The organism is Cupriavidus sp. GW822-FHT02D05 (genome assembly GCF_058802485.1).
Genome location: NZ_JBXAOE010000002.1, coordinates 113215 through 169840, shown reverse-complemented (window position 1 = coordinate 169840; position 56626 = coordinate 113215). Strand labels below are relative to the sequence as shown.

Annotated in this window: 51 protein-coding genes and 1 pseudogene (2 of these 52 running past the window's edge); 23 read left to right on the top strand and 29 right to left on the bottom strand. The window is 63.0% G+C overall.

Going from position 1 to position 56626, the window contains the following annotated elements; translation table 11 throughout:
* The 3 genes from bktB to AC1RQK_RS03175 all read left to right on the top strand — a co-directional run.
* Positions 1-258, top strand: the end of a protein-coding gene (gene bktB / locus AC1RQK_RS03185) for a beta-ketothiolase BktB (protein WP_492372801.1). It extends 927 nt beyond the left edge of the window; the window shows 258 of its 1185 coding nt (coding positions 928-1185); the start codon falls outside the window, past its left edge; it ends in the stop codon at positions 256-258.
* Between the two features lie 49 nt (positions 259-307).
* On the top strand, positions 308-949 hold the full coding sequence (locus AC1RQK_RS03180) for a hypothetical protein (RefSeq protein WP_492807633.1): 642 nt from the start codon (positions 308-310) through the stop codon (positions 947-949).
* Positions 950-1055: 106 nt separating this feature from the next.
* Positions 1056-2282 carry a cystathionine beta-lyase gene (locus tag AC1RQK_RS03175; protein WP_492372803.1) on the top strand — a complete coding sequence of 409 codons (1227 nt, stop codon included), beginning with the start codon at positions 1056-1058 and terminating at the stop codon, positions 2280-2282.
* A gap of 60 nt (positions 2283-2342) precedes the next feature.
* Here AC1RQK_RS03175 and AC1RQK_RS03170 read toward each other — a convergent pair whose 3' ends face one another.
* The 7 genes from AC1RQK_RS03170 to AC1RQK_RS03140 all read right to left on the bottom strand — a co-directional run bounded on the left by AC1RQK_RS03170 (position 2343) and on the right by AC1RQK_RS03140 (position 8116).
* Positions 2343-3974 carry a PepSY-associated TM helix domain-containing protein gene (locus AC1RQK_RS03170; protein WP_492807631.1) on the bottom strand — a complete coding sequence of 544 codons (1632 nt, stop codon included), beginning with the start codon at positions 3972-3974 and terminating at the stop codon, positions 2343-2345.
* A gap of 22 nt (positions 3975-3996) precedes the next feature.
* On the bottom strand, positions 3997-4266 hold the full coding sequence (locus tag AC1RQK_RS03165) for a hypothetical protein (RefSeq protein ID WP_492372805.1): 270 nt from the start codon (positions 4264-4266) through the stop codon (positions 3997-3999).
* A gap of 50 nt (positions 4267-4316) precedes the next feature.
* Positions 4317-4619 (bottom strand): hypothetical protein, encoded by a 303-nt coding sequence (locus tag AC1RQK_RS03160; protein ID WP_492807629.1) that lies wholly within the window; start codon positions 4617-4619, stop codon positions 4317-4319.
* A gap of 134 nt (positions 4620-4753) precedes the next feature.
* Positions 4754-5608, bottom strand: a complete 855-nt coding sequence (gene serB, locus AC1RQK_RS03155) for a phosphoserine phosphatase SerB (RefSeq protein WP_492372807.1) — start codon at positions 5606-5608, stop codon at positions 4754-4756.
* A 216-nt stretch (positions 5609-5824) separates the two neighbouring features.
* Positions 5825-6040: a hypothetical protein gene (locus AC1RQK_RS03150; RefSeq protein ID WP_492807628.1), complete on the bottom strand. Its 216-nt coding sequence runs from the start codon at positions 6038-6040 to the stop codon at positions 5825-5827.
* A 121-nt stretch (positions 6041-6161) separates the two neighbouring features.
* Positions 6162-6596 (bottom strand): SgcJ/EcaC family oxidoreductase, encoded by a 435-nt coding sequence (locus AC1RQK_RS03145; RefSeq protein WP_492372809.1) that lies wholly within the window; start codon positions 6594-6596, stop codon positions 6162-6164.
* A gap of 293 nt (positions 6597-6889) precedes the next feature.
* Positions 6890-8116 (bottom strand): FAD-dependent monooxygenase, encoded by a 1227-nt coding sequence (locus AC1RQK_RS03140; protein ID WP_492807626.1) that lies wholly within the window; start codon positions 8114-8116, stop codon positions 6890-6892.
* A 139-nt stretch (positions 8117-8255) separates the two neighbouring features.
* Between AC1RQK_RS03140 and AC1RQK_RS03135 the strand changes: the two genes are divergently transcribed.
* The gene (locus AC1RQK_RS03135) at positions 8256-9197 is read left to right on the top strand and encodes a LysR family transcriptional regulator (RefSeq protein ID WP_492807625.1); all 942 of its coding nucleotides are present in this window, start codon (positions 8256-8258) and stop codon (positions 9195-9197) included.
* Here the strand turns inward: AC1RQK_RS03135 and AC1RQK_RS03130 are convergent.
* Positions 9194-9613 (bottom strand): hypothetical protein, encoded by a 420-nt coding sequence (locus AC1RQK_RS03130; protein ID WP_492807623.1) that lies wholly within the window; start codon positions 9611-9613, stop codon positions 9194-9196. The two genes, AC1RQK_RS03135 and AC1RQK_RS03130, sit on opposite strands and share 4 nt — an antisense overlap.
* A 184-nt stretch (positions 9614-9797) precedes the next feature.
* Complete coding sequence (locus AC1RQK_RS03125) at positions 9798-11453, bottom strand: AMP-binding protein (protein ID WP_492807622.1); 1656 nt, start codon at positions 11451-11453, stop codon at positions 9798-9800.
* A 245-nt stretch (positions 11454-11698) separates the two neighbouring features.
* On the opposite strand from AC1RQK_RS03125, the gene AC1RQK_RS03120 reads away from it, so the two are divergent.
* From AC1RQK_RS03120 to AC1RQK_RS03095, 6 genes and pseudogenes are all read left to right on the top strand, one after another.
* Positions 11699-12421, top strand: a complete 723-nt coding sequence (locus AC1RQK_RS03120; protein ID WP_492807620.1) for a nitroreductase — start codon at positions 11699-11701, stop codon at positions 12419-12421.
* Positions 12422-12482: 61 nt separating this feature from the next.
* Positions 12483-13853, top strand: a complete 1371-nt coding sequence (locus AC1RQK_RS03115) for an MFS transporter (protein WP_492807618.1) — start codon at positions 12483-12485, stop codon at positions 13851-13853.
* A gap of 25 nt (positions 13854-13878) precedes the next feature.
* Positions 13879-14637: an SDR family NAD(P)-dependent oxidoreductase gene (locus AC1RQK_RS03110; protein WP_492807616.1), complete on the top strand. Its 759-nt coding sequence runs from the start codon at positions 13879-13881 to the stop codon at positions 14635-14637.
* A 22-nt stretch (positions 14638-14659) separates the two neighbouring features.
* Complete coding sequence (locus AC1RQK_RS03105) at positions 14660-15856, top strand: acetyl-CoA C-acyltransferase (protein ID WP_492807615.1); 1197 nt, start codon at positions 14660-14662, stop codon at positions 15854-15856.
* Between the two features lie 69 nt (positions 15857-15925).
* Positions 15926-16700, top strand: a pseudogene (locus AC1RQK_RS03100) (enoyl-CoA hydratase).
* Positions 16701-17030: 330 nt separating this feature from the next.
* Positions 17031-18728 carry a tannase/feruloyl esterase family alpha/beta hydrolase gene (locus tag AC1RQK_RS03095; protein ID WP_492807613.1) on the top strand — a complete coding sequence of 566 codons (1698 nt, stop codon included), beginning with the start codon at positions 17031-17033 and terminating at the stop codon, positions 18726-18728.
* A gap of 221 nt (positions 18729-18949) precedes the next feature.
* Here AC1RQK_RS03095 and AC1RQK_RS03090 read toward each other — a convergent pair whose 3' ends face one another.
* A complete protein-coding gene (locus AC1RQK_RS03090) occupies positions 18950-19600 on the bottom strand; it encodes a TetR/AcrR family transcriptional regulator (protein WP_400102049.1) in 651 nt (216 codons plus the stop codon).
* A 345-nt stretch (positions 19601-19945) separates the two neighbouring features.
* On the opposite strand from AC1RQK_RS03090, the gene AC1RQK_RS03085 reads away from it, so the two are divergent.
* Positions 19946-20743 (top strand): Crp/Fnr family transcriptional regulator, encoded by a 798-nt coding sequence (locus AC1RQK_RS03085; RefSeq protein ID WP_492807611.1) that lies wholly within the window; start codon positions 19946-19948, stop codon positions 20741-20743.
* 705 nt (positions 20744-21448) lie between these two features.
* Here the strand turns inward: AC1RQK_RS03085 and AC1RQK_RS03080 are convergent.
* Entirely contained in the window at positions 21449-21985 is a 537-nt protein-coding gene (locus AC1RQK_RS03080) for a cupin domain-containing protein (protein WP_492807609.1), read from the bottom strand.
* Positions 21982-22719, bottom strand: a complete 738-nt coding sequence (locus tag AC1RQK_RS03075) for an NAD-dependent epimerase/dehydratase family protein (protein ID WP_492807607.1) — start codon at positions 22717-22719, stop codon at positions 21982-21984. Before AC1RQK_RS03075 ends, AC1RQK_RS03080 begins: the two co-directional genes overlap by 4 nt.
* Positions 22720-22856: 137 nt before the next feature.
* Between AC1RQK_RS03075 and pdxR the strand changes: the two genes are divergently transcribed.
* Positions 22857-24383: a MocR-like pyridoxine biosynthesis transcription factor PdxR gene (pdxR, locus tag AC1RQK_RS03070; RefSeq protein WP_492807605.1), complete on the top strand. Its 1527-nt coding sequence runs from the start codon at positions 22857-22859 to the stop codon at positions 24381-24383.
* A 187-nt stretch (positions 24384-24570) separates the two neighbouring features.
* Here the strand turns inward: pdxR and AC1RQK_RS03065 are convergent, their stop codons facing one another.
* The gene (locus AC1RQK_RS03065; RefSeq protein ID WP_492372821.1) at positions 24571-25578 is read right to left on the bottom strand and encodes a Bug family tripartite tricarboxylate transporter substrate binding protein; all 1008 of its coding nucleotides are present in this window, start codon (positions 25576-25578) and stop codon (positions 24571-24573) included.
* Between the two features lie 24 nt (positions 25579-25602).
* Positions 25603-26784, bottom strand: a complete 1182-nt coding sequence (locus AC1RQK_RS03060) for a M20 aminoacylase family protein (RefSeq protein WP_492372822.1) — start codon at positions 26782-26784, stop codon at positions 25603-25605.
* Positions 26785-26924: 140 nt separating this feature from the next.
* Between AC1RQK_RS03060 and AC1RQK_RS03055 the strand changes: the two genes are divergently transcribed.
* Together AC1RQK_RS03055 and AC1RQK_RS03050 are read left to right on the top strand one after the other, a co-directional pair.
* Positions 26925-27833: a LysR family transcriptional regulator gene (locus AC1RQK_RS03055; RefSeq protein ID WP_492372823.1), complete on the top strand. Its 909-nt coding sequence runs from the start codon at positions 26925-26927 to the stop codon at positions 27831-27833.
* Between the two features lie 349 nt (positions 27834-28182).
* Positions 28183-28656: a serine hydrolase gene (locus AC1RQK_RS03050; RefSeq protein ID WP_492372824.1), complete on the top strand. Its 474-nt coding sequence runs from the start codon at positions 28183-28185 to the stop codon at positions 28654-28656.
* Here the strand turns inward: AC1RQK_RS03050 and AC1RQK_RS03045 are convergent.
* A complete protein-coding gene (locus AC1RQK_RS03045) occupies positions 28586-28933 on the bottom strand; it encodes a nucleotidyltransferase family protein (RefSeq protein ID WP_492807860.1) in 348 nt (115 codons plus the stop codon). The two genes, AC1RQK_RS03050 and AC1RQK_RS03045, sit on opposite strands and share 71 nt — an antisense overlap.
* A 294-nt stretch (positions 28934-29227) precedes the next feature.
* Here AC1RQK_RS03045 and AC1RQK_RS03040 point away from each other — a divergent pair, with 294 nt between their 5' ends.
* The 6 genes from AC1RQK_RS03040 (at position 29228) to AC1RQK_RS03015 (ending at position 34091) form a co-directional block, all read left to right on the top strand.
* Positions 29228-29608 (top strand): OsmC family protein, encoded by a 381-nt coding sequence (locus AC1RQK_RS03040; RefSeq protein ID WP_492372825.1) that lies wholly within the window; start codon positions 29228-29230, stop codon positions 29606-29608.
* Positions 29609-29687: 79 nt separating this feature from the next.
* Complete coding sequence (locus tag AC1RQK_RS03035; protein WP_492372826.1) at positions 29688-31340, top strand: FAD-dependent oxidoreductase; 1653 nt, start codon at positions 29688-29690, stop codon at positions 31338-31340.
* Positions 31337-31639 carry a UBP-type zinc finger domain-containing protein gene (locus AC1RQK_RS03030; protein ID WP_492372827.1) on the top strand — a complete coding sequence of 101 codons (303 nt, stop codon included), beginning with the start codon at positions 31337-31339 and terminating at the stop codon, positions 31637-31639. The genes AC1RQK_RS03035 and AC1RQK_RS03030 overlap by 4 nt, the downstream gene beginning before the upstream one ends.
* 254 nt (positions 31640-31893) lie before the next feature.
* Positions 31894-32592, top strand: coding sequence for a hydrolase (locus tag AC1RQK_RS03025; RefSeq protein WP_013953087.1), 699 nt, complete (start codon positions 31894-31896; stop codon positions 32590-32592).
* A 273-nt stretch (positions 32593-32865) separates the two neighbouring features.
* Positions 32866-33492 (top strand): hydrolase, encoded by a 627-nt coding sequence (locus AC1RQK_RS03020; protein WP_150987658.1) that lies wholly within the window; start codon positions 32866-32868, stop codon positions 33490-33492.
* On the top strand, positions 33489-34091 hold the full coding sequence (locus AC1RQK_RS03015) for an antibiotic biosynthesis monooxygenase (protein WP_492372828.1): 603 nt from the start codon (positions 33489-33491) through the stop codon (positions 34089-34091). The genes AC1RQK_RS03020 and AC1RQK_RS03015 overlap by 4 nt, the downstream gene beginning before the upstream one ends.
* Before the next feature lie 253 nt (positions 34092-34344).
* Here the strand turns inward: AC1RQK_RS03015 and AC1RQK_RS03010 are convergent, their stop codons facing one another.
* From AC1RQK_RS03010 to AC1RQK_RS02985, 6 genes are all read right to left on the bottom strand, one after another.
* The gene (locus AC1RQK_RS03010; protein WP_492372829.1) at positions 34345-35136 is read right to left on the bottom strand and encodes a 4'-phosphopantetheinyl transferase family protein; all 792 of its coding nucleotides are present in this window, start codon (positions 35134-35136) and stop codon (positions 34345-34347) included.
* 54 nt (positions 35137-35190) lie between these two features.
* Positions 35191-38286, bottom strand: a complete 3096-nt coding sequence (locus tag AC1RQK_RS03005; RefSeq protein ID WP_492807603.1) for an acetoacetate--CoA ligase — start codon at positions 38284-38286, stop codon at positions 35191-35193.
* A gap of 919 nt (positions 38287-39205) precedes the next feature.
* Positions 39206-39532, bottom strand: coding sequence for a hypothetical protein (locus AC1RQK_RS03000; RefSeq protein ID WP_492372831.1), 327 nt, complete (start codon positions 39530-39532; stop codon positions 39206-39208).
* A gap of 94 nt (positions 39533-39626) precedes the next feature.
* Positions 39627-40460: a shikimate dehydrogenase family protein gene (locus AC1RQK_RS02995; protein ID WP_492372832.1), complete on the bottom strand. Its 834-nt coding sequence runs from the start codon at positions 40458-40460 to the stop codon at positions 39627-39629.
* Positions 40461-40553: 93 nt separating this feature from the next.
* Entirely contained in the window at positions 40554-41903 is a 1350-nt protein-coding gene (locus tag AC1RQK_RS02990; protein WP_492372833.1) for an MFS transporter, read from the bottom strand.
* Positions 41904-41966: 63 nt separating this feature from the next.
* A complete protein-coding gene (locus tag AC1RQK_RS02985) occupies positions 41967-42812 on the bottom strand; it encodes a sugar phosphate isomerase/epimerase family protein (protein WP_492807601.1) in 846 nt (281 codons plus the stop codon).
* A 178-nt stretch (positions 42813-42990) separates the two neighbouring features.
* Between AC1RQK_RS02985 and AC1RQK_RS02980 the strand changes: the two genes are divergently transcribed.
* Positions 42991-43812 carry an IclR family transcriptional regulator gene (locus tag AC1RQK_RS02980; protein ID WP_492372835.1) on the top strand — a complete coding sequence of 274 codons (822 nt, stop codon included), beginning with the start codon at positions 42991-42993 and terminating at the stop codon, positions 43810-43812.
* A 288-nt stretch (positions 43813-44100) separates the two neighbouring features.
* Here AC1RQK_RS02980 and AC1RQK_RS02975 read toward each other — a convergent pair whose 3' ends face one another.
* From AC1RQK_RS02975 to mfd, 4 genes are all read right to left on the bottom strand, one after another.
* Positions 44101-45477 (bottom strand): amidohydrolase, encoded by a 1377-nt coding sequence (locus AC1RQK_RS02975; protein WP_492807599.1) that lies wholly within the window; start codon positions 45475-45477, stop codon positions 44101-44103.
* A gap of 60 nt (positions 45478-45537) precedes the next feature.
* Positions 45538-46842, bottom strand: a complete 1305-nt coding sequence (locus tag AC1RQK_RS02970; protein WP_492372837.1) for an MFS transporter — start codon at positions 46840-46842, stop codon at positions 45538-45540.
* An 88-nt stretch (positions 46843-46930) separates the two neighbouring features.
* On the bottom strand, positions 46931-48136 hold the full coding sequence (gene argE / locus AC1RQK_RS02965) for an acetylornithine deacetylase (protein ID WP_477134981.1): 1206 nt from the start codon (positions 48134-48136) through the stop codon (positions 46931-46933).
* Positions 48137-48285: 149 nt separating this feature from the next.
* Positions 48286-51747, bottom strand: a complete 3462-nt coding sequence (gene mfd / locus AC1RQK_RS02960) for a transcription-repair coupling factor (RefSeq protein WP_492807598.1) — start codon at positions 51745-51747, stop codon at positions 48286-48288.
* A gap of 264 nt (positions 51748-52011) precedes the next feature.
* Here mfd and ispD point away from each other — a divergent pair, with 264 nt between their 5' ends.
* A complete protein-coding gene (ispD, locus tag AC1RQK_RS02955) occupies positions 52012-52812 on the top strand; it encodes a 2-C-methyl-D-erythritol 4-phosphate cytidylyltransferase (RefSeq protein ID WP_492807597.1) in 801 nt (266 codons plus the stop codon).
* 89 nt (positions 52813-52901) lie between these two features.
* On the top strand, positions 52902-53411 hold the full coding sequence (gene ispF, locus AC1RQK_RS02950) for a 2-C-methyl-D-erythritol 2,4-cyclodiphosphate synthase (protein ID WP_150987634.1): 510 nt from the start codon (positions 52902-52904) through the stop codon (positions 53409-53411).
* Positions 53412-53435: 24 nt separating this feature from the next.
* Here the strand turns inward: ispF and AC1RQK_RS02945 are convergent, their stop codons facing one another.
* From AC1RQK_RS02945 to AC1RQK_RS02930, 4 genes are all read right to left on the bottom strand, one after another.
* Positions 53436-54017, bottom strand: a complete 582-nt coding sequence (locus AC1RQK_RS02945) for a GNAT family N-acetyltransferase (RefSeq protein ID WP_492372840.1) — start codon at positions 54015-54017, stop codon at positions 53436-53438.
* 230 nt (positions 54018-54247) lie between these two features.
* Entirely contained in the window at positions 54248-54769 is a 522-nt protein-coding gene (locus AC1RQK_RS02940; protein ID WP_006155913.1) for a carboxymuconolactone decarboxylase family protein, read from the bottom strand.
* A 141-nt stretch (positions 54770-54910) separates the two neighbouring features.
* On the bottom strand, positions 54911-55459 hold the full coding sequence (locus AC1RQK_RS02935; RefSeq protein WP_043345420.1) for a peroxiredoxin: 549 nt from the start codon (positions 55457-55459) through the stop codon (positions 54911-54913).
* Positions 55460-55758: 299 nt separating this feature from the next.
* A protein-coding gene (locus AC1RQK_RS02930) for an MFS transporter (protein WP_174424477.1) crosses the window boundary here: on the bottom strand, positions 55759-56626 show its 3' portion. Its footprint extends 434 nt past the window's final position; the window shows 868 of its 1302 coding nt (coding positions 435-1302); the start codon falls outside the window, past its right edge — the gene reads right to left on this strand; its stop codon occupies positions 55759-55761.

The following is a 56626-nucleotide window of genomic DNA, read 5'->3' as shown; positions in this document are numbered from 1 at the left end:
GCCGATCTCGACGTGATCGAAGCCAATGAAGCCTTTGCCGCGCAAGCCTGCGCGGTCACCAAGGCACTCGGTCTCGATCCGGCCAAGGTCAACCCGAACGGCTCGGGCATCTCCCTGGGGCACCCGATCGGCGCCACCGGCGCGCTGATCACCGTCAAGGCCCTGTACGAGCTGCAACGCGTGCAAGGCCGCTATGCACTGGTGACCATGTGCATTGGCGGTGGCCAGGGCATTGCGGCGATTTTCGAACGACTCTGAACCTGAGGCTGCCTTGCGGCGCGTAGCGACTCTGCCTTTGCCTTTGTCCATGTCCTTGTCACTTCCCGTTTCCCTGTCTCTGGCAGCCGGGCTGGCCGCGGCAACGCTGGCCGGCGCCGCGCTGGCCGCCGGCGCCACCGAGCTGTCCACCGGCACGCCCGGCACCGCCAATGCCGCCAGCGATGCCAGCCAGGTACAGGGTTTCGGGATCAACCAGGCCATCCGCGAGGGCGAGGCGCGGCGCGGTGCGCAGCTTTCAACCGGGCCCGCGCCCAAGGCGCTCGCGCCGCGACCGGAGTACGCTGCGCTGCCGGTCTACGTGGGCACGCTCGGGGACCAGCCGGTGCGCCTGCGCCTGGGCCCCAAGCCCGACGAGCGCGACAGCGTGCGCGGTGAGTACAGCGTTGGCCGTGCTGGCGGCGTGCGGTTGCTGGCCGGCGAATTCGAGAACGGCGCTTTCCTGATGGAGGAGTCCAATGACGGCACGCACGTCACGGGCAACTGGGAAGGCACCATCGACGGTGCCGGTATCGTGCACGGCAACTGGACCGACCCGGTCAACCCGGCCATCGTGCTTCCCTTCATGATCCGGCCACTGGGCGTGCTGGTGATCCCGCCCTTTGACATGACCCCCAACAGCGGCATTACCTACGCCCCGCCCGCACCGAAGTCCTCGATTTCCGGCCGGTAGCGTCAAGCCGGGGTGGACAGGGGCAGGCTCGCCAGGTAGGCCAACGCGCACCCGAATGCTGGTAAGCTCGAACGTTCATCGAGTTATCGCCAGACAAGGAATCGCCGTGTCCGACCGCCAGCCACCCGAGCAGCCCGCTTCCCAACCCGCCTACCTGGCGACCGTGGCCGTCCAGCCAGAGTTGGATATCGCGCCGGGCTTCGCCTCGTTTTCCCAAGCTACCCATCGTGGCTCCACCGTGGTGTTCCGCAACCTGGCGGAGCTGCGCGCGCATGGCGACGGTGCCACGACCTACTGGCGCTATGGCCTGCATGCCACGCCCACCAGCGAGGCGCTGTGCCAGCACCTCGCGCTGATCGAAGGCGCGCGCCATACGCTGCTGCTGCCGTCGGGGCTGGCCGCGATCTCGCAGGTCTACTTCGCCTTGGTCAAGTCGGGCGACGACGTGCTCGTCCCGGATAACGTCTACGGCCCCAATCGCGAGCACGGCGAATGGCTGGCACGGGACTTCGGCGTCTCCGTCCGTTATTACGACCCCATGATCGGGGCGGGCATTGCCGGGCTGATCCGTCCCAACACCCGCCTGATCTGGATGGAGTCGCCGGGCTCGGTGACGATGGAGATCCCTGACACCGAGGCCATCGTGGCCGCGGCAAAGGCGCGCGGGGTGCTCACCGCCATCGATAACACCTGGTCCGCCGGCGTATATTTCCGACCGTTCGACAAGGGCATCGACATCTCGGTGCAGGCGCTCACCAAATACCAGTCGGGCGGCAGCGATGTGCTGATGGGCGCTGTGCTGACCACCGACGACAAACTCCATGACCGCATCAAGCGCGCCCGCATGCTGATGGGCTGGGGCGTGTCGGCAGACGATTGCTACCTGGTGCTGCGCTCGCTGCCGAGCATGCCGGTCAGGCTGGCGGCGCACGACCGCGCCGCGCGCGAAGTGGCCGAGTGGCTGAACCAACGCCCGGAAGTGGTCAAGGTCTTGCACCCGGCGCTGCCGGACTGCCCCGGCCACGACTTCTGGCTGCGCGATTTCAGTGGCGCCACAGGCCTGTTCTCGATCGTGCTGCATGCGCGCTACACGCGTGCCCAGGTCGATGCCTTTGTCGAGGCCTTGCGCCTGTTCGCGATCGGCTGGTCCTGGGGCGGCGCGCATAGCCTGGCGGTGCCGTACCACGTCCAGACCATGCGGCCCCAAGGCAGCTGGCCGCCCGTTGGCTGGGAGAACGCCGGCGAGCTGGTGCGCCTCTATATTGGGTTGGAAGATACCCGCGACCTGATCGCCGACCTGCGCGGCGCGATGGAATTGCAACTGGTGGCATGAAATAAGAAGGGCCGCCCCGGACACTGTCCGAGGCGGCCCTTTTTTTGCCTTGTTGCCGCCCTAGCCAGCCGTCGATCCCGCCGCGGCAGCGTCCGCCACATTAGAGCGAGGCTTCCCTTGCATGGCCCACACCGAGTTTGGCGGGCCGTTGCGCGCACGGCGCTGCGTCAACCGGGCCAGCGCGGCAAAGCCACAGGCCAGCGCCAGCGCACCGATATCGAAGCCCGCCACGGCCCAGTGCCCGGCCAGCGCGGCGCGCCACAGGAAGTCCCCCGTTACCAGCGCATTGACCAGCGGCACCAGCAATGCGGCAACGGCCGCGGCCCACAGCAACTCGATCGCGGCGCGTGCCGGCGCACGCATCAGGGCCCATCCAAGCGCCGCGAAAAAGACCGGGAAGTAGGTGTAGCTGGAAGCCCGCGCGGGCCAGAGCAGGGCGCCGCAGAAGGCTGCCGCCACGCCGATGCAGCAACCGATGCACACGCCGACCGTCGCCTGCGCCAACAGGCGGTGCACGCGCGGCTGCGCCTGCTGCCGGGTCTTGCGGCGCGATTCGATCCACAGCAGGTTGCCGGAATAGAACAGGAAGGCCCCCGCCAGTCCCGCCAGCAGGTAGACCAGGCGCAGGGCCAAGTCGCCATAGGTGCCAAAGTGCAGCGCGTAGATCATGCTGAAGATGGCGTGGTTGCTGTCGCGCCCGGCGGCGGTCTGGTCCGCCAGCACGCTGCCACTGTCCGGCTGGCCGGCGGCAGCGTGCACCGAAACCGACCCGTAGTTGCCAAGGACACGTGCGCTGTCGCCGCGAATCTCGATCAGCGCGTTGGCGTCGCCGTAGTGCTGATAGCGCACCGACAGCGGCGTGAACCGCTCACCCGCGCTGGCGCGCGCCGCCGCCAGCAACGTAGCGGCCGGCAGGGGCCGCGCCGCGCGGCCTGATGCCTTCAGTTCTGGCGAGGCGGTGGTCAGGCGCGGCAACGCCTCGGACAGCTTGCCATCGAAGGCCATGACGTTGAACACCATCGCCAGCACCAAGCCAAGGCATAGCACCGCGCCGGTGATGGCGAACACCAGGTGGAAGGGTAGGCTGAACAGTCCGACGACGTTGTGCGCATCCATCCAGAAGCGCTTGAGGTTGCGCCCCGGCCGGATGGCAAACAGGTCCGGCTTGAGCCGCGGCAGGTGCAGCAGCACGCCCGACACCAGCGCCAGCCCATACAGCACCGCGATAACGCCCATGAAGTAGCTGCCGGCCACCGGCACGCCGAGCGTGTAGTGCAGGCTGTTGATGAATGCTGCCAATTCTTCGGGCGCCGTGTCGAGCGCGGTGTCCTTGGGCGTGGTCTTGCCCCCGTCAAGCTTGGCGGAGGTTGTGGTGTGCCACTCGCCGGCCTGGTCTTGCCAGTAGGCCGTGAAGCCAGGCTCGTGCTCCGTCGGCAACGTGACGTAGGCGCTGGCTGCGCTCTTGGGATGCGCCGCCACCAGGGCCTGCATGAAGTGGTCGAGCGCGGCCGGGTTGGCCGGCTGGGCGGCCGGGCTATGCGCGGCCGTGCGCTGCGGCGATTGCCAGGCGTGCAGTTCCTCGTGGAAGACCGTGATCGCGCCAGCGAAGAAAGCGATGAAAAGGGCCCAGCCGGCCATCAGGCCGACCCAGGTGTGCAGGGTTTGGTACAAGCGCAGGGTTGTGGCTTTCATGCGGGGTTCCTGGTGCGCCGGTTCATGCCGCGCCGGGGGCGAGCAGCAGGCGCCATGCCCACAGTCCGCCGTAAGCGATCAGGTTGCCAGCTGCGAGCCAAAGCCAGGCCGCGCGGCTGGTGGCGAATAGCAGGCTGGCGCAGAGGATCGCCACCCAGATCGGCAGGCAGGCGAGGATCACGCCGATGGCTCCGCTTTGCCAGCCGCCGGGCAGCCAGATGACGCCTAGGGCGGATAGCGCGACCGCTAGCGGCAGCCCCAGCAGGGTGCCGGCCAGCCACTTGGTGCCCATGCCGGGCTTGGGTTTGCTGCGGACGTTTTGGGGACTGGGGGCGGCTTTCATTAGCCGGCCTGGGCGAGGCGCTGGCACCGCGCATCGCGGTAAGCACCGGCAAAAGGCCATAAGGACAGGCCGGTGCCAACCGTGGCCAGCGTGGCCGCGATCGCGGCCGGCCAGCCCTGCGTCAGGCTCCATGCCCATGCCGAGGCGGCGATCGCAAGGGTGGCTAGCCAGCACAGGCGCGTGCGGCGGCTTCGTGCCGTGGCTGGCACGGATAGTGGCAGCAGCAACAGGCGCTGGTTGGGCGATGCCAGGTACAGGCAGCATGCGCCACCCAACCCCAGCAGCACGGCAAACACTTGCATGGCGGGCTCAGTAATTTCTTACAAAGCCGGATGATAATAATTCTTATTTCAATTCGCAAGCGCGCCGCATATGGTCTGCCGGTGCCGGTGCCGGTGCCGGTGCCGGTGCCGGTGCCGGGCGCAGGCAGCGGCAGTTAATGCGGGAAAAGCTGCAGCAAGCCGTCCAGCCCAACGTGGTTGAACGCTACGCTGGCCTGCGCGCGCACCACCGGCTTGGCACGGAAGGCCACCGACAGGCCGGCCACGGCCATCATCTTCAGGTCGTTGGAGCCATCGCCCATGACGATGGCCTGGGACGGGTCCGCGCCGATCTGCGCACACACTTCCTGCACCGTGCGGGCCTTGACGTCGGCATTGACGATCTCGCCCAGCACCTGGCCGGTGAGCTTGCCATCGACGATCTCCAGCGTATTGGCGCGGGTCACGTCGAGCTTCAGGCGGGGCTTGAGTTTTTCGGTGAAATGCACGAAACCGCCTGAAACCAGCAGGGTGCGCATGCCCAGAGCCTGCACGGTCTGCAGCATGTTCTCCGCGCCGGGCGACAGGCGCAGGCGCTCTTCATACACGCGGTCCAGCACACTGGCGTCCAGCCCCTTGAGCAGGGCCACACGGCGGCGCAGGCTTTCGTTGAAATCAGTTATCTCGCCGCGCATGGCCGCCTCGGTAATCGCCGAGACCTCCGCCTTGAGGCCGCAGAAGTCTGCGATCTCGTCGATGCACTCGATGGTGATCAGCGTGGAGTCCATATCCATCGCCACCAGCTTGAAGTCCGACAGCTTGCGGCCGGCGGGCACGATGGCCCAGTCGATGCTGCGCGGGCCGCAGTAGGCGTCCAACGCTTCGCGCAGGGCGGGTGTCAGCGCGGCGCTGGCATCGGCGGCAGCCACGGTCTGCGCGCGCAGCGCGAGCGTGGGAGCCTGGGCGATGGCGCGGATGGCGTCGATATCGTTGGCGGACAGCGGGGCGGGACTTTGCAGAATCAGGGACATGGCGCGAATGCAGGGCCGGGCCGGGCGGCCCATGGCGGTAAATGCAGGATGCGAGCCGCAGCGGCGGCGAAGACCGCTATTGTATATGCCCGCGCGCATGCGGCGCAGCCGCCGCCCGATAGCGCTAGCTGCTGCACGGCGCAATCCGTGCGGGCGGATGTGTTCTATCGTGCTCGTCGAGGTCTGGGGCCGGCCCGCAGGCCAGCCCTCATCGCACTACGCCATTTGCGCGTTAGCCTCGCACTGCGCGGCCAGTTCGCTCAGCACCAGCGTCTCATGCGCCAGCCCGGCGGCCAGCGACAGCGCCCGGTTCTGGATCTCCGGGTTCAGGTCGCCGAAGACGCCGGATTCGGCGTTGTCACAGGCCAGGAAGAGCAGGGCACAGAGCTGGGCCGATTTCTCGACGGCCAGGCGCCAAGCCGCGTGAGCCAATGAGTCAGGAAGCGGCTGAACGTCATAGCTGCTTGATATGCCGCTTCCAACCCACGCTGGACGCGCGATCCGCCAGCAAGCAGGCAACACCGTACGTCGTGGAAGCAACTTTGCTGCTCGATCAAGGACTCCGGCCGTCTCTTAAGACAGCTTCTCCCGTGCGGGGATTCGTCAGGGTGACATTCTCGAGCGCCTTGATTCGCCACTCGCCAACCTGTCGCGTCAGCACGGCAAGGATCAGCGTGTCGACGGCGTGCGGGCCCGCCGGATGAGCAGCACCGACCGTGAGGCGGCTCCAGAAGTGAATGACCGCCCCATCGTTGCCAATGGGGATCACGTCGATCAGCTCGTTATCCAGCGTGGAATCGCTGTAGATAGTTGCGTGGATGGGCGCATGCAGCTTGATAATCGCCTCGACGCCCCGCACGTAGTGCCCGAACCGGTTCACAAATGTCGCATCCTCATGAAACAATGTGCCGAGGGACTGCATGTCGTGGCTGTTCCAAGCGGTCTGAAACGCGTGGAGCACGTCTTCGGGTTGACTCAGTTGAATCATGGTGGATTCTCGCAAGTGTCGACGTTGCAACGCCCGACATCCGCATCGGACGGTTGTTGTCGAGCGGTCAAAGCAAATTCTGCCCTACCACGGCATGTCGGCTCGTGGCTGACTCCGGTAGACCGAGGGGAGGGCGCCAGCTGGCTCTTCCCGACCCGTTGCCGCCGTTCGAGTTTCAATGACCAATGTTTGCTATGCAGCGCTTACCGGCAGACGCCCGCATGCGAGCTGACTGGATGGATGGATGGAAAGAAATGTTTGCATAAAACCCGATGAAGGACATCTAGCGCACGTCATTCAATACGGTACAGGCTGCCGAAGCGCCCCCCCTGCGCTGGCGTGCTGTCGGTGCAGCTTGGCATTGGCAGGCCCTGTCCCCATGCGGCGGCCAAGACCTGCACGTCACGCACAGGATCTGACGCCTTGGCCCGCTCGTTGCGCATGCGGCAGGTTTCAGGATCGGTGGCGAACAGCCCGCGTGCAAAGACCCGACCTTGCTCCGCTAGCTTTGCAGTTTTGGGGCTGCGGATCTTCGTGAATGCCCGAAAGGCCTCATCCAGGCAGCCGCTTGCGCCATTCAGGCACCGGGCCAAATGCCACGCATCCTCCAACGCCTGGCAGGCCCCCTGCCCCGACGTCGGCAATGGCGCGTGTGCGGCATCCCCAACCAGCAGTACATTTGCCCGACTCCATGTATGCAGCGGCTCCAGGTCATGCACCGCAATCAGCCGGATGGCATTTGCGGGCGTGGCACGGATGATATGCGAGACCGGTTCGGGCCATCCCGCGAACAGATCTTCGACCTCCTTGCGTATATCTGCGGTCGGTATGGCTTCAGATAGGGGCCGAGCCTGGGCCGCAGCCCAATACACCAGTTGGGGTCGAATCGCGACGCAACCAAAGCGCTCGCCCGCCCCCCAGTAATCCTGAATCGAAATATCGTCCACTAGCGCATGCTGCCCCTGAGCTACGCCAATCCAGTTCACGAAGCCCTGATAAACAGGTGTGTTGTCACCCGCGACAAACTTGCGCGCCACAGAATCCATGCGGCCGTCGGCGCCAATGAGCAGATCCGGGCGGATGCTCGCACCGTTCTCGAAATGGGCCACAGCCCTGCCATTGGCATCCAGCTCAATCCGCACCGCCCGGTGTCCGAACTCCACCGGTATCCTGGCCCGGGTTACATGATCTAGTAACACCTCCTGCAAGTGCCGGCGTAGCACCGTGTAGGTCGGGTATCCCATCGTCCGGTCCAGCAAGGCAATATCGAGGCCTCCCAATGCATTGCCCACGGCATCCTGGCGGTGCATTGTTAGCGGTCGACCACCAATGGCGTCGATGTCTTGCAATAGCCCCAGTTCTTCCAGCACAAAGCTGGCATTGGGCCAAAGCGTCACGCCGGCCCCCAGGGTTGCCGGCTCCGCTCGGCGCTCATAGACCCGAGGGTTGTAACCCTGCTTGCGCAAAGCCAATGCCACGCTCAGGCCCGCGATGCCGCCGCCAAGTATTCCAATTTCCACGTTGAATCTCTCCTGTCCATACGGTGCCCGGTGCACGGCTCACCGTTTCGCATCGTGCAAAATGGCATCTTAGATTTCGTCATTAAAGAGAACTAGCGTGTAAAAATGGAAGGCTTTCATACCTAAAACGGGATAATCAATGCGCGATGGACTCGATCTGAATACGGTCCGTGTCTACACGGCAGTTGTTGATGAGCAGAGCTTTGCTGGCGCATCGCGTCTGTTGGCCATCCCCTCGTCCAACGTCAGCCGCCATGTCGCTGCGCTGGAGCGCAGACTCGGCGTGCGCCTGCTGGAGCGAAGCACCCGCCACCTGCGTATGACGGAAGCCGGTCGACTGCTCTACGAACGCGCCAAGCCCTTGCTCGATACTCTGCTCTCTACGCAGGAAGAGCTTGGTGCGGTACAGCGCGAACTGCGTGGTCCTCTGAAAATGTGCATGCCCGGCGAAGCGCCAAGGCTGCTGGCTCCCATCCTCGCCGAATTCTGTAGCCTCCATCCAGGCATCGAGCTGGAATGCGATACCCGGATGACCGGACTGGAAGTGCTTCGAGAGGACGTTGACCTTTCCATCGTCTTCCACCGGGGCCATCAGGAGGACAGTGCCTTCATCACCCGCGAACTCGCCACACTGCCCAGTATCGTGGTTGCTGCACCCTCCTTGCTGGCCAGGACCGGCATGCCACGCCACGTGCGCGAGCTGAAGTCTCTGCCCTGTATCACCACCCTCAGTGCGCTGAAGGGCCAGCCCTGGCAGTTTCAGGACGCAGCAGGCGAAATCGTCAAAGTGCCGGTACGCAGCCGCTACCGCGTCAACAGCGGGGAATTGGCCGTGGCAGGCGCACGCCAAGGCATCGGCTTCGCGATTGTGGCGGCCTATCCCTGCCAGGAAGACCTTGCTACGGGCCGATTGCAGGAGGTACCACTGGATCTGTGTCCCGCCCCCCTGCAATTGTTGGGGGCATACAGCCATCGCCATTCCGTGACTGCGCGTGTTCGGGCGCTGCTGGAATTGATACAGGTACGGTTGGCTGGATCGGCGAGCCTTCCCATGGACCCCAGACCGCGCGGGACGGTTTAGGATCGAAGTGGTGCGCCGGGCTCAAAGTGGAATTTCTCGGAGCGTAAGGAGTTGCTCGGCATGGCTTTTTCAACGTCCGCTACTGGCCGGTCGTTGGTGGCTTGCACTGCCGGCAGGACTGCCTTCAGCGCTGTGGCCAATTCAGGTGCCCTTGCTTCATCTCTCAGGATCCTTGTCAGCCATGCCTCAAAGGTAGTCAATCTCGCTTGCTTCAGGTGTTGAGCTGCAAGGGCAAGCAACCCCTTGTTTTCATAGATGGTCAGTAGGCTACGCAAGTCCCCACATGCCAGTGCGTCCTGAATCTTTTGAGTTGCTCCCGCGGCGAGGCCTGCGACATCCAGGCTTGCGGTCTGAGCGCTGTACTCCGCAATTAGCTCGCCGACACTTTTGGTGCGGGAAAGGTTGATCTTTTTCAACGTCCGATCGATTCGACGGCGACAGAACCTCACGACGACCTCGGCGGCGGCTGCGGCGACTGCAAGGCGGCGAAGATAGCCGCCCTCAGTTTGGATATGGGTCCGAAATATGGTTTCCCCACATGCCCGACTCGGGCGACCAAGCTTGCCCTATGCGGCTCGGGATGGAGATTCTGCCAAGGACCTAAACGTTCGAAAGGTCCGTAATGGCTTCGCGGCTTCCCGCCAGTTCCCGCAATCTGAATTTCTGAATCTTGCCCGTTCCCGTCTTTGGAAGTACCCCGTATATGACCCTCACCGGGCACTTGTAGTGGGCCAGGTGCTCACGACAGAAGCGGATGATGTCAGCTTGGTCTGGGGCAGCGACGCCGGGCTTCAGCTCAATGAACGCGCAAGGTGACTCTCCCCACTTTGCGTCTGGTTGAGCGACTACAGCAGCGATCAGGACAGCCGGATGCCGATGGAGAACGTCTTCGACTTCCACCGAAGAAATGTTCTCACCACCAGAGATGATGACGTCCTTCGAGCGGTCCGTAATCTGGATATAGCCGTCCGGATGCATCACAGCGACGTCGCCTGTGTGGAACCAGCCCCCATTGAATGCGCTGGCAGTGGCCTCGGGATTCTTGAGGTAGCCCTTCATCACGATGTTGCCGCGGAGCAAGAGCTCACCTTGAGTTTTGCCATCCCGGGGCACAGGCTCGCAAGTGACTGGGTCAGCAACACAAAGGTCTTCCAAGCCGGAGGCCCGATTGCCCTGGCGAGCCATGAGGCGCGCTTTCTCATCCATCTGCTTATCGCTCCATGCCGGGTTGATGAAGCTGCTCACCGGGGTGCCGGATGCTTCCGTAATGCCGTAGACGTGTTCAACTTCGAACCCCATCTCAATCACTGACTTCAGCACTGCTGCAGGCGGCGGCGAGCCGGCCGTTCTAACTCGGACAGTACGCTTCAGTTGACAACGCTCAGCATCAGAAGAGTTGGCGAGCGATGCCAATACGATCGGTGCTGCGCAGAAGTGATCCACGTCATGCTGCTTGATGGCGCCAAAGATATTCGCTGCGGTCACCTTTCGCAGGCAGACGTGCGTGCCGGCAGCGGCGGTGATCGCCCACGCGAAGCACCAGCCATTTGCGTGGAACAGGGGAAGCGTCCACAGATACACCGGCCGACGGGGCATGCCCCAATCCGTGAGTTGGAGCATGCTCATCAGGTAAGCGCCCCGATGGCTTGGTACGACGCCCTTCGGGTCCGATGTGGTGCCGGATGTGTAGTTCAAGGCGATCGCGTCCCATTCCTCCTCCGGCCATACGCCCGGAAAGTCAGCGTCACCTTCAGCGAGGAAGGTTTCGTACTCCATCTCGCCGATCAGATCGCTGGTGGGTGCTTCGATGTCAGCGATGTCGATGACCAGTGGCTTGTTCTCAATCCGTTCGAGCGCTTTTGCAGCGAGCGAAGAGAACTCCCTGTCGACAAAGAGAACCTTGCATTCGCCGTGGCGCAGGATAAAGCGGACACCTTCGGCATCCAGCCGGCAGTTGATCGCATTGAGCACTGCGCCCGATAACGGGATGCCGTGATGTGCCTCGACCATGGCGGGAGTGTTGGGCGCGAGAATCGAAACCGTATCTCCACGCTTGATGCCCCGCTTGACGAGCGCGCTCGCCAGGCGCAGGCAGCGTTCTCGTGTTTGCTTCCACGTTTGCCGCATCGAGCCGTGAATGATCGCGATGTGATCGGGATATTGGTCGGCGCACCGATCAAGGAAGTGGAGCGGTGTCAGCGGGAGGTGATTTGCAGGGGTACGGCCAAGCCCGCTCTGATAAATGTTTCCGGTCATAGCGATGTCTCCACGTCGGGTTATGAATGCACGGCCCTGAGGGGTTCCCCGTTCCTCAAGCCACATCCCAATCTAGCGTTGGTCCAACGGGGTGAATGTCACCCCTGAGACATTTCCATGCATCGAGTTCCGACCTTCAAAGAGGGAAACGATTGTCGGCTGCAAGACATTGGAGCTGAGAAACGCTCGCTAATCTGAATTCTAAGTGGACGCGAGGTCCGCATGACAGTTGAGCGAGGTAGTAGATGGAACGAGCTGGACCGCCACCGGATGAACTTTCATCGATCCGTTCGGCTGTGGAATGGGCAATTGCTACGCGACGTAGCGTTCGCGCCTATCTTCCGAAGCCTGTCCCACACGAGACCATCAAGGCAATTCTTGATGTGTCGCGCTATGCGGCGACGGGAGTGAACATTCAACCCTGGAAGGTACACGTGGTCATGGGCGACGCCCGAGACCGGGTCTGCGCCGCAATCGCCAAAGTCGACAACGATCCCGAGTTGGCGGAGGCGCATGCCGATGAATGGGACTACTACCCAGAAGAGTGGGTGTCGCCCTATATCGACAGGCGTCGTGACATCGGATGGAAGCTCTATGGCCTTCTTGGCATCGAGAAGGGTGACAAGCAGAGGATGCACGCGCAGCACGGCAGGAACTACCAGTTCTTCGATGCACCAGTCGGGCTGTTCTTCACGATCGACCGCGTGATGCAGCGCGGCAGTCTCCTCGACTACGGGATGTTCCTGCAGAACATCATGGTTGTCGCGCGTGCCTACGGTCTGAGCACCTGCCCTCAGGCCGCCTTCATGAAGTACCACAAGCTCATCGAGCAAGAGCTTGGCTTGCCGCCAGAAGACATGTTCCTGGTGGGCATGAGCCTGGGCTACGCCGACGAGAGTCGCATTGAGAACTCGCTCGTCTCTGAAAGGGCGCCTTCTTCCACCTTTACGGTTTATCACGTCACCTAGCTTTACCCGCAGATGGACCAATAGCACCACCAACGATATCCATTCTCAAATGGAGGAGACCATGAGTAACGAAGTTGATGTTCAAAGGATCACACAGAACGCGAGATTCTCGCGCTTCCATGGCTTGATCCTGTTCTGGTGTGTTCTGATTCTCGTGCTCGACGGATACGACTTGGCCGTTGTGGGCGCGGCATTACCGTCCATCATGAAACAGATGGGGGTGGATGCAGCAAAGGCCGGATTCATGGCGAGCTCGGCCCTGTTCGGCATGATGTTTGGGGCGATTTACCTCGGCACGCTGGCCGACAAGATCGGCCGGCCTGTGTCGATTTGCGTATGCATCGCGCTGTTCAGTTTCTTCACAGCCGCGGCCGGACTGACGCACGATCCGTTGAGCTTCAGCATTACCCGGTTCTTCGCAGGTCTCGGGATTGGCGGCGTGCTTCCCATCGTGACTGCTCAGATGGGTGAATATGCTCCGCGCAAGATCCGAGCCCGTCTCGTCACCCTGGTGTTCGCTGGGTACTCGATCGGCGGCATCCTTGTGGCGCTCACCGGCAAGCAACTGATTGAAGCCTATGGCTGGCAGTCCGTGTTCTTCATCGCCGGCACGCCCATCCTGATCATTCCCTTCGTCTTGCTGACCATGCCTGATTCGCTGGCGTTTCTGGTGCAGCGAAACCGTGCCGAGAAGCTCGTACAACTGATCAGGAAGATCGCGCCGGAGGTTCAAGTCAGTAGCCAAGACCGGTTCGTCATGCCCCAAGAGGCGATGGTGACCAAAGCCCCGGTGGCCAAGCTGTTTCGGGATGGACGTGGATTCAGCACAGTCATGATCTGGGTCGCCTTCTTCATGGGGCTGTTCATGGTGTACTCGTTGAGTTCGTGGCTCACAAAGTTGATGGCCATGTCGGGCTATAGCCTTGGGTCCGCACTTACCTTTGTGTTGGTTTTCAACATTGGAGCCATGGTCGGTGCCGTGGGTGGTGGTTGGCTGGGCGACAAGTACAACATCAAATATGTACTGGTGGCCTTCTACGCGACCGGTGCAGTGTCGCTGGCGTTGATGGGTTACACGAAATCGACTGAGCTGCTCTTCCTTGTCGTGTTCGTCGTCGGTGCCTCCACCCTTGGAACACAGCTCCTGGCGTACGCATACGCCGGTGAGTTTTACCCCGCTTCGATTCGCTCGACCGGTGTGGGCTTTGCCTCCGGTATCGGCCGCCTCGGAGCGATCGCCGCACCCGTGCTGATCGGCATGCTGGTGGCGATGCGACTGCCTCTGGAGCAGAACTTCTTGGCGATCGGCCTTGCCGGCGTATTGGGCACCGTCGCGGTCATGATGATCGACCATCGCCGCAGCGCGGCCAACACACATGGCGCGCAAGCGCTTCCCTCACACTCCGACATCCCTTGGTCGGCAAGCAGTTGACCCATCACCCTCAGGAAATCATCCGATGCAGATCAGTAACAACGTATTCGTCGTAACCGGCGGTGGCTCTGGACTGGGAGCCGCAACTGCCCGATTGCTCTCTGAGCAAGGGGGCAAGGTGGTGATCGTCGACCTCCATCTGGAGGCCGTCGAAGCGTTGGCTGAGGAACTCCGCTGCGCGTCTGTCTGTGCCGACGTGACGAGCGAAGAGGGAGCAAAAGACGTATTCAAAGCAGCAACCGCGCTGGGAACATTGCGCGGCCTGGTGAACTGCGCCGGTATCGCGCCCGCGGAGAAGGTAGTAGGCAAGCAGGGGCCGCACGCAATGAGCTCGTTCTTGCGCACCCTCAACATCAACCTGGGCGGCACGTTCAATATGGTTCGGCTGGCCGCCGAAATCATGCAACAGGAGCCACCCGACGACGATGGCGAGCGCGGTGTGATCATCAACACTGCGTCGGTTGCTGCGTTCGACGGCCAGATTGGGCAGGCCGCCTACGCCGCCTCGAAGGGCGGTGTGGTTGCGATGACCTTGCCGCTCGCGCGGGAGTTGGCCAGGTCCGGAATTCGGGTCGTGACGATTGCTCCAGGGATCATGGAAACCCCGATGCTGCTCAAGATGCCAGCCGATGTGCAAGAGGCGCTGGGTCGGTCCGTTCCGTTTCCTTCGCGCTTGGGTAAGGCGACGGAGTTCGCGGGTCTGGTCGAGCACGTGCTTGGCAATGGCTACTTGAATGGCGAGGTCATCCGGCTCGATGGCGCCATCCGGATGGCGGCAAAGTAAATCACCAGAACGGAGACCGAACATGAGTACAAACGATCCAGTCGTCATTCTGTCCGCCGCACGCACGCCGATCGGTGGCTTCCAAGGAGATCTCGCAAGCCTGACAGCCCCGGAACTGGGCGGCTTCGCTATTCGCGCAGCTGTCGAGCGCGCGCGTATCGATGCTGGCGCGATCCAGGAACTGCTGATGGGTTGTGTTCTCCCGGCCGGCGTTGGTCAGGCTCCTGCGCGGCAGGCCTGCCTGAACGCGGGCCTTGCTGAATCGGTGACGTGTACGACGATCAGCAAGGTGTGCGGATCCGGCATGAAAGCCGTGATGCTGGCGCATGATTCGATCGCCGCTGGAACCAACGACGTGATGGTTGCTGGGGGGATGGAGTCGATGACTAACGCCCCCTATCTGCTTCCCAAGGCGCGCAAAGGGTATCGGCTCGGCCACGGGCAGTTGCTGGACCACATGTTCTTCGATGGATTGGAAGATCACTATCGAGACGACACACGCGGCCGGCTGATGGGTACGTTCGCCGAGGACTGTGCCGAGCGCTATGGATTCTCGCGCGAAGCCCAGGACGAATGGGCCATTCTCTCGACCCAGCGTGCGAAGGCGGCGATCGAACGCGGTGATTTCGCATGGGAAACGACGCCGATCACGGTCCAAGGTCGGACAGGGGAGGTCACGCTGCGGAGCGATGAGCAGCCGCCAAAGGTCAACCTTGAGAAGATCCGCTCGTTGAAGCCGGCCTTCAAAAAAGGGGGGTCGGTGACGCCGGCGAACTCAAGCTCGATTTCGGACGGCGCTGCTGCGTTGGTGCTGGCGCGGGAATCGACTGCCAGGAAGCTGGGTGTACAGCCGCTCGCCCGAATCGTTGGCCACGCGACGCATGCACAAGCGCCCGCGGACTTCACCACTGCTCCGGTGGGGGCCATCCAGAAGTTGCTTGGTCAGACCGGCTGGTCGACCGCAGATGTCGATTTGTGGGAAATCAACGAGGCGTTCGCTGTAGTCACGATGGCGGCGATTCATGACCTGCGCTTGGACCCTGAGACGGTCAACGTTCATGGTGGAGCGTGCGCTCTTGGGCATCCCATCGGTGCGTCTGGCGCACGGATCCTTGTGACACTTCTTGGCGCCCTCAGGGAGGCGGAAAAGAAGCGTGGCGTGGCAAGCCTTTGCATCGGTGGCGGTGAGGCAACCGCGGTGGCGGTCGAGTTGTTGTAAGGAAAGGCCACCTGCCTCGCATTCGACGCGAGGCAGGTGGCGTCGTGAAGTTGTTGGCCGGAGCCAAATGTGAGTGAAGTGGTTTTGCGAAAGGCGATCGACCGCGTCGGTCTGATTCAGATCAACAGCCCCGAAGCGCTGAATGCGCTCAATGACGATGTCATGAATGGAGTCGGGGCCGCTGTTGATGCGTACGAGCGGGACGACAACATCGGATGCATCGTCCTGACCGGCAATGAGCGCGCGTTTGCAGCGGGGTGCGGATGTTGCGCACATGAAGGATTTCGATTTCCAGGAGGTCTACCAAGGCAACTTCATCTCGAGAAATTGGGAGAGGGTTCGGGAAGCGAGAAAGCCAGTTGTGGCTGCGGTGTCGGGTTACGCGTTGGGTGGCGGATGCGAGCTGGCGATGATGTGCGATCTGATCTTTTCCTCAGACACGGCACGGTTCGGACAACCCGAAATCAAGATTGGAACGATGCCTGGTGCTGGCGGAACACAACGCCTGCCGCGGCTTGCCGGCAAAGCCAAAGCAATGGACCTGTGTCTGACCTCGCGCATGGTTGATGCGGCCGAGGCTGAGCGTTGGGGCATTGTCTCGCGGGTCTATCCCTGCGATCGACTACTCGACGAAACGCTGGAAGCTGCCAAGCTGATTGCCAGTTACTCGTTACCTGTAGTCATGATGATCAAGGAATCGATCAATCGTGCATACGAGTCATCTTTGAGCGACGGGCTGATTTTCGAGCGCCGCGCCTTTCATTCCACGTTTGGACTTGATGACCAGACGGAAGGGATGTCCGCCTTCCTGTCGAAACGGCAACCAGCATTCAAGCACCGCTGACAGCGGGTAAATGCTTAAGGTGTCGAGACCACAGAGCGGGTGGCATTCCAGAACGAAAACGACCGCCAGCTTGAACAAGGTTTTCTGCATATCAAGGAGTGGCCCAACCTGAATATGGCAGGGCTACTCCAACATCTTCGACTGAATACGGCTCGAAATTTCCAATCGTCTTGCGCAAGACAATCCTGAGCAGGCCCGATCGGTATGGTCGTCATCGAGGTGCTTCGCCGCCATGCTCGTCAGTGACGACGCACCTCGCAGGGCTATTTACTTGAACGAAAGCGACTCGTGGACAACTAGAAGTCCCGGCGTCCGCTAGGAGACAACGTCATGAAGTTCACCAAAGTCAGGCCGCAATGGCTTGCACCCACTGTGGCAACGCTATCGGCCTTGCTCGTCGTTGGTTGTGGAGGAGGCAGCGACTCTGTCGTAGCCGATGCCACGCCCCAGTTGACGCCAGCGCAGCAGTGCGCGGCGCTTCAAGGTTCAGCCGTACCAGCCTCCGCGATTGGTTTGCCAACGACTGGCGCCACGATCGCGTCGGCGACGCTCATTGCTGCCACGGCGTCGGGCAATACAAATGGCGAGTTCTGCAAGGTCTTGGGGGGGATTCATCCCGTGGACCCGGCCGCGCCGGACATCAAGTTCGAAGTTGATTTGCCGTCCACTTGGAACGGGAAATCTGTTCACTTCGGTGGCGGTGGGCTTGACGGGTCTGTCCCGGACACAACAGGCTTCACAAAAACCGGCTTCACATCCTATGGCGAACCGAAGGGGGTTCTGACTCCGCTGGCGCGCGGATATGTGACGCTTGGCAGCGATAGCGGGCATGAAGGAAGCTTTGGGGATGGCCGGTTCGCTCAGAACGATGAGGCGTTGGCGAACTATGCCGGCGACCACATCAAGAAAACGCATGATGTCGCTCTGTTTTTAACCAAGCAGCGCTACGGGGCGACGTTCGCGCATAGCTACTACATTGGTGGCTCTGGCGGCGGTCGCCAGGCGCTTATCGCTGCGCAGAAGTACGCGTCAGACTACGATGGCATCATTTCGACGTATCCCGCGTCCGGGATCATGGGGCTGGCCTACCAAATGGGGCGCATCTCTCAGGCGTTACTTGCCCCAGGCGGCTTCATCAACGCAAACAAGGCCGCTATGCTCAAGAAGGCTGTGATGTCGGCCTGTGACAGTCTGGACGGCGCGACAGACGGCCTGATCAGCAATCCGGGGCTTTGTACGTTCGATCCGGCGACTGTGCGATGCCCAGGGGGCGCCGACACGGGCGACACTTGCCTGTCTGACGTTCAGATCAGTACTGTCAATACCATGGCCACGCCGCTGAAGACAAATTTTGATTTCGCAAACGGTATTCACAGCATTCCTGGTTACAACATCCTCGCAGGCACCGATTTCTGGAGTGGCTTCTTGTTACCGTTGGGGGACTCTCCAGCAGACGCCGTACTGGACCCAGGGACAAATGCAACCGCACAATGGTCGTTCTTCTATGCCTTCCCGAATAGCCTCGTGCGATACGCTATTGCAAGGGATCCCTCGCTCGATTTGATGTCCTTCAACTTCACGGATCCAGGGCCGCTTACCGCTAGAACGCAGACGGTAAGTCAAATGATGGACTCCACGACTGTCAACCTCGACAACTTCAAGAACCGAGGTGGGAAGGTGATCCTTCAGCACGGGCAATCCGACCAGTTCATTCCGGCTCAAATGTCGATTGACTACTACAACCGATTGCTGGCGAACTATGGGCAGAATGCGCTGTCGTCATTCCTCAAGTTCTATCTGGTTCCCGGTGCCGCACATGGCACGGGCGGGCAGTTTGAGGCGGCATATGATGGGCTGACTGCTTTGGATAACTGGGTCACGAAAGGCACGGCTCCGCAGAATCTCGTCGTTACCGACTTGAACCCGCCCACCGCGGGGCGCACGCGGCCTCTGTGCGAGTACCCCCAGTGGCCAAAGTACGTCAGCGGGGACGTGAACGCCGCATCAAGCTATACGTGCACCAATTGATCCACTGCCTGTGACAACATTGTCACAGGCGGATCAAGTCACTTCACTACTTCAGTCCTCTTGTGCTGCCGGCCGAAAACACGAGGCCGGCAGCACATCCGCTAAGCGCAAGAGGCTTGTAGAGGTAGTCGGCGCGACAGAAATCCTTGCGGAAGGCGAGGTCGGGGGGGGAGATCGTCCTCCGCTAGCCGGTAGAGACGGTCGATTCCTGAAGGAAGCGACTACACAGTCGGAATCCTATAGGCGGGCGCCTGTAAGCCTGAAACCCCTCGCAGACAAAAGGTGATGATGGCCGAGCCGTGGGCGGCTGCCTGGACAGCATCGGCTGTAGCGTTGTTGGTGAGCGGTGCCACCAGGCCTTCGAAAAGGCAGCCGACTATGCAGTCTGCCGATGCGGCGGCATCCTGTGCAGGGAACTCGCCATTCGCCATGCCCTGCTCAATGATCGTCTTGAATACCCTGGCCAGTGCTCGGTGATAAGTGAGCCGGGCAGCCTCGACATCTGGCTCAACAGGTTCAGCGACTAGGGCGTAGGCTAAGCGTCGGCCTCGCAAAGCGCGACTCGCGAACGTCCATGCGGCCGCACCAAGACGTTCTAGTGCGGTCCCATCACGCATGGCGATACCAGCTACGACGTCGACTTCCCGTTGCGCCGTCGTTTTCACGAGTTCGACCAACAACTCGGTCTTGGACGGAAAGTAGCGGTACAACGTGCCGATCGCGATGCCTGCAGCCTCGGCAATCAACGACATCTGGGCTTCTCGGAACCCAGATTCCGCCACCAAATCTCGTGCGGCTTGGAGGATCAACGGATGTTTGTCGGCACCCCGCCGGCGAATCCGAATGCGCGGAGGGCTATGTGGAATTTCCATTTCAGTTATGCCTGCTTTTCGACGAGAAATTGTGCGGTACACCGCTCACCTTTATGGTGGCCATTATAGCGCCCTCCGTACAAACACCTAGCCGTGCTTCCCTTGACAGTATCCCTTTCGGGCCATAGTCTAAAGCGAATCCAAATTTCACTTAACAGAACGTCGAATCCCACTTGATCCCGACAGCTTCCCAGGTCGGAGGTCTGCCAAGGATCTGGAAGACTGGACTTCTGCACAGCGCTTGCCACATGCCAGCGGTATCAAGTCGGCGGCGGGTGCTCAGCGCAAACAGGTGATCATGCAACTGCGCAATACTGGCTCCAAATGATGAACCACGTGAATGGCATGCAAGCCAAGCGAGCGGAAGCGATGCGAGTTTCGCCCGTCGCCCTCTCGAAATCCAGCAGCTTGGTCGACTCCACCTTGCAGAATCGCAATGCTGGTTTTTGCAAGCCTGGCCATCTAAGTCTGGAGGCGTTTCTTTTGCAGGCGCCCTGGTGCTCGAATCTGACCTCTGAGCAGAAGACTCGAGTTATGCGTGATAGCTTTGACCGATCCTACGATGCTGGTGCCGTTGCGTGCCATCGAGGGGATCCTGCCGACCACTGGCTTGCGGTGATGGAAGGGATCGTGAAGGTCGATACCGCCTCGAGAGAGGGGCGGGTTATCACATTTGCGGGCGTTCCTGCCGGCTCGTGGTTCGGTGAGGGTGTTGTGCTGAAAGACGAGCCACGGCCCTATTCTGTTGTTGCGATCCGGGATAGTCGCCTAGCATTCGTACCCAAGTCGACATTCCTTTGGCTCCTTGAGCAGAGCCACTCGTTCAGCAGATACGTGATCGACCAACTCAACGCTCGATGTGGCTACTACGTTGGACTGGTGCACAACCTTCGGCTGCATGAAGCGTCTGCGCGGGTGGCATTCTGTTTGGCAGAGCTTTTCAATCAGCAGCTCTATCCAGCCACGGACAAGACGTTGGGCTTCTCCCAGGAGGAAATTGGGAGGCTTTGCGGGCTTTCAAGGCAGAACACGAATCGGGCCATCCGCGAACTGGAAGATGCAGGGTTAGTGGTTGCTGAGTATGGGTCGATTCAGATACTGGATTTGGCGGCATTGCGTAGATTCGCACACTCCGGGGATTGAAGAGGCGCAGCTGTAATCGGGTCCGCACGCTGATGCGCGAGGCGGATTTGCGCGCGCGATGGAAGACGTCCAACGCAAAGTCCTTGTGGCCGCAGCGCATGCTCATGCCACCGACAACGATCGGTCGATGCCCGCCCACAAAGGGCACATTCGGATCGACGGGTCGCTGCAGCCCCTCCTGGAGGAGTTCCTTCGAGTGGAAGGCGTATTCCGGGTACCGCTCTGGCAGCGGCCAGAATCCCGGCTCGGGCGCCCAAAGCGCCTCCATGGCCGGGCTTGGCCGGATGCAGGACGCGCCCCAGGCATGAGGGGTTGCGGCTCCAGTCGGGTGGGCGGCAGCGGCAGGGCAAGACCACGGTCTGCGGGCTCGGTCTCAATGCGGAGAAGCCATAGTGCACGGTAGTTCAGCCTATTTCGGTTTCCTACTCTAGAAAGAGTTAGCAGCCTCGTGCCGACTTTCTATAGCTCTTGCGACGTCGCACCACTCCCGGATTGCGTCGGCCACAACGCTTGGATCGCAAGTGGCGGCATCCGGAACGCATGCCAGAATGAGACCTTCGACATCAAATATCCCTTCCGCCCGTGCCCGCCAGGCATCGCGGTCGCGTCCTCCGTGAACCAGATCGTCCTCGGCTCTTCCCAACCCACAACAGCCACTCAATTTTCTTCGAAGCAGACGTTCGCATTGCGGTCTGGCCGTGAAATCTAGTCAGGCGGTAGCACCAATGCCCCGCAACCGGTATCGGCGACGAAGGTCGCAAGAAATCTCGCCGGGTGCGTCGGATCGGGATTCTCGGCGAACAGGTGAAGTGCGTGTGGCGGCTCGAACCATGTTTGTCCACTGACATAGTCGACGGGTCCTCCTCCCGCCAGTTGAGAGCGAATCGTCCCCTCGAGCACGACCGCCGTCACCGAGCCCGGGTGACGATGCGCGGGCGTAAAGCCGAGCGGCGGAAAGTCGACGATAGCCGTCGTCACCGACTTGCCCGGCGCGTCAGGCAGAGCTTCGCACGACAGAATTTTTACGGTCGAAGCGGGACGCCCCGTCGCCGTGGCATCCGGCGATGCACTGGACAGCAGCGGATCGCCACCGCTGCCACAAATGCCGGCGAACCAGTCGATCGCCGAACGGGGCGTCGCCGGACCCGGCAGCAGCAATGCTACTGCTATTGCCGCAAGCATCGTGGGATTGCCCGGCAGCCGCGGCAAGTGCGCGAGAAGCGGCAGAGCACGCGGGTTCATACATGCGCCCCCGATCGCAGGTCCTGCGACCAACCCAGCTCACGCTTCGCCTTTGCACTGGTGACCTCGGCGTCGTCCTGCGCAATGTTGTATATCCCCGATGTGCCCCGTTCGAGCGCTAGCAAAGCCGCAAACGCAGCGGCTTCGACGTGCAGCGGGCTTGAGCCGGCGGGTACATCGCAACCCGTGCCGGGCCCGTAAATCTGTCCATACCTGAGTACGGTCCCAGTCAGTGGCGCCGTTTCCAACACATGGCGCTCCAGTGCCGCGACGCCCCGCACGCTAGTACCGCGCGGGCTATGCGCATCGATATCGAGTGCGCAGCTTTCATCGTAGGGCGTCCCGCCTGGTCGATACGCCCACGCGATGCTTTGCGCAATCATCCGCTTGCTACCGGCTGAAATGGCCGCTGCAACCAGGTTACGCGTTCCTTCGTCGCGAATCCGGGCGTTGGCGGTCACCGCCTGAGCCATGCGGGCGGGATCCAGCCCGAACGGCAAATCGGTCAATTGATGAATCACGCTATGCGGCGCGATGCGACCCAACGCGTCGCGTAGCGCGTCCACATCGAATACGTCCACGACGACCGGCGTGACACCAGCGTCTTCGAGGTTCTTCGCCCGGTCGGGGCGCCGGGTGCTGCCGAACACCGTATAGCCCGCCGCGATTAGCAGGGGCACCAGTGCGGTGCCAATGGCGCCGCTTGCTCCGGCCACAAAAACCCTGTGCTTCATCTCTCTTCTCCTGTTTGCGATTGAGAACGATGCAACGGTATGTCGCATTTTTTGATGAAGAGCAGGATAGGGTTGTTAATGGTCGCAAAAAAGGTCCATTATCGAGAAATTGACTGAGCCAATATGGAAAGGCAACGATGCGCCGAGCCGAACAGATCGAACTTGCACTTGCGCCGCGACCGAGCGGGATGTCATTGCAACGCTGGCTATATGACGAACTGCGCACTGCCATTCTGATGGGCCGGCTGTCGTCAGGGGCGCGTCTACCTTCGTCGCGCGATCTCGCGGCACGTTTTGCGCTATCTCGCGGCACGGTACTAGGCGTGTTTTCACAACTCACGGCCGAAGGGTATCTGACGGGCGCTGTCGGACGAGGCAGTTTCGTCACGTCCGAATTGCCGGATCGACGTATCGACAGCAGCGATCGGCCGTCGATCAAGACGCGCGACGGATGGTCAGGCGCGCATGACCGCCATGGCGATAACGTTGACGACGCGCGACCACGTGCCATTGCGCTCTCGGCCCGCGGCCGTCTGCTTGCGCGAACCGCCTTTCAGGTGAGCGGCCGCACGAGTCCCGCTCGGGCTTTTCGTGCCAGCCAGCCCGATCTCGATGCGTTTCCGTTCGACCTGTGGGCGCGGCTGGCAGCGAAACGCACGCGCCGGACTCGACGAGATCTGCTTGGCGACGGTGAGGCGCAAGGATATCGGCCGCTGCGCGCGGCGATTGCCGAGTACGTGGGCATGTCGCGAGGTATTACGTGCACGGCAGATAGCGTCGTGGTGCTCGGCAGCGTCCAGCAGGCTATCGATTTGGGCGCGCGTCTGCTGCTCGATCCGGGCGACGCCGCGTGGATCGAAGATCCGGGATATCCGGGCGCGCGCTTCGTGCTCGAGGCCGCGGGCGCCCGGGTTGTCGGTGTGCCTGTCGATGCGGGGGGCATCGACGTGGAATGGGCACGACAGCACGCGCCCGACGCGCGTCTAGCCTACGTCACGGCAGGGCGGCAAGCACCGCTCGGACCGCCGCTCGCGCTTGAACGGCGATTGTCGCTGCTCGAATGGGCACGGGATCGAGACGCCGTCATCATCGAAGACGACTACGACAGCGAATACCGCTTCGAAGGCAATCCGCTGGCCGCAATGAAGAGCCTCGACCACGACGGACGCGTGATCTACTGCGGCACATTCAGCAAATTGCTGTTTCCTGGGTTACGGACCGCGTATGCGATCTTGCCTGACCGGTTTGTCGATCCGTTCGTGGCCGCGTTGTCGTTGACAGCGCGGCATGTCCCACTGGATCAGCAGTCGGTACTGCATGAATTCATCGCGGACGGCCATTTCGGGCGCCACATCCGGCGCATGCGCATGCTGTACGGCGAGCGTGCCGAAGCGCTGAAAAGCACTGCCGATCGGCGTCTTTCCGGACTGCTGCATGTTCCTCGAATCGTTGCGGGACTCGACGCGCCGGCCTTTTTGCCGCCCGGCATCGATGATGCCGACGTGGCGCGCCGCTTGGCGCGCGAGGGCATCGAGACACGACCATTGTCGCTCTACGCGATTGACCGTCCGGCGCCGTCGGGGCTGGTGTTGGGTTTTGCATCTGTCGGCAGCGACGCAATTGAGTCAGGGATGATCGCTCTTGCGCGTGTCCTGGCGCGTTAATTGTTCCGAACCGTTGTCATCTTTGGGAAGTGGGCCGGGCCGAATCGGTTGCCTTCGAGAGGATCACGACGCATCCGCTTCGGCACGATGAGTTTCGCGTTTGGGATTTCGTCGATCAGTCGGTTGTTGCCGCCCTCGATGGACTGCCCTATGTGCGGCACGAGCCCCGGTGCCACTCGGCCGGAAGTCAGGCGGCAGTCTTGCGCCCCACGTTGCGGATGAGCTGCGAAACACGACCCATGTACTGGTCGAAGAGCTGGTTCGCCTGCGCCTGATTGTCGATGGGCTGCGCGACGGCGCGGCCCTCGGCTTCCAGCTTGGCCCGGATCTCCGGCTTCGCCAGCGCTTCGCCGATCGCCTTGCGCAGCACTGCGATCCGGTCGGCAGGTGTGCCCTGCTTGACGAAGTAGCCCCCGCTGATCGCGTATTCGAAGTCGGGGACCTGCCGGCTTTGCGAGATCAGCGGAATATGCTTGAGCGGCGCGGGCAGCGACCTGGAGAAGCTTGTCAGCACCTTGAGCCGGCCCTGTTCCTGCATGCTGTCGAAGCTCGATTGATAGGGCAGGATGGCAAAATCCACCTCCCCGCCGGCAAGGCCCTGCAGCGCGGGGGCTGCCCCCTTGTAGGGCACGTGCAGGAAGGGCGCGCCGATGCGGGCGCCGAGTGCGTCGCCCATCAGGTGATAGATCGAGTCGATGCCGACGGTCGCGTAGGTCAGCGGCTTGCTCTTGTTCTGTTTCGCCACGTCCAGGAACTTGTCCAGCGAGTCGGCCGGGATGCCGCTGCGGATGAGGAGCACGATGCTGGCGTCGCTAATCGGGGCGGCAAGCATGAAGTCCTGGGGCTTGTAGCGGGCCGCTGGATTCAGCAGCGGGGAAAGGAACACTTCGTTGATCGAGCCGTGAAAGAAGGTGTACCCGTCAGCCGGCGCGGCCAGTACCTTATTGGCACCGATCAGCCCGGTGCCGCCTCCGTAGTTTTCGACGACTACCTGCTGCTTCACGCTCTTGCCGATGGATTCCCCGAAGATGCGCGCGGACGTATCGCTGGCACCGCCAGCGGGGTAGGGAACCACCAGCGACAGCGGCCGGCTCGGGAAGGTCTGCTCCGCAAAGGCGGGCAGGCCGGCAAGTACCGTCGAGCCTGCGGTCAGGCCAGCGTATTGGAGGAAGCGGCGGCGCGTCTGTGTGGTCATGGTTGTCTCCCGTTATTGAATTTGTCAGGCGAGGTAGCTTTGCGTCAAGCTGGCCCAGAACGCTGCGCCTACCGGCAGGGCCCTGTCGTTGAAGTCGTACAAGGGGTTGTGGACCATGCAGCCGCCATCCTGGCCGAGGCCGTTGCCGAGCCGGATGTAGGCGCCGGGGCGATGCTCCAGCATGCAGGCGAAATCCTCGCTGCCCATCACGGGTCCGCGGGACACGACGTTGTCCTCACCCAGCAGCCGGACCGCCACTTCCCGCGCGCGCTCCGTCTGGCGGTCGTGATTGACCAGCACCGGATACTTGCGCTCATAGACGACTTCGGCCTGAAGCTGGAAGCTGCGCGCCTGAGCCGCCACGAAGTCCCGCAGGCGCGTTTCGATGTGGGTGCGCACCTTGGGGTCGAGCGCTCTCACCCCGATCTTGATCGTCGCGCTCTCAGGCACCACGTTGTAGGTTGCGCCCGCCTGGATGGAGCCCACGGTGATGACCGCCGACTTCAGCGCGTCGATCTCGCGGCTTACGATGGACTGCAGCCCGAGCACCATGCTGGCCGCGCCCTGCATCACGTCGATGCCATGGTGTGGCATGGCACCATGGGCCGAGCGGCCGGTCAGCGTCACCGTGGCACGGTCGAACGAGGCCATGGCCGGACCGGCGATGAGGCCGATCTGGCCGACCGGCAGGCCCGGGGCGTTGTGCAGGGCGTAGATCTCATCACAGGGGAAGCGCTCGAACAGACCGTCCTCCAGCATGCGCAGCGCGCCGCCTTCGTTTTCCTCGGCGGGCTGGAAGATCAGGTTCAGCGTCCCGTTGAAGTCGACGGACTCGGCCAGATGCCGCGCGGCGCACAGGAGGATGGCCGTGTGTCCGTCGTGCCCGCAGGCGTGCATTTTTCCGGGCAGGGTGCTGGCATAGTCCAGCCCCGTCTTCTCCTGGATAGGCAGCGCATCCATATCGGCGCGAATGCCCAACGTCCGCGTTCCCTGGCCCTTGCTTAGCCTGCCGACCACGCCGGTCGTGCCCAGGCCGCGATGGACCTCGTAGCCCCAGGCTGCCAACAGCTCCGCGACGAGGTCACCGGTGCGCCGCTCTTCGAACGCCAGCTCGGGATGCGCGTGGATCTGGCGGCGAATCGCGACGAATTCTGGCGCGATGGCCTCGATGGATCGTCTCAAGTGGGCGCGGGCGGATTCGGTCATGGTTGTCGTCGATCAAGGTGGTTCACGCCATTATCTGCAGATGTGTCCGTCGCATCCATGACAGCTGAGGGGACGAATTGTTGTATAAATGACAACATTCGAACCACAACATTTGAGATGTCGGCGCAATGGAAGAACGGATGGGAGACGTGCTGGATCGGAAGCGGGCGCTGTGCCTGCTCCAGATCATCGAGACGGGGTCGGTGCGCGGCGCGGCGGATGTGCTCTCGGTGGACCCGTCGATGGTGAGTCGCGCCGTGGCCAAACTGGAGCAGGACACGGGCCTGACGCTGCTGGAGCGGCGCGGGCGGGGCGTCGTCGTCACCGACGCCGGGCGCATGCTCGCCCTGTTCGCCCGCCGCCAGCAGGATCTGCACGACACATTCCTCGCCGAGGTCAACAGCCTGAAGAACGCCCAGCGCGGGCACATCGAGCTGATATTTGGCGAGGGCTTCATCGACATGGTGCTCGAGCCGGTGCTGCGCGACTTCCTGATCGGGCATCCTGACGTGACCTACAACGTCCGGGTGGCCGGGACCGAGGAAACGGTCCGCTGCATCGTGGAAGACATGGCACACATTGGCCTGGTGTTCCAGCCGCCCAACGACGCGCGCCTGCGCTCGCATTATTCGCGGCTGTCCCCGATCCGCGTTCACGTTAGCAAGGGCCACCCCCTGGCGCACCACCGCAGCGCGCTGACCTTGGTGGAACTGGCGCAGCACCAGGGCGCGGCGCTGGTCGAGTCGTTCGGCGTGCGCAAGCACGTGCAGGCAGCGGAACTGGACGAGCACATCACCCTGAAGCCGATGCTCGTCACCAACTCGTTCAAGGTGCTGTGGGAATTTGCAGCGATGGGGCTCGGCTACATCATGACGCCACGCTCGATTCCGCTGAAGGGCGCACAGTTCACCGACCTGATATCGCTGCCGCTTGCCAATCCGATCCTGAACAACAGCCGGATCCACGTCGTCACGCGAGCCGGACGGCCGCTCTCGCCAGTCGCCACCAGCCTGTTGCGGCACGTGGTCAAGGCGTTTCCGAAACTATGACTAACCAACCTGGCAAGCGCGGCGGCGGCAAGCCACAGTCCGCCTGCGAATTGCAGAGAAGGCGGACAACGCCCCCGCCATTGCACGCCGCGTTCGATCCGCCACCGCGAGCCAAGGTGATTGTGGTCACGGTGCATGGCTTACCGCGCGGGAAGGCCATGTGTGGGGCGGACCGGGCAGCGGCATATTGCAGCCCGCAGATTTCTGCCTGATCCGAACAGGCAGATGCCGGAATCGTACACGCCATGTGGCCCGTCTCCCCTAAATTGACGACGCTTGGATCGCTTCCTCCTGTGCGGAAGGCCATGCAAGCGACAACCATAAGCGCGGAAGACGGTTGGGCGAGGTGATGAAAGCACGCATCTTCGACCCGCTGGGCATGGTGGAAATCAAGTTCGGGCTGACCGAATCCATGAAGGCCCGCCGCGTGACGATTCACGAACGCGCCGCCGACGGCAAGCTGACCCCGCTGCCAGACCTCGTGCTGCCCGAGCCGCCGCCGATGGATATGGGCGGCCACGGCCTGTACGCCACCGTGGGCGAGTACATGACGTTCATCCGCATGATCCTCAATGACGGGGCCGAGCCCAACGGCCGCGTGCTCAAGGCCGAAACCGTGGCGCAGATGTGCCAGGATGGCCTGGCTTCGATGGGCCTTTCGGTGGGCAACTGGACGACCTCCAATCCCTCCCTGGCCAATTCCGGCGAGTTCTTTCCAGGGCTCGACGAAGTCGGGCGGCGACTTGGCTTGCTCAAGACGGTCGCACGCGTGTTACCCGACCCGCGCCAACCGTCTTACGTAAGCTCAAGTGAACGGCTCTAAATGGATGAACGATTCCATCAATTCGTTGCATCGACCGGTTGAACCCGCACCCCATTTCGGATATGCGCCGGCACTGATTCTTCGCTGACCAATTAGCCTGCCGGTTCAGCTCTCTCAGGTCATGTTCGATCTCCCGATCAACATGATCTCCGGCCCGTGAGCTATCGAGCCAGATCGCGTCGACATCCGTTTTCGGCCATGTGGACGGCGCGCCGACGAGATCGCCCCAACCGCCCTTGAGGAAGGCGCCAGCCGAGAGGAGGCGACATTGGCTGATCCGCGAGCGCGTTCTGGCCGGCAGTCTCTACGCCACGTGGCCGCAGACACCACACCTGTCACGCAAGGTGCGGCTGGCCGTGGATACGCTGGCCGAAGCCTTGCCCGCGCGCATGGATTGATTTGCCGCTTGTGCTGCGCCGTCTCTGCGTACCTGTTGACTTCGGGTATCCCGAAATGCCGCCGAGCCGATCGACCATACCAAAGGATGATTGGTATATCAGACGCTTTGCGAAGATACTCCAGCAAAGCCAGTTCATCCAACATCCCACATCGTGCAGTGGAGGCAGGAACCATGACACACGGCACCGCCCAGATTGGATCGACGCCCTATCGCACGAACATCGTCGTATCCGGCCACGCAATCACGGCCGATGAACCCCACGCGCGCGGCGGGCAAGGTGCCGGACCGGCCCCTTACGATTTACTGCTTGCAAGCCTGGGAGCGTGCACCGCCATCACGCTCAAAATGTATGCCGAACGCAAAGGTTGGGCCCTTGAGTCGCTCGATGTCTCCCTGCGGCTAGTCGGGACGGACGAGTGGCGCATCGAGCGGACGCTAGTGATCAGAGGCCTGGAGGACAGCCAGAAAGCGCGTCTGGCGGAAATTGCCGAGCGCACGCCCGTCACGAAAACGTTGAGCCCCGGGTTGCCGATCGAAACTCGCCTGGCGTGACGCTGACCGGGTTCACGCGAAGCCGACGGTGCTTGGCAATAAACCCACCGGACGCCGCTCTCGAGAGGAGAACGCTCGTATGATCGAGCAGCACGCAGACGGTGTCGGAGAGCGCAGGCACCAGATATTCCCCGTCCTGACACCGATCCAGGTTGAGGCGGCGCGCCGGTTCGCAAGCGGTCCGCCGCGATATTTTGCGGCGGGTGAGATTGTCTTCGCCACGGCAGACAGGAATGTGCCCGTCTGGCTCGTGCTGGATGGCTCGATCGACGTTCTGCGCCGGGATGGCCTTGACGAGGAAGCGCCAATCACCACCCATCGCGCAGGGCAGTTCACGGGAGAAGTCAGCCAGATTGACGGCCGTGCGTCGCTCGCCTCGGCGCGAGCCGGTCGTGGCGGCGCCACCCTGCTTCCGTTCGATCCGCCGTATTTGCGAGCGCTGATGATCGGATCGGCGGAGGTCGGTGAGATCGTCATGCGCGCGCTGATCTTGCGCCGTGTCAGGCTGATCGAACACGGCGGCTCGGGCACGATCCTGATTGGTGCGCCAGACGATGCGCATCTTCTGCGCCTCCAAGGCTTCCTGACCCGCAGCGGCTATCCCAACCACGTCATGGATCCCAAAGTCGATGGTGGGGGCCGCAGCTTTATCGAGCGGATGGCGCTTCTCCCCACCGACCTGCCGCTGGTGGTCTGCCCTGGCGGCAGCGTGCTGAAGCGGCCCGATGAGCGGGAGCTGGCGGCCTGTCTCGGCATCATCCCCAAGCTCGGGCAGCAGAAGACCTACGACGTTGCCATCGTCGGCGCGGGACCGGCCGGGCTGGCCGCAGCGGTCTATGGCGCGTCGGAAGGCCTCTCGGTGGTCGTTCTGGACGAGCGTGCCATGGGCGGCCAGGCCGGCGCGTCGGCGCGAATCGAAAACTATCTTGGCTTTCCTACCGGCATCTCCGGGCAGGCGCTCGCTGGCCGCGCATTCACCCAGGCCCTCAAATTCGGTGCTGAGGTGGCCATCCCTGTGAGCGTGGTGCGGCTCGATCGCTACGAGAATCGGCTGGCGCTCAAGCTTTCGGACGACTCGACGGTGGCAGCGCGTACCGTCGTGATTGCCTCGGGCGCCGCCTACCGACACCCCGACATTGCCGGTCTCGCACATTTCGAGGGCTCCGGCGTTTCCTATTGGGCGTCCCCAATCGAAGCCCGCTTGTGTGCTGGCAAGGAAATCGCTCTTGTCGGCGGCGGTAACTCGGCGGGCCAGGCAATCGTGTTTCTCGCGCCACACGTGAAGCGACTTCACGTGTTCGTCAGGCGAGACCTGTCGGCGACCATGTCCCGCTACCTCATCGACCGCATCTCGGCACTGTCCAACGTAGAGATTCATGTCGGTACGGATCTGACCGAACTTGCCGCCAGTGGCGACAGGCTCGCCAGCGCTACTGTTCGCGATCGCGCCAGCGGCACCTCGACACACTATGCGATCTGCCACCTGTTCCTGTTCATCGGTGCGACGCCGCATACCCGCTGGCTCAATGGCTCGGTTGCGACGGACGACAAGGGTTTCATTCTTACTGGCGCATCGGACGCATCGCTCGAGACCAGCATGCCTGGCGTCTTTGCAATCGGCGACGTCCGCGCTGGCTCGACCAAGCGAGTTGCCGCCGCAGTCGGCGATGGCGCCGCTGCCATCTCCCAAATCCACGCTTACCTCAGCAGACTGTCAAAGGAAGTGGCATGAAGACCTGTGACCATACGGATACGATCCGTGATGTCGTGCCAAGCGCCCTGGGTTGCGAAGAGTGCCTCAAGGTGGGCAGCCCGTGGGTGCATCTTCGGCTGTGCCGAACCTGCGGTCACGTTGGCTGCTGTGATAACTCTCCACTCAAGCATGCCCGCGCGCATTTCGAGAAAACCGGGCACCCAATCATTGAGGGATATGACCCCCCTGAGGGATGGGGGTGGTGCTACATCGATCGGGAAGAGATCGCGCTCCCGGACCAGACGCCGCAGCGACGACCCATCCCACGGTTCGTCTGACGGAGCGCTAACCGGGCCTGTATGAATGCTTATGGCCTGGCAGAGGCGCAGAGGTGCAGTCGTATCCCTCACCGTACTCCGGAGTGTCCGTTCGGTGGGCTCATGTATTCAAAATATTTGAATAATATATCCGTGAATCGATCACTTTGAGCAAAGCTATCGACGCTATAGTTCCGTCCATGGCAGCACAGAAACAAATTTACGCCGCGAAGAAACATCAGCCAAATTGAATCACATCGAATGGAGAGAACGCCATGTCCAACGCCAAGCTCGAAGTCCTGACCCCGCACAACAGCCAGATCATCTTCATCGACCATCAACCCCAGATGGCCTTCGGCGTGCAGTCGATGGACCGCCAGACCATGAAGAACAACGTGGTTGGCCTGGCCAAGGCGGCCAAGATCTTCGACATCCCGACCACCATCACCACGGTCGAGTCTGACTCGTTCTCGGGCTATACCTACCCCGAACTGCTCGACGTGTTCCCGGGCAAGCAGACGCTCGAGCGCACCTCGATGAACTCTTGGGACGACCAGAAGGTGCGCGACGCACTGGCCGCCAATGGCCGCAAGAAGGTGATCGTCGCCGGCCTGTGGACCGAGGTCTGCAACACCACGTTCGCGCTGTGCGCGATGCTCGAAGGCAACTACGAGATCTACATGGTGGCCGACGCCTCGGGCGGCACCACCAAGGAAGCGCACGACTACGCGATGCAGCGCATGGTGCAGGCCGGCGTGGTGCCGGTGACCTGGCAGCAGGTCCTGCTGGAATGGCAGCGCGACTGGAAGAACCGTGACACGTACGACGCGGTAATGAAGGTGGCCAAGGAACACTCGGGTGCTTACGGCATGGGCGTGGACTACGCCTACACGATGGTCCACAAGGCCGAGCAGCGCACCGCCACGAAGCACGAGTCGCTGGCGCCGGTCCATGCGCAGGTGATCGAGCGCTAATACTGCATTCGCGGGCTGGACGTTCCAAGGGGCGTCCAGTCATTTCAGAGACCGGGCCGACTGCCCACTTCAATCCCGACTGACGATGAAGAGCGTAAGGAAGATTGCTAGCAAATGGGAGTTCGCCGCATTCGCGTTTGCGAGCGGATTCCTGAAGCATGCCCATACGTCATCTTCTCTCGGCATCCTCGCTGGCACGCTAGCTGTGGGCGGATTGATCGCAGACCGCGGCATGAAACAAGATCGCGGTCTCAAATGAACAAGAGAACTCCCATGTCCAAACTACCGTTGCTCGACCCCGCCGATTGCGCATTGATCCTCGTTGATGAACAGGCGGGCCTTGCGTTCGCCGCGGGTTCTCAAGACCCCCAGATTCTGCGCAGTAATGGCCTTGCGCTCGCGAAGACCGCGGTCGCCTTTGACTTGCCGGTTGTGGTCTCCACTTCAGCCTCGAAGGTGTACAGCGGCCCATTGATGCCGGCTTTTAGAGACGTGCTGCCAAACGTCACGCCGATTGAGCGCCGCAACATGAATCTTTGGGAAGACGATGCAGTGCGCGGCGCGATTACGGCTACCGGAAAGCGTACGCTGATCATCGCGGGCATGCTGACGGAGGCTTGCGTGAGCTTCCCGGTGCTGTCAGCGCTGTCCGAGGGATATCAGGTATACGTTGCGGCCGATGCTTGCGGCGGGCTGACACCAACAAGCCATGATCTTGCGTTGCGACGGATGGCTTGCGCTGGCGCAGTCATGACTTCCTGGCTCCAGGTCCTTCTCGAATTCCAGAGGGATTGGACCCGTCATGACACCTATGAGAAGGCTCGCTCGATCGTGGTCGAGCATGGTGGCGGGTATGGCACGGGCCTCGCCTATGCGCGTGACATGATCAAACCGACATGAACGTCCTCGATGCAGGCGCCACCGGGAGTGCGATGAACCCGACTACCTTCAATCCGCAGGAAATCGTGACGAGCATCATTGTTCACGAGGTCGAGCCCGACGCCGCCGAGCAGTATGAAGCGTGGCTCGCGGACATCCGAGCCGCATGCTCCAGGTTTTCCGGCTACCTAAGCACCGATGTGATCCGTCCGGTCGGCACGAGCCGCGAGTATGCGACCATTGTCCGCTTCGCCGACTTCAGGAGCCTCAACGCTTGGATGGAATCCGATGTGCGTCGCCAACATATTGAGAGAATGCGGTCATCGCTGCGGCAAGGCGACCGATACGAGATCAGGACTGGCCTCGATTTCTGGTTCACTCCAAAGAACGCACGGGTCAAGATCCCAACCGCGTGGAAGCAGTGGCTCATCACGTGGAGCGCCATCCTGCCGCTCAGCATCGTCGTGCCATGGGGCGTCGTGCCGGTGCTTGCGCGCCTCGGTTTCGCCCATGACTCGTTCATCGACAAGGCAGCCGTCGCGGCGGCCATCGTGTTCCTGATGGTTTACGTGGTGATGCCGCGCTATACACGGCTCGTTGCACACTGGCTGTTCAAATGATCAGTGCGTACTTGGTGCGCAGCAGCGGCGTTCAGGCCGCGCATCGTGGAGAGTTGGAGTATCCGATCGGCGTCGTGCACCTTAAGTACGAGGTGATAGAGACAATCAAGGGAGACTCTGGACAGCTAACAGACCTTCACTTCAGGCTGTATGGCAACCCTGATTCCGAGACAACCATTCAAATGTATCTTCCTGGTTGTTCGATCGCGCATCTCGTAGGCCCAGCGTTAATGCGGCATTGCCGTCGAATTGGTCAGCTGTTTGCCCAGGTCGATAACGAGCAACGGTGGAGGGTGACGCTTGCGTCTTCAAACGACACGGCCAGCGCTCCGCGGACTTCGGGCCCGAGTACGAGGTCAAGGCACGTCCAGCCGGAAATGGTTGTGCCGTTATGCGAAGCACACCAGCGGCCCTCGCCGCGTAGCAAGTCGTCTTCGGTCGTATAGGCGTTCGGCTCGCCGGAGAGGCCCGTGCCGAGCGCCTTCAGCAGGGCTTCCTTTCGGATCCAGATACTGAGCAGGGTTGCAGCCAAATCAGGTCGTGTCGGGTCAAGCACCTTCTCCTCGATCGGAGAGAATAGTCCGCGTCCAACGCCCGTAACGTCTACGCCGTCAATCCGCCGCTCCACGTCCACACCGACGCAGCAATCCCATGCGAAAGCGAGCAGCGTCATCCCGTCAGTGTGGGAAACACTGAACGCGAGCCTTGCAGCGTGCGGCCACTGCAAGGCGGGCTTGCCAAACGGCGCAACACTAAAGCGCAGGGATTCGGGTTTGCAGGTCAGGTAGCCGCCGATCAGCCAGCGGAGAAGGCTCCGCCGGGCAATGAAGTGATTGCGATGCCTTTCGTGTCTGTAGGCTCGGGCACGCTGTCGCTCATCCGGCGAAAGCGTGTGGGCAAGCGTCGAACATACCGGGTCGATAAGAGCGTCATGCAGTACCCACACATGTACGGCTCCTTCCGGCAACGTGAGGCGGCTCGGATCAGGCAGTAGAAGAGATGCGGTACGTACCACGTTCCGTGCGGTGACAATATCGTGCTGCATGCCGTTCGATCCCCGCTCACGCCTTGCGGCGCCTCATGAAACACGCCCGCCGCGTCACGGGTTTGCCAACCCCTCGTCCAGTAGCGCCGCGACGACCTGCAAGTTTGGTTCGACGAGCATATCGCCATGGCCGCTGGGCACTTCGGCAATCATCAAGCCGTCGCGCGCGACACGCCGCCACAGCGATATCGGATCGCCCCAATCCTGGTGTCGAATCGCCGCGCGCACATAGACAATCGGGCCGGCGTGATACGGCCGCGGCCGGTAGGTCGTCGTTGCTTGTCTCATCGCTTCGCGCACGCGCCAAAGCGCAGGCGGAAACGATTCGGTGTAGGCGTCCGGCCGGCGCGTCATGCGCCCGAGGCTCATCCCCGCGCGATCGGCCGCCTTCCCGAGCATGTACGTCAGGTAACCGAAAAGCTGCGCCGCAGGCACCGCGCGCAGCTTGCGCCACTGGTAGCTCAAATAGCTGCAGCGGTGCCGCAGCCAAGCATGCCATGGGAGGAAATGCTCGTGCACATAGGTATCGAGCAGGCACAGGAATTCGATGTGCTCGCCAGCGCGCATCAGCTGTTGTGCAATCTCGAGCGCGACCAGCCCGCCGAACGAGTAGCCGGCCAGCGCGTACGGTCCGCCCGGCTGCACGGTGCGCATCTGTTCGATGTAGCTGGCCGCCATATCTTCGACGCACCGCTGTGTCGGCTGCTCGCCGTCAAGGCCCCGTGCCTGCAGTCCATAGACCGGGCGCGGACTACGCAGCGCGCAGACCAGCCCCCAACATTCCATCACCGAGCCGCTCAAGCCATGCACGAGGAATAGCGGCGTCCCGGTGCCGGCGCGCACGGGCACGAGGATCGGCGACGGCGGCTGCAGTTCGCCCTCGTCGATCGCCGCGGCGAGGCGCGCGATCGTCGGCGCGATCAGCAGCGTCGCGAGTGGGATCGTGCGCCCGGTCGACTGATGCACGTCGGCGAGCAACCGCGCAGCGAGCAGCGAATGACCACCCAGTTCGAAGAAGTTGTCGTCGTGACCGATCGGCGCGAAGTCGAACAGCTTCTCCCACAGCACCTGCAAATGACGTTCTAGTTGTTCGCGGGACTCGCCGGCGGGTGGCAATTCGCGCGCCGCCAGGTTCAGTGCCGGATGGTTCCGGATCGAGTCGAGGCATCCGGGATTGCGTAACGCCGCGGCATTACCGACCGGCAAGCCGTTGACCGCATCGCGCGCGGCCGCTTCGGACAGCTTGCCGCTATGCGTGACCGGCAACGCATCGACGGCGATGATCCGGTCCGGCACGTGCGTGGGCGACGCACGACGTGCGAGGTCGCGGCGCACTCGGGCGGCCAGCGCGCCCGTCAGCGCGACGCCATCCTGCAAGACCAGCAGCAGCACGATGCGCTGGTCGTACCTTTGCGCGCGCGTGGCGTCAGGCGGTGCAGCGCGTGACCGCTGCTCGACCACCAGCGCCTCGCGAATTTCCCGGATATCGCTCAGCACACGATAGATTTCGCCCGGACCAACGTTGATGCCGCGAACATTCAGTACGCCATCGGAACGGCCATGCAGCCGCGCAGTGCCTTCCGGCGAGAATTCGATGCGATCGCCGTGCGTCCAGACACCTGCGTTGCTGGTGAAATAGGCAGCGTGAAACCCCTTGCCGTCCGTGTCGCCAAAAAAGCCGAGCGGACGCGACGGAAACGGATTCGCGCAGATCAGCTCGCCGGTTCGGCAGGTGCGGGCACCCTGTTCCCACGCCTGAACATCAAGCGCAAGGCTCTTGCACTGGGCTTCCCCCGCATAGATCGGCAGGTTCGGATTCCCCAGCACAAAGCAGCCAAGAATGTCCGTGCCGCCCGAGATTGACTGCAGGGGCAGCGGCTTCACGTGATCGCGCACCCATTCGAACTGCGCGTCGAACAGCACCGCACCGGTCGACATCATCGCGCGCAGTGCGCCGAGATCGAATTGCTGCCCTGGCACCAGGCCCGCGTCCTCGCACATCTTCAGGTACGCGGGACTTGTGCCGAACACGGTAACCCGCTCGTCGGCGACGAGGCGCCACAACGCATCGACCGTCGAGATCGGGCCGTCATACGTAACGATCTCGGCCCCGGACGCGAGCGCCGACAACTGCCAGTTCCACATCATCCACGCGCAGGAGGTGTGAAAGTACAAGCGATCGCCGGGCCGCAGGTCGCAGTGCAGCCGATGCTCCTTCAGATGCTCGAGCAGGCTGCCGCCGGCGCCATGCACGATGCACTTCGGCTTGCCGGTAGTGCCCGACGAGAACATGATGAAGAGCGGATGGTTAAATGGGAAACGCCGCCACACGAAGCTCCCGGCATCGCCACTGTCGATCAGTTCGCCAAGCGAATAGACCCGCTGCTTGACGGTGTCCGGCAAGGTTCCGTCGTCGAGCCGGACGACGCCCTGCAGCGACGGCAACGCGGCAGCCAGATCGGCGACGTTATCCGCCAGCGACATGCCTGTGTCGAACGCCCGATCCGCAGCGTGCGCGAACAGCAGTCGCGGCGCTAGCGGCGCGAAGCGATCGAGGATCGTCTCGACGCTCATCTCGGCCGCGGCGGTCGACAGCGTTGCACCGAGCGCGGTGACGGCCAGCGCGGCAACGACCGCATCCGCGTCGTTGCGCATCACGCCAACCACGCGGTCCCCATCGCGCAGCCCCAACTCCGAAAGAGCATGCGCAAGACGAGCTACCCGATTGCGCAGTTCGCCGCGGGCCAGGCGTACACGTCGGCCATCTGCGTGACATGCGGTCAGCGCAGGTGTGTCGGGCGTCGCTATCGCCAAGCCAAGCAGGTTGTCCGCGTAGTTCAGTTGGACCTGCGGGAAGAAGCGTGCATACTCGCACTCGTCGCCGACGCAGACCGGCTCGGAGCTGCCGGACCACGCAAGCCCCTGCGACCACTGCACGAAGCATTGCCAGAACGTCCGATATTCCCGTACCGAGAAATCGTGTAGCGTATCGTAGTTATTGAAGACCTGGCCGGTGTATGCCTGCAGGGCCGTGGTAAATGCGGTCATTTGCGACGCCGCGGCGCGCTCGGGCGTGCTGCTATAAATGGGTACGCGTCCCATGGTCGCGCTGGGGCGGAACGACGGGTCGAACAGGTAGAAGCGATCCATCCGATTCTCCACTGAGACCGGTGCGCACCGTTCGAAGCAACGGCGCGTTCTGATGATCCAGACTAGTGACTCGCTATTTGTTGCTCTGTGCGAAATCGCACGAACTATTGCCAAACCACAGGCAACGACCAGCCAGTTGGCGTAGACGTGACTGGGGCTTCTCGTATCAACAAGTTCGTGACCCGGGGCGGCTTCGCTGAAACAGCAAGGCGGCCATCACACCGACGTGCGAGTCACTATCAAATCGACACGCGTCCCGAAACTTCCTCCCGGAATGGTGTGAGCGAATCCACGAGATCCTGATGCAGGCCTTGGGGCAGCACCTTTCGGTCGGCGGCGACTAGGCAGCGCGAGGGACCACCTGTCAAAACCAGACCGCGGAAGCTCGAAGCATGGTCGATGAACTTCTCTTGTCCGCCCTGTGAGGGGGCATTCGTGAATCGCTTCTGAGTGACTGGAATTGACCCGAAGCGGGCGACTATGCACTGTGCGCGACATGTCGGTTCCCGTGCACCAGACAGACATTCGGCATATATCGCTGGGCTTACCCGCTGAACGGGGCCGTCCAAACTCCGCTATGCATTTTTATTCCTGGCAAGCATCCCAATGCCCGGGTTTGCGACGGAGCATTCTGGACGCTAGGCACCATGAGTGCCATACCTGATGTCGTGAAGTTGAGGTAGGCGATGCACTTGAGATGGCAGAAAAAACCGACGCTTAGCTGCTTGCAGCCGTTGTTCTCCGACCAATTTCAGCCCTCCGGGTGCGTGCCGCACATTGTCTCCATCCCTGCTACCATGCCCAGCGCATCCCCACGCGGCTGCTTCGATCCCGCAGGCGACAGAACGCGAGCCGCGCATCGAACGGCTTCAGTTGGTACCACGCGCTTGGGCAGGGACTGGTGTGTCGTGCGAGGATTTCAAGGGCGCCGGAAGGGGCTTGCTCGCTTTCTCTTGGCCGGCGTGAACTGAAACCGGGCCTGGTCGAAGCCGGCGCGTTGGCTTAGGAGCGCTTCGCTGTCGATGCGCTCGGCCAGGCCCTCGATGTCGCGCTCTGTCACGCCGGCCTGCGCGAAGTGTTCCTGCCAGGCGTTCACGGCGTCGATGAGGGTGGCAATTTCGGCCGCGGCCTCCGAGGGCAGCAGGCCGGATGCATCGCACTGCGACATCGCGTTTTGGAGCGTCGAGTCCCGGCCATGAGCGCCGCAGATGAATTCCTGGTACCCCTGACCAGATCGTCGCGGCATGGACCTACTTGTGCGGATGCTATCTGCAATCGGTACCGATGCGCCGCACCCGCTCAGGAAGGCCGCGAAGTACCGCGACGACCCGCCATTCGAATCAACAATTGCCGTGAACGGGTCTCGTTACACCGAAGAACTCGGCATACAGTTGGATTTGCGGCGTTAGCATGTGAATGCCGGGGTGCGTCTTGAGCCCGCGTTTGACCGCACACTTGAGCAGTCGGGTTTCGGCCGGTTTCATGATGATGTCGGTAACGATCGCATGCCGCGGCAAATCATCGATAGGGAACGGAACGGGATCGTGCGCATTCAGTCCGACCGGACTTGCATTGATCGCCATGTCCACGTCATTCAAAGTCGGGTTCGCCAAAGAAATCGCTACCTCTGGCTTGTATGCATTCAAGCGGTCGGCCAGATCGTCGGCCCTGCTCGCCAATGTGTCGGTCAGCATCACGCGTCTGACGCCCGCTTGAACGAGCGCTGTGGCAATTGCTGCCCCCGCTCCTCCAGCGCCGAAAAGTGCGACGAGTTTGCCGGCTGGTTCGTGCGCCTGCGCGCGCAGGCCCTGCACGAATCCCAAGCCATCCAAGTTCTCGGCGAACCAACTGCCGTCGGGATCGCGCCGCAGGACGTTGGCGGAGCCTGCCAACCCGACCGTCGTACTGACCCGGTCGGCGTGCGAGCAGATGGCGAACTTGTGCGGGATAGTGACCACAATCCCGTCGAGGTTCTCCATGCGCTTGAGCCCTTCGACCACGGTCTTCAACTGTCCCGGTCTGACGTGCACGGGAATCGTGACCGCGTCCGCGTTAAGTTCCAGGAAGAGGCGGTTCAGTAGCACGGGGGCCTGCACCTGTCCAACGGGATCGCCCAACACCGCGAATAGCCGTGTTGTGCCTTGTGGGCTGGGAATCAAAAGAGATTGCGTCATGACTCAGTCTCCGGCGATCGGGCCGTGTAGAAGATTTGGCTGACATGTGAGACGCCTCGGTCGAAGACCCTGGCGGGCGAGGCAAGTGCCGGTTCACATTGCAGGCGCCTTGCGTGCGATCGTGTTCGTGGCGTTGTGCCGCCCCTTGATGTAGGCCGCCGCAATCGCGATACCAATCGGAAAGGTCAGGGCCATGAAGAGCTGGCCGAAGTCCCATTTCAGGGCCAGTAGTACTGCGCCGAGGGACGCGCCGGAGATCGCACCGAACCGGCCGATGCCCGTCATCCAACTGGTCCCCGTCGCACGCATTTCCGTCGGGTAGTAGCCCGCAGCCATCGCAGTCCAGCCCGTGTTGGCCGAGTTGATGCAAAAGCCAAGCAGGAAGACCAGCCCCATCAGCATATCGACACTATGATGCTGAGAGCCAATCGCCACCGTGAACAATGCTGCGCCGAGCAGCGTCCCGATCATGACCTTGTGCGGGTTGAATCGATCCATTTCCCAGCCGATGACAATGTTGCCGAGCGTGCCGCCGACTTGGAGCATGGCGCCGACAAGCGCCGCGTCGGCCAGCGTGAAGCCGTCGTCCTTGACCATGATCGGCAGCCAACTGTTGAGGAAGTAGACGGTCAAGAGATTCATGAATAGCCCGGCCCACAGGGCGAGGGTCACTGCCGCATGCGGTTTGGAGACAATGAGCTTGATGGCACTCTTGCCCGCATGTTCACGTTCAGGCGTCACGAACTCGGTCGCCGGGTCGGCCGTCTCAGGAGCAATCGCGTTGACAATGTGCAGCAGTTCGCCATGACCGCCATGCCTGACAGCCAAGAACTTCACGGACTCGGGCAGAAGGAAGCAGAGCAACAGCGCGAAGGCGATCGGCACCACACCACCTACGACCAGGATCGACGCCCAGCCATGTGTCGTGATCAGATAGTTGGCAAGGAAGCCACCACCTGCGGCGCCAAGCGTGAAGCCGCAGTAGACAACTGTCACCATCAGTGAACGGTACTTCTTCGGGGCGTATTCGGAGACCAGCGTCGCAGCATTTGGTTGCGATGCGCCGAGGCCCAGACCGGTCAGGAATCGCAGGACCGACAGCACCGCGATGTTTGGGGACCACGCCGATGCCAGGCTCATGAGGCCGAAGAAGAAGACCGCGCCAATAATGACCTTGCGCCGGCCGAAGCGGTCCGCTAGCGGGCCCCCCGTCAGCGCGCCAATCGCCAGCCCGAACAGCCCCATGCTCAGTACCGGTCCAAGCGCCTCGCGCGGAATCTTCCAGTCCGCGACGAGGGCGGGCGCAATAAAGCCCATTGCCACGATGTCGAATCCATCGAGGATCAGGATGGTCAAGCACAGCAGAAGGATCTTCCAGTGAAAAGAGCCGAATGGCCTGGAGTCCAAAAACTCCTGGACGTTGATCTGACTGGGCGCTTTCATGAATGTCTCCGTTATTTTGTAGAGGGCAACGTTTCCAATGCGCCCGGCGGGGCGGGGCGACGTCTAGAGCAAGCCGCGCATGTAGTCGAGGCTGTCGGCGATGGCCTGTTCGTCGCCGCCAAAGGCGGGATGCAGATAGTCGATTTCCAGCGCGAGCAGGCCGGTGTATCCGTGCTTGCGCAGCACGTCGAAAGTTCGCGGAATGTCGATGAGGCCCTTGCCGAGGGGAACGCTCGGCCAAAAGGCGAACTCTCGGGGATTGCCACTTCTGGCAGCGACATCTTTCACATGCGTGGCGCGTGCATAGGGGGCCAGTTTCTCAATCGCGACCATCGGGTCTTCCAGCATGCGCAGGTTGTTGGCGGTGTCCAGGCAAACGCCCAGCCAGGGGGAGTCGATGGTTTGGATCAACTCAACCAGTTCGTCGGCCAGAAAGTCGATGTGGTTCTCGATGGCGAGCACGACACCGTGCTGCTCGGCATGCGCTATCGCGTTGCGCAGCAATGGGACCAATTTGCCCTTGTGCGTGCCCCATTCGGCCGGTCGCGTGCGACGGCCGCCACAGCAGATACGCATCACCTTGGCACCGATCGCCGCAGCGATCTCGGTGTGACGCTTGAGATCCTCAACTTCTTCCGGCGCATCGCCCGATTGGAGCCCACTCGGGTGCCCCCAAGCCCACACCCGCTCCAGTCCGCGCTCGTCCAGGTCCTCGCGCAACTGGCTCACAGCCTCGGGAGTCAGGCTTGGCAGGAAGCAGGATTCAAGCGATACGCCGTCCACGCCGAGGCTGCTTGCCCGCTGGAGAAAGCCCCGCATGGTCATGCGTGAACCGGGATCATCTTCGATGCCAGGGTAAACCTCGCCGAAGTATCGGTGAAAGCAATAGGAGTCGATGGAAAGTTTCATGGCGTATCCCTGGAAGATTCGACGGCAGTGCCGCGGCGATCTTGTTTGGAATACGATACCAAATGGATGTTGATTCCAATAAAGGTGTTTACCCTTACTCTTGGGGTAGTGCGGGATGGAGTTGGATCCCAGTTGGGTTAGCATTTCACCAATTCGTCCATCCCCCAAGGAAACGCTTATGGCCTCAGTCCGCGACCGCGCTCTATCCATCCTCGAATTACTCGCCCGCCATGTGCGCGGGCTGCCGATGTTTGAGATTGCCGACCGCCTGGACATCCCGCGGACGGCGACGCACCGTCTGCTGGGTGAGCTCAAGGAGATGGGTTACGTGAAACACGACCAGAGCAAGTCTCAATACATGCTGACGGTCAAGCTCGCGTCGCTGGGCCTCGGCTATCTGGCTGCCACCGGCATTGCCGATGTCGCGCAGCCCCTGCTGGACGATCTCGCCGAAGCCAGCGGGGAGTTGGCGCGGCTCGCCGTTATCGAAGACAGTCAGCTGATTTGGGTCGCGAAGGCCCAAGGCTCGCATTCCGGTCTTCGTTACGACCCGGATGCTGGTCTGGACGTGTATCTGCCTGCTACCGCGAACGGATTGGCGTGGCTTGCGGCCGTGAGTGAGGAGCGCGCACTGGAGTTGGTTGCCCTACAGGGTATGGAGCGCGCTCGAGAGATGGGTCCGAGCGCACCGCAGACTTTGCGCGCGCTCATGGAGCAGGTGGAGCAGACGCGGCAACGAGGTTATGCGGTCGTCTTCGACGCCTACGAAGCTGGCACCAGCGCTTTGGCGGCAGTAGTCCGGAGACAGAACGGTGGCGAGCCTATCGGCACCGTTAGCATTGCAGGCCCATCGGTGCGAATGACCAAGGAGCGCATGGAGGCACTGGCTCCCCTTGTTCAGGAGTGCGCCAGTGCATTGGCACTGGCAAGCGTCAGTTCACCAATGTTTGCTCGGCACGACGCTAAGCAGGGAGGCCATACCCAACCAGGTTCCCACTAGAGCTGCAGTTCGGCATATGCCGGAGAAGATGCCGGAGAAGATGGGGATCCCGGCTGCCGGCTTCAGGACGATTTCCGCAACTGCATGCCGATTGTTGGCACAGGATGACCGTTGTCGGGCCGCTTCGGCAGTTCGCCCATGCAAGCGTGGATGGCCGGAGAGGCCGCCAGTTCAGTCATCCGGCCATGCATCGCTGGATGGCCATGACTGGCCGAGGCCGTCATGTCCCATAACTGCGGTCCAGACAGACGAGATCACCTCCGATCATCGTCTGCCCGGCAATCCCCCTTATCGCTGCGCCATCGTCATATAGTCGACCGTCAGACCAGCTAGCGCCCTGACCCCATTCACCAGCGCGGCCTCATCCACATAGAATTCCGGCGAGTGGTTGGATGCTGCCTTGGCCACGTCCACGCCTTTGGGCGTGACGCCCAGGTTGAAGAACAACCCCGGCACCTTCTCCTGATAGAAGGAGAAATCCTCCGACGCCGTGGCCTTGGGCGCGATCATCCAGTTGCCATCGCCGGCCACGCGCTTGAGCGTGGGCGCCATCTTGTCGGTCAGCGCGGGCTGGTTGACGGTGGCGTTGTAAAGCTCCACGACCTTGAAGGTGGCCTCGGCGCCGGCGCTGCTGGCGATGGCTTCGGTGGTGCGCTTCATGCGGGCATGGATGTCCTTTTTCATGCCTTCGTCATAGGTGCGCACCGTGCCCATCATTTCGACTTTCTCCGGCACGATGTTCATGCGGTTGCCGCCGTGGATGGTGCCAACCGTGATCACCGAAGGCTCCAGCATGGCGTTGACCTGGCGGCTCTGGATGGTCTGCAGGCCGAGCACGATCTGCGAGGCCACCACGATCGGGTCGATGCCGCCCCAGGGGCGCGCGCCATGGGTCTGGCGGCCCTTGACGTCGATCCAGAACTGGTCGGCGGCGGCCATCGACGGGCCGCTGCGCCAGGCCAGCTTGCCCGACTCGATGCCGCTGCTCACGTGCAGGCCGAAGATGGCATCCACCTTGGGATTGTCCAGCACGCCTTCGGCCACCATCTGCTTGGCGCCCCACATATTGCTGCCGTTGGGCTCGAAATCCGCCGGGCTTTCCTCGGCCGGCTGGAAGATGAACTTGACCGTGCCGGGCAACTGGTCCTTCATGCCGGCCAGCACCTCGGCCGTGGCCATGAGAATCGCGACGTGGGTGTCGTGCCCGCAGGCGTGCATTACGTCCACTTCCTTGCCCAGGTACTGCCCCTTGGCCTTGGAGGCAAAGGGCACGTCCACGCGCTCCTTCACCGGCAGCGCATCCATGTCCGCGCGCAGCGCCACCACGGGGCCCGGCTTGCCGCCCTTGAGCACGCCCACCACGCCGGTCTTGGCGACCCCCGTCTTCACTTCCATGCCGAGCTTGCGCAGATGGTCCGCCACCAGCTTGGAGGTACGGATTTCATAGTTGCCAAGTTCGGGATGCTGGTGGATGTCGCGGCGCCAGGCGATCAGCTGTGCTTCGACGGCCTTGGCGCGGGTCTCGATCTGCGCCTGCAGGCTCTCGCTGCCGGTGGCTTGCGCCTGCGCGGCGGCGGGTGCCAGGCACAGCAGGCCGGCGGCCAGCGCGAGGGCGGAAACGCCGGCGCGCAGCGCGGCAGGGGAACGGGCTTGGCGTGCTGCCATGAAGACTCCTTTTTTATTTTTTCGTGATGGAACGGGATGAAAAAACCAACGCATGCGCGGCTAGCGGATGCCAAGGCGCGCGCGCGTCTGGGCCAGCGCCACCAGACTGATCGACGCGCAGGCCATCAGGTAGAAGCTCGGCGCCAGCTTGCTGCCGGTGGCACCGATCAGCCAGGTCAGGATGAAGGGCGCGAACCCGCCGAACAGCGTCACCGCGATGTTGTACGAGAGCGAGAGGCCCGTGGTGCGTGTCTTGACCGGGAAGATCTCCGACGCCAGCGCGGGCAGCGCGCCGAAGTACAGCGTCATCATCAGCCCCAGCACCACCTGCACCGCCAGCATCACGCTGAAGCCGGGATAGTGGCTGAGCAGCCAGAACAGCGGCCAGATCGACACCAGCAACAGCAGCGCGGCGAGGCGCATGGGTGGGATGCGGCCATAGCGATCCGACCAGTGCCCGACCAGCGGGGCGAACAGCATCTGCACCACGCCCGTGGCCAGCGTGGCGGCAAACGCCGCCGAGGGCGGCAGGCCGAGCTGCTTGACCGCGTAGGTGGGCATGTACAGCACCAGGTAGGTCGACACCGTGGCGACGATGACCACGCCCATGGCCAGCAGCAGGCGCTCCTTCTGGTGGCTGAGCGTGTCGCGCAGCGGTGTTTCGGTGGTCTCGGCCTGGAGGAATTCAGGGGTTTCGTCGACGTGGCGGCGGATGTAGTACGCCACCGGGCCGATCAGCAGGCCAAAGAGGAAGGGCACGCGCCAGCCCCAGGATTGCATCTGGTCGGGCGTGAGCGTGGTGGTGAGCACCGCGCCAAAGCCCGCGGCAAGCAGGGTGGTCAGGCCTTGGCTGGCGACCTGGAAGCTGGAGTAGAAACCGCGCCGGTTGGGCGCGTGCTCGGCCAGGAAGGCGGTGGCGCTGCCGAATTCGCCGCCAGCGGAGAAGCCCTGGATCATGCGCGCTGCCACGATGCCGATGGGCGCCATGACGCCGATCGCGGCATAGGTGGGTAGTAGCGCGATGATCAGCGTGCCCACCATCATCAGCAGGATGGAGAGCGTCAGCGCGGCGCGCCGGCCTTTGCGGTCGGCATAGACGCCGATCACGACCGCGCCCAGCGGCCGCATGAAGAACGACACGCCGAAGGTGCCGAGCGTCAGCAGCAGCGAGGTGTTTTCATCGTGGTTGGGAAAGAACAGCGCGGAGATGGTGACGGCAAAAAAGCCGTAGACGACCAGGTCGAACCACTCCAGCGCATTGCCGATCGAGGCTGAGATCACCGCGCGCCAGGGATGGCGCGAGGCGGGCGCTGCCGATGCTGCCGCGCCGCTGTTGCTGCTACCGCTTGCCGATACTGCTGTCATGGTGTCTCCGGGTTATTTTTTGGACATGACGCAACCACCGGCCCGCAGGTTTAGCGGGCCGGCTACAACGGAAAACGAGGAAAACGGCTTAGTTCACGCGCAGGCTGTCGACCACCTTGTGCAGGAAGGCTTCGCAGGCGGCGAGCTGGTCCAGCGCGACGAACTCGTCGGGCTTGTGGGCCTGCTCGATATCGCCGGGGCCGCACACCACGGCCGGGATGCCGGCGCGCTGGAACAGGCCGGCCTCGGTGCCGTAGGCGACCTTGTTGACGTCGCGGTCGGCGGTCAGCGCGCGCACCAGTTGCGTGATGGCGGCCTGCTCGGCCACGTCGAGCGAGGGCGCGGCGGCGATCTTGTTGATGGTCAGGCCCGCGTCGGCATGCTCGGCGCGCATTTTCGGCAGCAGCACGTCGTTGGCGTAGCCCTGGATGCGGGCAAAGATGGCTTCCGGATCGACGCCCGGCAGGTTGCGGAATTCGAACACGAACTCGCACAGCGCCGGAATGGTGTTGAGCGCGATGCCGCCGTGGATGGTGCCGGTCTGGGCCGTGGTGAAGGGCACATCGAAGTCGCGGTCGTAAGGGCCGTTGGCCTTGAACTCGTCGGCGATGTCGCGGATATGGCAGATCAGGCGGGCGGCGTACTCGATGGCGTTGACGCCCTTGGGCGTGAGCGACGAATGCGCGGCCTGGCCCTTGACGCAGCAGCGGTAGGCGTTGATGCCCTTGTGCGCGACGATCACGCGCATGCTGGTGGGCTCGCCGACGATGCAGCCGCCCGGGGTCACGCCGCGTTCGCGCAGTTCCGCCAGCAGGTAGGGGGCGCCCATGCAGCCGATCTCTTCGTCGAAGGACAGCGCATAGTGCACCGGCTCACGCAGCCTGGCCTCAAGCAGCGTGGGCAGCAGCGCCAGGCTGGTGCCGATGAAGCCCTTCATGTCGCAGGTGCCGCGCCCGTACAGGCGGCCATCGCGGATCACCGGCTTGAACGGGTCGGTGGTCCAGTTCTGGCCGTCCACCGGCACCACGTCGGTATGGCCCGACAGCACGATGCCGCCATCGGTGCTGCCGTTGGCGGCGGGCACGGTGACGAACAGGTTGGCCTTGTCGCCCTGCGGGTTGTAGCTCAGGTGGGGACGCAGGCCCTTGGCCAGGAAATGATCGCGCACGGCTTCGATCAGGCCGAGGTTGGAGTGGCGGCTGGTGGTGTCGTAGCTGACCAGGCGCTGGGTCCAGTCGAGCGCGCTGCCGCGGGTTGCGGCATCGGCAGGCTTGCTGAGGGTATCGGCTTGCATGGCGGTTGGCTTTGGGTAACGTGTTAAGTAAATGATGCTACACCGTGCTGGCTCGTCGGTCCATGCACGGTGCACCATCGTGGCCCGCCGCGGCGGCGGCGCGCCGCAAACGGGGTACTGTGGAGCAATGATCAGGCCATTCAGACCATTCAGGCCAGTTGGCGCAGGGTGTGCTTGATGGTCTGCGCGCGCACTGCCACATCCGGCATCTTGGCCTCGATGCGCAGCTTGTCCTGTCCTGCCAGCTTGATATGGCGGTTCTTCTGCACCAGCTCGATGATCTTCATGGCGTCGATCGGCGGGTTGGGCAGGAACTGCATGCTGATGGCCGCGTCGCTGGCGTCGATCTTGCGCACGCCCAGCGGCACCGCCGCGATGCGCAGGCGGTGCGTCTCGATCAGCGCTTGCGCCTGCGGCGGCAGGCGGCCGAAGCGGTCGATCAGCTCTTCCTGGATATCGTCCACGCGCTCGGCCGTCTCGCAATTGGCCAGGCGCTTGTACAGCGAGAGGCGCTCGTGCACATCGGTGCAATAGTCGCTGGGCAGCAGGGCCGGGGTGCCCAGGTTGATTTCGGTGGTCACGGCCAGCGGCGCCATCAGGTCCGGTTCCTTGCCGGCCTTGAGCGACTTGACGGCGGCGTTGAGCATGTCGGTGTAGAGCTGGAAGCCGATCTCGTGGATCTCGCCCGATTGCTTGTCGCCCAGCACTTCGCCCGCGCCGCGGATTTCCAGGTCGTGCATGGCCAGGTAGAAGCCCGAGCCCAGTTCTTCCATTTGCTGGATGGCTTCGAGCCGGCGCTGCGCCAGCTTGCTCAGGCCTTCGACATCGTGCACCAGCATGTAGGCATAGGCCTGGTGGTGCGAGCGCCCGACGCGGCCGCGCAACTGGTGCAGCTGCGCCAGGCCGAATTTGTCGGAGCGGTGGATCAGGATGGTGTTGGCGGTCGGCACGTCGATGCCGGTCTCGATGATGGTGGTGCACAGCAGGATGTTGTCGCGGCGTGCCACGAAGTCACGCATCACGCGCTCCAGCTCGCGCTCGTGCATCTGGCCGTGCGCCACCGCGATGCGCGCTTCCGGCACCAGCTCGGCGAGCTTGGCGCGCTTGTTCTCGATGGTGTCGACCTCGTTGTGCAGGAAGTAGACCTGTCCGCCGCGCTTGAGCTCGCGCAGGATGGCCTCGCGCACCACGCCGTCTTCCTCGCGGCGCACGAAGGTCTTGATGGCCAGGCGCTTTTGCGGCGCGGTGGCAATCACGGAGAAGTCGCGCAGGCCTTCGAGCGCCATGCCCAGCGTGCGGGGAATCGGCGTGGCGGTCAGCGTGAGCACGTCGACCTCGGCGCGCAGGGTCTTGAGCATTTCCTTCTGGCGCACGCCAAAGCGGTGTTCCTCATCGATGACGACCAGCCCCAGGCGCTGGAACTTGACGTCGTCCGACAGCATCTTGTGGGTGCCGATCACGATGTCGGCGGTGCCGTCGTTGATCTGCTTGATGGCGCCGTCGATCTCCTTCTTGGTCTTGAAGCGCGACAACTCCACGATGCGCACCGGCCATTCGGCGAAGCGGTCGGACAGATTCTGGAAATGCTGCTCGGCCAGCAGCGTGGTGGGCGCCAGGATGGCCACCTGCTTGCCGCCCATGACCGCGACGAAGGCGGCGCGCAATGCGACTTCGGTCTTGCCGAAGCCCACGTCGCCGCACACCAGCCGGTCCATTGGCTTGCCCGAGGTCATGTCGGCGATCACCGCGGCGATGGCCGCGGCCTGGTCCGGCGTTTCCTCGAAGCCGAAGCTCTCGGCAAACTTCTCGTAGTCCCTGGGCGTGAGCTCGAAGGCATGGCCCTGGCGCAAGGCGCGGCGCGCGTACAGGTTGAGCAGCTCGGCGGCCGTATCGCGGATCTGCTGCGCGGCTTTGCGTTTCGCGCGGTCCCATTGGCCGGAGCCCAGCGAGTGCAGCGGCGCGGTGTCCGGATCGGCGCCGGAGTAGCGCGAGATCACGTGCAACTGGTGCACCGGCACGTACAGCTTGCTGCCTTTCTCGTAGTCCAGGTGCAGGAATTCCTCCTCGCCCTGGCCCAGGTCCAGCGAGACCAGGCCCTGGTAGCGGCCAATGCCGTGCTCGCTGTGCACGACCGGATCGCCGATCTTGAGCTCGGCCAGGTCGCGCACCATCGAGTCGACGGCGCTGGCCTGTTCCTGCTTGCGCCGGCCCGTGCGGCGCGCGGTGCCGGCATACAGCTCGGCCTCGGTGACAAAGGCCAGCGGCTCGATGCCTTGCGCGCCGGGCACGGCAAAGCCGCTTTGCAGCGGCGCCACCACGATGGAGAAATGCGAATCTCCCGCCAGGAAGGCGGCGTAATCATCGATCGGCTGCGGGCGCAGCCCGCTTTCGCCGAACAGCTGCAGCAACGTTTCGCGCCGTCCGGCGGAATCCGCGCACATCAGCACGCGCCGGTCTTTTTTCAGCAGCAACGCTTCCAGGTTGACTAGCGGGTCTTCCGCGCGCCGGTTGACCGAGACATCGGGCAGGGACTCAGCCAGCGGCACGGTGTCGCCGGTAGCGGTGCCTTGCAGCACGAGCCGCGCCAGCGGCTTTGCACCTGCGAAGAACTGCTCTTCCGAAAGGAACAGCGCGGCGGGGGGCAGCAGCGGCCGCTCGCGGTCATGGCGCATGAAGTTGTAGCGCTGCGTGGTGTCGGCCCAGAAGCGGCGGATGGCGTCCGGCACATCGCCGGCAAAGGCGAGCTGGCTGTTGGCGGGCAGGTAATCGAAGACGGTGGCCGAGCTTTCAAAGAACAATGGCAGGTAGTACTCGATGCCGGCCGACGGCACGCCATTGCCAATGTCCTTGTAGATCGTCGACTTGCTCGGGTCGCCTTCGAACAGTTCGCGCCAGCGGCCGCGAAACGCGGTGCGCGCGGCGTCGTCGAGCGGGAACTCGCGGCCCGGCAGCAAGCGCACTTCCTTCACGGGGTACAGGCTGCGCTGCGTGTCGGGATCGAAGGCGCGGATGGTTTCGATCTCGTCGCCGAACAGGTCGATCCGGTACGGCAGCGGCGAGCCCATCGGGAACAGGTCGATCAGGCCGCCGCGCACGCTGTACTCGCCGGGCCGCATCACGGCGCTGACATGCTCATAGCCGGCCAGCGTGAACTGCGCCTTGAGCGCGGCTTCGTCCAGCTTCTCGCCCTGCTTGAAGAAGAAGGTGTAGGCCGCCAGGAAGGCGGGCGGCGCCAGCCGGTAGAGCGCGGTCTGCGCGGGCACCAGCATGATGTCGCACTGGCCGCCCTGGATGTCGTGCAGCGTGGCGAGCCGCTCCGAAACCAGATCCTGGTGCGGCGAGAAGCTGTCGTAGGGCAAGGTTTCCCAGTCGGGCAGCAGGCGCACCCGCAGGCCCGGCGCGAACCAGGGGATTTCCTCGGCCAGCCGCTGCGCGTCGACCGCGTTGGCGCACACCACTGCCAGCATCGGCACACGCTCGCGGTGCTGGCTGGCGTAGGCGGCCAGCACCAGGGCGTCGGCGGAGCCGGGCAGGCCGGACACGGTATAGCGCTGGCCGGCCTTGACCAAGGGGAGGTTGGCGAAGGGGGCGGGGCGATTGGCTTCAGGCATCGGGTACGGGCTGGCTTGTTGACGGCTTTCAGGCGTTGCGGGGCTAAAAGAGCGCGGCGATGCAACAGCGACACCCCGCCGGCATCGCGGGCGGGGAGTGGGCGAAGCATGCGGCGCCCGGCGGGCGCTCGCGCTGATCGACGCCCGCATGTCCGCGAGCGAAGGCCGTATTATAGAATGCGCTCCGAATCCGCGTTTTCAATGCCGCGCTTCCCGCTCCCCTGCCATGGCAGGGGCCCCGAAGCCTTGCGCCATGCTCCTGGCATGGCGCTCACCTTGTCCCTCACGCTATCCGTGTCTGCTCGCCGATTTGCCCTTATCCCCTGTGCCGGTACCGGCAGCCGCGCGGGCGGCAGCCTGCCCAAGCAATACCAGACCGTGGCCGGCCGGCCGATGATCTGGTACGCGCTCGCCGCTTTTGCCGCCTGCGATGCCATCAGCGCCACCGCGCTGGTGCTGGCGCCCGACGATATGCCGCTGGAGTCCCGCTTCGGCGTGGCGGCGTTTGCCGGCCTGCGTTTTGACACTGCCTTCGTGGGTGGCGATACGCGCCATGCCTCGGTGCTGGCTGGCCTGCATCACCTGGCGCAACTCGGCGCCACGGACCGCGACTGGGTGCTGGTGCATGATGCGGCCCGCCCGGGCCTGACGCCCGCCATGATCCACGCGCTGGTGCGCGCGGTGGAGGGCGACGGCGCAGACGAAGACGGCCCCGACGCAGCCATCGGCGGCATCCTGGCGGTGCCGGTGCCCGATACGCTCAAGCGCGCCGATGCACCCCCCGGCGGGCAGCCGGCGGCGGTGGTGCGCATCGGCGCCACGGTCTCGCGCGAGGGCTTGTGGCAGGCGCAGACCCCGCAGATGTTCCGTCTGGGTGTTTTGCGACAGGCGCTGCAGGAAGCGCTGGCCGCGGGCGCCGTGGTGACCGACGAGGCCAGCGCGATCGAGCGGCTGGGTCTGCATCCGCGCCTGGTCAATGGCTCGCTGCGCAATTTCAAAGTGACCTACCCCGAGGATTTCGCGCTGGCCGAGTTGCTGCTTGGCGAGGGTGCTGGCAAGCCGTGACCGTCATCCTCGTGCATGACCAGCCATCCCCGCCCATCACTGTCCATTCCTATCCATCCCCGTTCCGATCCTGAAGGAGAACTGCTCCCATGACCCCATTCGATATCCGCGTCGGCCAAGGCTATGACGTGCACGCGCTGGTGCCGGGCCGCAAGCTCATCCTGGGCGGCGTGGACATTCCCCACGACCGCGGCCTGCTGGGCCATTCCGATGCGGACGCGCTGCTCCACGCCATCACCGATGCGCTGTTCGGCGCGGCCGGCCTGGGCGACATTGGCCGCCACTTTCCCGACACCGATCCGCGCTTTGCCGGAGCGGACAGCCGTGTGCTGCTGCGCGAGGCCGCGCGGCGCGTGCGCGAGGCAGGCTATGAAATCGGTAACGTGGATGCGACCGTGATCGCGCAGGCGCCGAAGCTGGCGCCGCATATCGGCGCCATGGTGGCGAACCTGGCGGAGGACCTGGGCTTGGCCGCCGCCAGCTGCAACGTCAAGGCCAAGACAAATGAGAAGCTGGGCTTCGAGGGGCGTCAGGAAGGTATCGTTGCGCAAGCCGTGGTGCTGATCTGGCGCGGCACGATCGTCTCCCCGCAGGATTGATGCGGGGCTGAGCGCTGTGGGCGCTCAGCTTCTTGCGGCCGTTCCGGTTGCGCTAGCGTTTTCGGGCGGGAGCGCGTAGAGGTAGTCGATCAGCCGGGCCATTGGGCCCGAGCGCGCACCGGCTTCGGTGCGTTTGACAAAACCCATCTGCTGGCACAGCTGGTTGGCGGATTTCATTTCCGGCATGGTGCGCACCAGCAGCGCGCCGGCGCCAATATCGCGCGCGCGCTGGATGCAGACCTGCATCAGCGTGCGGCCAAGGCCCAGTCCGCGTGCCTGCGGGCTGACCGCGAGCAGCCGGGCTTCCGGCAAGGCGAGCGTGATGGTGCTGCCGTCCAGCGCCTGCAACGTGGCGCCGGGGTGGCAGAACAACACCGCGCCGCTGATGCCGTGATCGGTTTCCGCCACCCACCATTCCATTTCCGAAGTCGACGCGGCCAGCACGGCTTTCATGCCTTGCTGGAAGGACTCGCGGCAGTCCTCCATGATCTCCAGCTCATATTGGCCATAGGCTTGCTGGGTCACGGCGGCAATGTCGCCCCAGTCCTGCACGGTGGCGAGGCGGTAGTGAAAGCGGGGGGAGGTATGCGAAGGAAGGGTGCTCATGGCAGAGGGGGCAAAGGCTGTGACCTTGCTGGATTGTAGGCCCTTCGGTGCACAAATGCAGTCAGTGAATTACCGACTTGGCGCGTGGGCAACAGGCTTGCGCTGACGCGCGCGGCATGCTGGGCAAGCCCCGCCGGCCTTGCGCCGCGGGGCTTTCGGGGAAGTACCGGAAGCACCATGCCGGGCCGTGCCGGGCCGGCGCGTGCCACCCGCAAGGCCTCGATACGGCCTTATTCCGCCGCGATGACGTTGGCAGCTGCCACGACCACGGCGGCAATGCGGCCCACGTCGCGCAGTTGCTGCGCGGTCATGCCTTGCTCGTTCTTGAGCAGCGCATAGTGCGACTTGATGCAGAAATGGCATTTGCCGACGATGGACGCGGCCAGCGCGTACATCTCGAAGCGGCGCTTGTCCACGCCGCCGTGCGTGGCATATGCATTCATGCGCAGGCCGGCCGGTTGCGTCGCGAGATCCTGGTCGTCGGCCATTTCCACGAACGGATACCAGACATTGTTCATGCCCATCAGCGCGGAGGCGGTGAGCACGGCATTGGTTTCCTCGGGCGAGAGCACACCCGCGTTGCGGATCGCGTCGACGATCACGCGGCTCTTGGCAGCAAACGCCGCGGCCAGCGCCACGGCCACCGCATCGTTGCCCTCGAGCGAGGAGCGGGCGATGGTGCCGTCGAGGTTCAGGCGGATATCCTTGGCGTAGTCAGGAATAAGGCCTTTAATCGTGCTGAGGAATTCCATACAAATCTCCTATCGGTGAGGTCTCAAAAAACCCGCCATGGCGGGTTTTGAGGCGCGGGCCAAAGCCCGGCGCGCAGATCGTCACAAATCGCCGGCAATCTCTCACCGGCAGTTTGTGCAGCATGTCAGCTGGTCGACAGCTTACAGCGTGGCACCGCCAACAGCGCGGTTGCACGGGCACAGCTCGTCGGTTTGCAGGCCGTCGAGGATACGCAGCACTTCGTCCGGGTTACGGCCGACGTTGAGGTTGTTCACCGACACGTGCTGGATGACATTGTCCGGATCGACGACGAAGGTAGCGCGCAGTGCGACGCCGGCAGCCTGGTCACGCACGCCCAGCTGGTCGATCAGCGAGCCGGTCACGTCGGCGAATTGCCATTGGTCCAGCTTGTTCAGGTCCTTGTGCTCACGGCGCCATGCCAGCTTCACGAATTCGTTGTCGGTCGAGCCGCCCAGCACGATCGCGTCGCGGTCGGCGAAGTCGCCGTTGAGCTTGGCGAAAGCAACGATTTCGGTCGGGCACACGAAGGTGAAGTCCTTCGGGTAGAAGTAAATGATCTTCCACTTGCCTTCGAACGACTTTTCGGTGATGTCTTCAAAGGCCGACTGGCCGTTCTCTTCGTGGTTGTTGAAACCCGGCTTGACACCGACGACGTGGAAGGCTTCGATCTTGTCACCAACGGTCTTCATAGACTGCTCCTGGATACGGTTGAAGAGAGACGCTCGCGCCGCAAGCCGGGCCATCCGCAACGGATAAGGCCAGGCTGCCGCGCAACGAACATGGATTATGCGTCATCCCCGGAGGGCGGGGCTAATTGATATTCTCAAAGAGCCCGATAGCCAAGCGCGGGGAGCCGCGTTGCCGGCCGCGCGCGGGCGCCGATTAGTGATGTTGGCGCCGTCATATTGCCGCGCGATGTCAGCCGCGGTGTTCGCAGCCGCCCTGCCGGAGCTGCGAGTCTACCCCAGCAGGGCCGCCCTCGTGAACCTCAGGCAGCCTTGGCCGCGGGCTCGACGTAGGCATGCTGCCGTCCGCCGCGGAAAATCACCAGCGTGGCAATCAGCCCGCATGCAGCGGCAAACATCAGCCACAGGCCGGGCGCGGCCTTGTTGCCGGTGCTGTGGATCAGGTAGGTCGAGATGGCCGGCGTGAAGCCGCCGAACAGGGCCGTGGCCAGGCTATACGCCAGCGAGAAGCCCGCCGTGCGCACCGCGGGCGGCATCACTTCGGTCAGGGTCACCACCATCGCGCCGTTGTAGCTGCCGTACAGGAAGGACAGCCACAACTCGACCATCAGCAGGCGGCTGAACGACGGCTCCGCCACCAGCCAGGACACCGCCGGATAGGCCGTGAGCAATGTGAGGATGGTGAAGATCACCAGCAGCGGCTTGCGGCCCACGCGGTCCGACAAGGCGCCCATCAGCGGCAGCCAGATGAAGTTGGACAGCCCCACGCACATGGTGACGATCAGGTTGTCGACGTCATCGAGCTTGAGCACGGTCTTGCCGAAGGTCGGCGTGTATGCGGTGATCATGTAGAACGACACCGTTGTCATCACAACCATCATGCAACCGGCCACGATGATGCGCCAGTTCTCCATCATCGAGCGATAGATCTCGCTGATGCTGGGGCGATGCTTGCGGGTCTTGAACTCTTCGGTTTCTTCCAGCGAGCGGCGGATCAGGAAGAGGAACGGCACGATCAGGCAGCCGATCAGGAACGGAATGCGCCAGCCCCATTCGCCCATTTCCTCCGGCGACAGCATCGAGTGCAGCACCACGCCAAGCAGGCCGGCAAAGATCACCGCCACTTGCTGGCTGGCTGATTGCCAGGCCACGTAGAAGCCTTTCTTGCCG

Excerpts from the sequence above, each read along its gene's own strand:
- AC1RQK_RS03090 (WP_400102049.1), bottom strand. The coding sequence starts at position 19,600 with ATGGAAATTCCACATAGCCCTCCGCGCATTCGGATTCGCCGGCGGGGT.
- mfd (WP_492807598.1), bottom strand. The coding sequence starts at position 51,747 with ATGCCTGAAGCCAATCGCCCCGCCCCCTTCGCCAACCTCCCCTTGGTC.
- AC1RQK_RS03080 (WP_492807609.1), bottom strand. The coding sequence starts at position 21,985 with ATGAACCCGCGTGCTCTGCCGCTTCTCGCGCACTTGCCGCGGCTGCCG.
- AC1RQK_RS03085 (WP_492807611.1), top strand. The coding sequence starts at position 19,946 with ATGCAAGCCAAGCGAGCGGAAGCGATGCGAGTTTCGCCCGTCGCCCTC.
- AC1RQK_RS03165 (WP_492372805.1), bottom strand. The coding sequence starts at position 4,266 with ATGGGCACCAAGTGGCTGGCCGGCACCCTGCTGGGGCTGCCGCTAGCG.
- AC1RQK_RS03180 (WP_492807633.1), top strand. The coding sequence starts at position 308 with ATGTCCTTGTCACTTCCCGTTTCCCTGTCTCTGGCAGCCGGGCTGGCC.
- AC1RQK_RS03075 (WP_492807607.1), bottom strand. The coding sequence starts at position 22,719 with ATGAAGCACAGGGTTTTTGTGGCCGGAGCAAGCGGCGCCATTGGCACC.
- AC1RQK_RS03000 (WP_492372831.1), bottom strand. The coding sequence starts at position 39,532 with ATGCCGCGACGATCTGGTCAGGGGTACCAGGAATTCATCTGCGGCGCT.
- AC1RQK_RS03065 (WP_492372821.1), bottom strand. The coding sequence starts at position 25,578 with ATGACCACACAGACGCGCCGCCGCTTCCTCCAATACGCTGGCCTGACC.
- AC1RQK_RS02980 (WP_492372835.1), top strand. The coding sequence starts at position 42,991 with ATGGCCTCAGTCCGCGACCGCGCTCTATCCATCCTCGAATTACTCGCC.
- AC1RQK_RS03135 (WP_492807625.1), top strand. The coding sequence starts at position 8,256 with ATGCGCGATGGACTCGATCTGAATACGGTCCGTGTCTACACGGCAGTT.
- AC1RQK_RS03095 (WP_492807613.1), top strand. The coding sequence starts at position 17,031 with ATGAAGTTCACCAAAGTCAGGCCGCAATGGCTTGCACCCACTGTGGCA.
- AC1RQK_RS03115 (WP_492807618.1), top strand. The coding sequence starts at position 12,483 with ATGAGTAACGAAGTTGATGTTCAAAGGATCACACAGAACGCGAGATTC.
- AC1RQK_RS03160 (WP_492807629.1), bottom strand. The coding sequence starts at position 4,619 with ATGCAAGTGTTTGCCGTGCTGCTGGGGTTGGGTGGCGCATGCTGCCTG.
- pdxR (WP_492807605.1), top strand. The coding sequence starts at position 22,857 with ATGCGCCGAGCCGAACAGATCGAACTTGCACTTGCGCCGCGACCGAGC.
- ispD (WP_492807597.1), top strand. The coding sequence starts at position 52,012 with ATGGCGCTCACCTTGTCCCTCACGCTATCCGTGTCTGCTCGCCGATTT.
- AC1RQK_RS02975 (WP_492807599.1), bottom strand. The coding sequence starts at position 45,477 with ATGGCAGCACGCCAAGCCCGTTCCCCTGCCGCGCTGCGCGCCGGCGTT.
- AC1RQK_RS02990 (WP_492372833.1), bottom strand. The coding sequence starts at position 41,903 with ATGAAAGCGCCCAGTCAGATCAACGTCCAGGAGTTTTTGGACTCCAGG.
- AC1RQK_RS03035 (WP_492372826.1), top strand. The coding sequence starts at position 29,688 with ATGATCGAGCAGCACGCAGACGGTGTCGGAGAGCGCAGGCACCAGATA.
- AC1RQK_RS02995 (WP_492372832.1), bottom strand. The coding sequence starts at position 40,460 with ATGACGCAATCTCTTTTGATTCCCAGCCCACAAGGCACAACACGGCTA.
- AC1RQK_RS03025 (WP_013953087.1), top strand. The coding sequence starts at position 31,894 with ATGTCCAACGCCAAGCTCGAAGTCCTGACCCCGCACAACAGCCAGATC.
- AC1RQK_RS02945 (WP_492372840.1), bottom strand. The coding sequence starts at position 54,017 with ATGAGCACCCTTCCTTCGCATACCTCCCCCCGCTTTCACTACCGCCTC.
- ispF (WP_150987634.1), top strand. The coding sequence starts at position 52,902 with ATGACCCCATTCGATATCCGCGTCGGCCAAGGCTATGACGTGCACGCG.
- AC1RQK_RS03010 (WP_492372829.1), bottom strand. The coding sequence starts at position 35,136 with ATGCAGCACGATATTGTCACCGCACGGAACGTGGTACGTACCGCATCT.
- AC1RQK_RS02935 (WP_043345420.1), bottom strand. The coding sequence starts at position 55,459 with ATGAAGACCGTTGGTGACAAGATCGAAGCCTTCCACGTCGTCGGTGTC.
- AC1RQK_RS03145 (WP_492372809.1), bottom strand. The coding sequence starts at position 6,596 with ATGATTCAACTGAGTCAACCCGAAGACGTGCTCCACGCGTTTCAGACC.
- AC1RQK_RS03060 (WP_492372822.1), bottom strand. The coding sequence starts at position 26,784 with ATGACCGAATCCGCCCGCGCCCACTTGAGACGATCCATCGAGGCCATC.
- argE (WP_477134981.1), bottom strand. The coding sequence starts at position 48,136 with ATGCAAGCCGATACCCTCAGCAAGCCTGCCGATGCCGCAACCCGCGGC.
- AC1RQK_RS03040 (WP_492372825.1), top strand. The coding sequence starts at position 29,228 with ATGACACACGGCACCGCCCAGATTGGATCGACGCCCTATCGCACGAAC.
- AC1RQK_RS02985 (WP_492807601.1), bottom strand. The coding sequence starts at position 42,812 with ATGAAACTTTCCATCGACTCCTATTGCTTTCACCGATACTTCGGCGAG.
- AC1RQK_RS03105 (WP_492807615.1), top strand. The coding sequence starts at position 14,660 with ATGAGTACAAACGATCCAGTCGTCATTCTGTCCGCCGCACGCACGCCG.
- AC1RQK_RS03015 (WP_492372828.1), top strand. The coding sequence starts at position 33,489 with ATGAACGTCCTCGATGCAGGCGCCACCGGGAGTGCGATGAACCCGACT.
- AC1RQK_RS03050 (WP_492372824.1), top strand. The coding sequence starts at position 28,183 with ATGAAAGCACGCATCTTCGACCCGCTGGGCATGGTGGAAATCAAGTTC.
- AC1RQK_RS02970 (WP_492372837.1), bottom strand. The coding sequence starts at position 46,842 with ATGACAGCAGTATCGGCAAGCGGTAGCAGCAACAGCGGCGCGGCAGCA.
- serB (WP_492372807.1), bottom strand. The coding sequence starts at position 5,608 with ATGTCCCTGATTCTGCAAAGTCCCGCCCCGCTGTCCGCCAACGATATC.
- AC1RQK_RS02940 (WP_006155913.1), bottom strand. The coding sequence starts at position 54,769 with ATGGAATTCCTCAGCACGATTAAAGGCCTTATTCCTGACTACGCCAAG.
- AC1RQK_RS03005 (WP_492807603.1), bottom strand. The coding sequence starts at position 38,286 with ATGGATCGCTTCTACCTGTTCGACCCGTCGTTCCGCCCCAGCGCGACC.
- AC1RQK_RS03030 (WP_492372827.1), top strand. The coding sequence starts at position 31,337 with ATGAAGACCTGTGACCATACGGATACGATCCGTGATGTCGTGCCAAGC.
- AC1RQK_RS03120 (WP_492807620.1), top strand. The coding sequence starts at position 11,699 with ATGGAACGAGCTGGACCGCCACCGGATGAACTTTCATCGATCCGTTCG.
- AC1RQK_RS03170 (WP_492807631.1), bottom strand. The coding sequence starts at position 3,974 with ATGAAAGCCACAACCCTGCGCTTGTACCAAACCCTGCACACCTGGGTC.
- AC1RQK_RS03055 (WP_492372823.1), top strand. The coding sequence starts at position 26,925 with ATGGGAGACGTGCTGGATCGGAAGCGGGCGCTGTGCCTGCTCCAGATC.
- AC1RQK_RS03110 (WP_492807616.1), top strand. The coding sequence starts at position 13,879 with ATGCAGATCAGTAACAACGTATTCGTCGTAACCGGCGGTGGCTCTGGA.
- AC1RQK_RS03020 (WP_150987658.1), top strand. The coding sequence starts at position 32,866 with ATGTCCAAACTACCGTTGCTCGACCCCGCCGATTGCGCATTGATCCTC.
- AC1RQK_RS03125 (WP_492807622.1), bottom strand. The coding sequence starts at position 11,453 with ATGACCGGAAACATTTATCAGAGCGGGCTTGGCCGTACCCCTGCAAAT.